This window comes from Fastidiosipila sp., assembly GCA_012511175.1.
Taxonomy (GTDB): domain Bacteria; phylum Bacillota; class Clostridia; order Saccharofermentanales; family DTU023; genus UBA4923.
This window is the reverse complement of record JAAZGO010000019.1, coordinates 57,672-100,774: the sequence shown is the minus strand read 5'-3', so window position 1 is coordinate 100,774 and position 43,103 is coordinate 57,672. Positions and strand designations below refer to the sequence as shown.

Annotated in this window: 41 protein-coding genes (1 of these 41 only partly in view); 35 read left to right on the top strand and 6 right to left on the bottom strand. The window is 58.8% G+C overall.

Translation table 11 applies throughout. From position 1 onward, the window contains the following. Positions 1–293: 293 nt before the first annotated feature. The 3 genes from GX839_04020 to GX839_04010 all read right to left on the bottom strand — a co-directional run bounded on the left by GX839_04020 (position 294) and on the right by GX839_04010 (position 4,037). Positions 294–2,066, bottom strand: a complete 1,773-nt coding sequence (locus GX839_04020; GenBank protein ID NLB04627.1) for an AAA family ATPase — start codon at positions 2,064–2,066, stop codon at positions 294–296. Positions 2,067–2,159: 93 nt separating this feature from the next. After that, positions 2,160–2,738, bottom strand: coding sequence for an AAA family ATPase (locus tag GX839_04015; GenBank protein NLB04626.1), 579 nt, complete (start codon positions 2,736–2,738; stop codon positions 2,160–2,162). 546 nt (positions 2,739–3,284) lie between these two features. Beyond that, the gene (locus GX839_04010; GenBank protein NLB04625.1) at positions 3,285–4,037 is read right to left on the bottom strand and encodes a hypothetical protein; all 753 of its coding nucleotides are present in this window, start codon (positions 4,035–4,037) and stop codon (positions 3,285–3,287) included. 548 nt (positions 4,038–4,585) lie between these two features. On the opposite strand from GX839_04010, the gene GX839_04005 reads away from it, so the two are divergent. Next, a complete protein-coding gene (locus GX839_04005; GenBank protein NLB04624.1) occupies positions 4,586–5,410 on the top strand; it encodes a hypothetical protein in 825 nt (274 codons plus the stop codon). A 50-nt stretch (positions 5,411–5,460) separates the two neighbouring features. Then, positions 5,461–6,021, top strand: a complete 561-nt coding sequence (locus tag GX839_04000; GenBank protein NLB04623.1) for a hypothetical protein — start codon at positions 5,461–5,463, stop codon at positions 6,019–6,021. A gap of 135 nt (positions 6,022–6,156) precedes the next feature. Here GX839_04000 and GX839_03995 read toward each other — a convergent pair whose 3' ends face one another. Both GX839_03995 and GX839_03990 read right to left on the bottom strand, forming a co-directional pair. Beyond that, entirely contained in the window at positions 6,157–6,438 is a 282-nt protein-coding gene (locus GX839_03995) for a hypothetical protein (protein NLB04622.1), read from the bottom strand. An 11-nt stretch (positions 6,439–6,449) separates the two neighbouring features. After that, positions 6,450–7,529 carry a hypothetical protein gene (locus tag GX839_03990; GenBank protein NLB04621.1) on the bottom strand — a complete coding sequence of 360 codons (1,080 nt, stop codon included), beginning with the start codon at positions 7,527–7,529 and terminating at the stop codon, positions 6,450–6,452. A 181-nt stretch (positions 7,530–7,710) separates the two neighbouring features. Here GX839_03990 and GX839_03985 point away from each other — a divergent pair, with 181 nt between their 5' ends. The 33 genes from GX839_03985 (at position 7,711) to GX839_03825 (ending at position 42,905) form a co-directional block, all read left to right on the top strand. Continuing rightward, positions 7,711–8,175 (top strand): ribosome maturation factor RimP, encoded by a 465-nt coding sequence (locus tag GX839_03985; protein ID NLB04620.1) that lies wholly within the window; start codon positions 7,711–7,713, stop codon positions 8,173–8,175. Positions 8,176–8,194: 19 nt separating this feature from the next. Next, positions 8,195–9,502 carry a transcription termination/antitermination protein NusA gene (nusA, locus tag GX839_03980; GenBank protein NLB04619.1) on the top strand — a complete coding sequence of 436 codons (1,308 nt, stop codon included), beginning with the start codon at positions 8,195–8,197 and terminating at the stop codon, positions 9,500–9,502. 17 nt (positions 9,503–9,519) lie between these two features. Beyond that, positions 9,520–9,768 (top strand): YlxR family protein, encoded by a 249-nt coding sequence (locus GX839_03975; protein ID NLB04618.1) that lies wholly within the window; start codon positions 9,520–9,522, stop codon positions 9,766–9,768. Positions 9,769–9,775: 7 nt separating this feature from the next. Further along, complete coding sequence (gene infB / locus GX839_03970; protein ID NLB04617.1) at positions 9,776–12,544, top strand: translation initiation factor IF-2; 2,769 nt, start codon at positions 9,776–9,778, stop codon at positions 12,542–12,544. Continuing rightward, positions 12,537–12,953 (top strand): 30S ribosome-binding factor RbfA, encoded by a 417-nt coding sequence (gene rbfA / locus GX839_03965; protein NLB04616.1) that lies wholly within the window; start codon positions 12,537–12,539, stop codon positions 12,951–12,953. Before infB ends, rbfA begins: the two co-directional genes overlap by 8 nt. Next, entirely contained in the window at positions 12,916–13,953 is a 1,038-nt protein-coding gene (locus GX839_03960; protein ID NLB04615.1) for a hypothetical protein, read from the top strand. Before rbfA ends, GX839_03960 begins: the two co-directional genes overlap by 38 nt. Continuing rightward, a complete protein-coding gene (gene truB / locus GX839_03955; GenBank protein ID NLB04614.1) occupies positions 13,950–14,927 on the top strand; it encodes a tRNA pseudouridine(55) synthase TruB in 978 nt (325 codons plus the stop codon). The genes GX839_03960 and truB overlap by 4 nt, the downstream gene beginning before the upstream one ends. Before the next feature lie 16 nt (positions 14,928–14,943). Then, a complete protein-coding gene (gene ribF / locus GX839_03950) occupies positions 14,944–15,873 on the top strand; it encodes a riboflavin biosynthesis protein RibF (protein NLB04613.1) in 930 nt (309 codons plus the stop codon). Positions 15,874–15,901: 28 nt separating this feature from the next. Next, positions 15,902–16,885 carry a prolipoprotein diacylglyceryl transferase gene (lgt, locus tag GX839_03945; GenBank protein ID NLB04612.1) on the top strand — a complete coding sequence of 328 codons (984 nt, stop codon included), beginning with the start codon at positions 15,902–15,904 and terminating at the stop codon, positions 16,883–16,885. Continuing rightward, a complete protein-coding gene (locus GX839_03940; protein ID NLB04611.1) occupies positions 16,882–18,051 on the top strand; it encodes an FtsW/RodA/SpoVE family cell cycle protein in 1,170 nt (389 codons plus the stop codon). Before lgt ends, GX839_03940 begins: the two co-directional genes overlap by 4 nt. A 173-nt stretch (positions 18,052–18,224) precedes the next feature. Continuing rightward, a complete protein-coding gene (locus tag GX839_03935; GenBank protein NLB04610.1) occupies positions 18,225–18,659 on the top strand; it encodes a hypothetical protein in 435 nt (144 codons plus the stop codon). Then, positions 18,640–19,620 (top strand): 16S rRNA (cytosine(1402)-N(4))-methyltransferase RsmH, encoded by a 981-nt coding sequence (rsmH, locus tag GX839_03930; GenBank protein ID NLB04609.1) that lies wholly within the window; start codon positions 18,640–18,642, stop codon positions 19,618–19,620. The genes GX839_03935 and rsmH overlap by 20 nt, the downstream gene beginning before the upstream one ends. Beyond that, positions 19,604–20,140: a hypothetical protein gene (locus GX839_03925; protein ID NLB04608.1), complete on the top strand. Its 537-nt coding sequence runs from the start codon at positions 19,604–19,606 to the stop codon at positions 20,138–20,140. The genes rsmH and GX839_03925 overlap by 17 nt, the downstream gene beginning before the upstream one ends. Before the next feature lie 28 nt (positions 20,141–20,168). After that, entirely contained in the window at positions 20,169–22,556 is a 2,388-nt protein-coding gene (locus tag GX839_03920; GenBank protein ID NLB04607.1) for a hypothetical protein, read from the top strand. Positions 22,557–22,576: 20 nt separating this feature from the next. Further along, entirely contained in the window at positions 22,577–24,064 is a 1,488-nt protein-coding gene (locus tag GX839_03915) for a UDP-N-acetylmuramoyl-tripeptide--D-alanyl-D-alanine ligase (GenBank protein NLB04606.1), read from the top strand. 2 nt (positions 24,065–24,066) lie between these two features. Next, the gene (mraY, locus tag GX839_03910; protein ID NLB04605.1) at positions 24,067–25,095 is read left to right on the top strand and encodes a phospho-N-acetylmuramoyl-pentapeptide-transferase; all 1,029 of its coding nucleotides are present in this window, start codon (positions 24,067–24,069) and stop codon (positions 25,093–25,095) included. A 2-nt stretch (positions 25,096–25,097) separates the two neighbouring features. Then, complete coding sequence (locus GX839_03905) at positions 25,098–26,543, top strand: FtsW/RodA/SpoVE family cell cycle protein (protein ID NLB04604.1); 1,446 nt, start codon at positions 25,098–25,100, stop codon at positions 26,541–26,543. A gap of 37 nt (positions 26,544–26,580) precedes the next feature. Beyond that, positions 26,581–27,732, top strand: a complete 1,152-nt coding sequence (gene murG / locus GX839_03900) for an undecaprenyldiphospho-muramoylpentapeptide beta-N-acetylglucosaminyltransferase (GenBank protein NLB04603.1) — start codon at positions 26,581–26,583, stop codon at positions 27,730–27,732. Beyond that, a complete protein-coding gene (locus tag GX839_03895; protein ID NLB04602.1) occupies positions 27,713–28,681 on the top strand; it encodes an FtsQ-type POTRA domain-containing protein in 969 nt (322 codons plus the stop codon). The genes murG and GX839_03895 overlap by 20 nt, the downstream gene beginning before the upstream one ends. 31 nt (positions 28,682–28,712) lie before the next feature. Beyond that, on the top strand, positions 28,713–29,105 hold the full coding sequence (locus GX839_03890) for a DUF1290 domain-containing protein (GenBank protein NLB04601.1): 393 nt from the start codon (positions 28,713–28,715) through the stop codon (positions 29,103–29,105). A 210-nt stretch (positions 29,106–29,315) separates the two neighbouring features. After that, on the top strand, positions 29,316–30,665 hold the full coding sequence (gene ftsZ, locus GX839_03885) for a cell division protein FtsZ (protein NLB04600.1): 1,350 nt from the start codon (positions 29,316–29,318) through the stop codon (positions 30,663–30,665). A gap of 127 nt (positions 30,666–30,792) precedes the next feature. Further along, complete coding sequence (nrdR, locus tag GX839_03880) at positions 30,793–31,317, top strand: transcriptional repressor NrdR (GenBank protein ID NLB04599.1); 525 nt, start codon at positions 30,793–30,795, stop codon at positions 31,315–31,317. 18 nt (positions 31,318–31,335) lie between these two features. Further along, the gene (locus tag GX839_03875) at positions 31,336–32,061 is read left to right on the top strand and encodes a response regulator transcription factor (protein NLB04598.1); all 726 of its coding nucleotides are present in this window, start codon (positions 31,336–31,338) and stop codon (positions 32,059–32,061) included. Continuing rightward, positions 32,058–33,563 carry a HAMP domain-containing histidine kinase gene (locus tag GX839_03870; GenBank protein ID NLB04597.1) on the top strand — a complete coding sequence of 502 codons (1,506 nt, stop codon included), beginning with the start codon at positions 32,058–32,060 and terminating at the stop codon, positions 33,561–33,563. The genes GX839_03875 and GX839_03870 overlap by 4 nt, the downstream gene beginning before the upstream one ends. An 86-nt stretch (positions 33,564–33,649) precedes the next feature. Further along, on the top strand, positions 33,650–34,864 hold the full coding sequence (locus GX839_03865) for a serine protease (protein ID NLB04596.1): 1,215 nt from the start codon (positions 33,650–33,652) through the stop codon (positions 34,862–34,864). Continuing rightward, positions 34,861–35,532 (top strand): endonuclease III, encoded by a 672-nt coding sequence (gene nth / locus GX839_03860; protein NLB04595.1) that lies wholly within the window; start codon positions 34,861–34,863, stop codon positions 35,530–35,532. Before GX839_03865 ends, nth begins: the two co-directional genes overlap by 4 nt. Then, positions 35,525–37,603 (top strand): ATP-dependent DNA helicase RecG, encoded by a 2,079-nt coding sequence (recG, locus tag GX839_03855; protein NLB04594.1) that lies wholly within the window; start codon positions 35,525–35,527, stop codon positions 37,601–37,603. Before nth ends, recG begins: the two co-directional genes overlap by 8 nt. Positions 37,604–37,613: 10 nt before the next feature. Beyond that, positions 37,614–38,177: a 16S rRNA (guanine(966)-N(2))-methyltransferase RsmD gene (gene rsmD, locus GX839_03850; protein NLB04593.1), complete on the top strand. Its 564-nt coding sequence runs from the start codon at positions 37,614–37,616 to the stop codon at positions 38,175–38,177. A 39-nt stretch (positions 38,178–38,216) separates the two neighbouring features. Continuing rightward, positions 38,217–38,732: a pantetheine-phosphate adenylyltransferase gene (gene coaD / locus GX839_03845; protein ID NLB04592.1), complete on the top strand. Its 516-nt coding sequence runs from the start codon at positions 38,217–38,219 to the stop codon at positions 38,730–38,732. Between the two features lie 42 nt (positions 38,733–38,774). Next, positions 38,775–39,305, top strand: coding sequence for a hypothetical protein (locus GX839_03840; protein NLB04591.1), 531 nt, complete (start codon positions 38,775–38,777; stop codon positions 39,303–39,305). Continuing rightward, entirely contained in the window at positions 39,295–40,377 is a 1,083-nt protein-coding gene (locus GX839_03835) for a D-alanine--D-alanine ligase (GenBank protein NLB04590.1), read from the top strand. The genes GX839_03840 and GX839_03835 overlap by 11 nt, the downstream gene beginning before the upstream one ends. 14 nt (positions 40,378–40,391) lie before the next feature. After that, positions 40,392–41,909, top strand: a complete 1,518-nt coding sequence (locus tag GX839_03830; protein NLB04589.1) for a hypothetical protein — start codon at positions 40,392–40,394, stop codon at positions 41,907–41,909. An 18-nt stretch (positions 41,910–41,927) separates the two neighbouring features. Next, positions 41,928–42,905 (top strand): hypothetical protein, encoded by a 978-nt coding sequence (locus tag GX839_03825; GenBank protein NLB04588.1) that lies wholly within the window; start codon positions 41,928–41,930, stop codon positions 42,903–42,905. A 39-nt stretch (positions 42,906–42,944) separates the two neighbouring features. Here the strand turns inward: GX839_03825 and GX839_03820 are convergent, their stop codons facing one another. After that, on the bottom strand, positions 42,945–43,103 hold the end of the coding sequence (locus GX839_03820) for an LTA synthase family protein (protein ID NLB04587.1). Its footprint extends 1,824 nt past the window's final position; only the last 159 of its 1,983 coding nucleotides appear in the window; its start codon lies beyond the right edge, outside the window — the gene reads right to left on this strand; the stop codon is at positions 42,945–42,947.

Sequence of the window (43,103 nt, the reverse complement as noted above, 5' to 3'; positions counted from 1 at the left end):
TGGGGTTGTGCTCCTCCACTTTACTTGCGTTTACTGGGTTTTCTTCAGCCAGAAAACACAGTTCTCACAAGTCCATTATCCAGAGCGTAATCACCAGGGACAAGCGTCGATTAAAGGACGCTTACGAGAGCTCCGTGTGGCAATAATGGGAGGATCTTGGATCGGCAAATTGAATCAAGTACGATAACCACATTGCCTGCCGGAACTCCTGGCAGTGCAAAACAATCGACAATGGCAGAATGAGCGGTTGAAATCTTTTTGGCAAACTGAAGGTTTGTGAATGCCTCGGCTATTCAGTCGGCCCGACTGGCCTTAAGAGAGCCATTTTTTTGCCTTCTTTCTCCTGCCAATTCTTCTACCTGATCCGCCCATCCCTGAATCGTGTCAAGAGCGTCCCGGTGGTCGGCCAGCATGTGGGTTATGTGAAGCGAATCCAGGTGAAATAGAAAACACAGGAGGAACTTGCCAGCATCTTTTTTCTTCTCCGTGGAGTATTGCCTGAACAGATCCTCACTGTCTGAACTTTTCACACGCTCTTCCGTGTGACTCTCCCCATGCAGAAGAAGCGGATTGAAGGTTCTCCGGTAATTGTCGAGCAATGCTTTTCCAAGCTCAGGGTTGCCTTTGCCCAATTTATTCTCAATGGATTCCAGTCGAAGCAATTTTCTGATTCCCACGGCGTAGTTAAAGGAAGCATAAGCTTCCAGTATTCTTCGCATGCCATTTCCAACGGTTAAATCTGAAAAATCTGACTTTTCATCTTTTATGTAGCGCAACAAATGCCCGACAAGTTCCTTGTACTCGTTATAGCGTTTCAAGTCCAAATTGACCGTTTTCCAATCGAGCAAACGCAGGGTTCTTGACCTGAGGCCTTCGCTATCAAGACCTATCGCCTGGATTGTTGACAGATCATGGCTTAGCAAGAGGATCTTGGAACAACTGTTTCCGCATGCGAAATTGCGGATGAGATCTCCAAGAAAAGCCGTTACGCCGAGTTTATTGTCCCGGTCAAAACTTGAAACGGGGTCGTCAATGACAAGCATCACTTCTTTTTTGAACATGTGATTTTCTTGCTGATCTGCGCAGACCTGCACAAAAAAGTAAGCCAGGGCGATCACATTCTTTTCCCCCTCGGACAAGCATTCGGGCGGGATTTTTTTGCCATTCGAATAGATGACATAGCGATCATTCTCGGTTTCGATTCTCAAACGATCCCTATCCAAAAAGACAAAAGTCAGGTAGACGTTGATTTTTTCAGTGGCGATTTGTATGTTTTTGAATTCATTTTTCCTATCCTCCAGTTTACTGAATTTGTCCTTGTATGCCCGTTCAGTTTTCTTATAACTCTCCTCGGCTTCCGCTTTCATCTTGACGCTGTTCTTATACGCCTTAATGAGATTCTGGTTCTCATAAAAGGCCAGTTCCCGATTCAGTTCCAGCAGACTGTTCGTTATGTCTTTCAGATTTCCCAGCTTATCATTGTATTGCTCAATGACCTTTTGGACCCCCTCTATTCCCTTTATGAGGTTTTCGATGATCGGAGACCAATTCAGCTGGTAGGTTGTTTTTTTGTAAGGGTCTGCCAGTTTCTTTTTGATCAGGCGATTATGTTCATCTCTTAACCCGAAGGCACGCTCCAGCGCTTGCTCGAGATGATCAAGCTCGCAGGCGGGTTGATCAAGCGAAACCTGTCGACATGCTTCAACACGTTCCAGGAGTTCCTCCAAAACAGGTGAATCCCATAGCAAAGCTCTCACCTTGCCCGATAAAACAGAAATCTCTGCTTCACTCACCCTTGCCACAAGCTTTTCCAGCTGCCGCTTGTAATTGTCGGAAATTGCCTGCTGGCAGAGTGGGCAAAAATGGACAGCATCCGGCAAAATCTGTGTTTCAACTTTTTCCTGATAATCCTCTTCCAGCATGCGTTCCTGGACGCGCTGGTATTCAGGCGATTGTGCGGAATCGTCAATGGTTTTATTCAACAGAATGGCACAGGATTGAAAATCTGGGAAAGTTTCGGGACCGACAACCGGAAGATTGTCCAGCCGCACGCCTTTTCTTGCCACTTCGAGCTGTTTCAGTTTCCTGTCAAACTGATGCCCGGCATCGGATTTCGATTCGGACAATTGGGGGGAAGTTTGGATGATAGACGTTAAAGCTTACTCACGAACAGGAGAATTGTGCTTTAAACCCTTTATCGTTTTTTCTCTTCCAGCCCAGCTGCGATCTCCTTTCAGCCGATCCCGCAACGATTCTTTGGCGAAGTCCGGCGACTCAAGGTTCTTCATGCCGCTAAGCGCTTCTTTTTTTGATTTGGCTTTTTCAAGTTCATCCCCCAATGCCGCCAATTCCTTTTTCAATTCCTGGATTCTGCTGTCAAGGCCTACCTGTTCACCAAATAGAACGATGGACGACAAACCTTCTTTGTTTATGCGCACGTTGTCGGTTATATAACTCTCGTCAAAAACAAATATGGGGAGCCTGGCGTCAGGACCCGGCTGAACGGGCCTCTTGCTTTTGTCGAGAAGTTCCGGTCTTTCGACGCCTGGCTCATCACCGCTGCCAATGCTTTTGAAGGCTCTTGCGAGGGTCGACTTTCCAGACCCGTTATGGCCATAAACCAGGACGGTATTATAGAAGTTCTCTTTTTGCTTCTTTTTTTCAAAGAACAATTGCAAATCCACATCTTGTTCAGCGGCCTTCGCATAAAATTTGATACCCTGGACTTTGCTGATCATCTCTGAGCCCCCAAGCGATTCGAATGCGCGATTTTGGCAACGGGCCTTGCGCCGCATAGCCAGCCATGACTTTAAAGGAGTATTGCAATTTGATTATACCGTGCATATTTGCCTTAACAAAGGACACAGTATCAGAGTGGGCGATGCTGCCTGCTTCCGGGAAATGACTGATTGGCCTCAAGTCCGGTATCCGCAATATGGCACATTCACATTCGATTTATGGGAGATCTGCGGGTACCGGTGCCAGGCCCCTCGTATGATGCGTTCACGCTTATTGGGTGCAGCTAATGGCTGTACTTAAAAAATGTATCCAGACGCTGTGGACTGGTTCAGGCGCCTCACCCTGATGCGCCCGGGAGGGCAGATCCACATTGATGCGCTCGTCCGTCGGCGCCGTTGTGCAGGGGCAGGAACCAGCATCCCGAAATCCGGTATTCCTCGAATTACACCTGCCTAGCCGAAGCCTTCCGGAATCAAGATTGACGCCATCTACAGCCAACAAATATTTTTCGCCCAGCCGTCACGCTCTGTTTTTGACGAAGCGCGCTATTGGGGTGGATCAGGCCCCTGAAAGCGAGCCTGACTGCTCCGCGCCCGGATAAAGCCCAGTATAAAATCAAAATCCTCCGGCGCAGTGTAGACCTGATTATGCATCAGGTCGCTGGACCGCAGCTTGATCGTGCATTTCCTGCGGCTCGCTTTGATGGCGCGCAGCCTTTTGAAGTCCGTGCGCATCGACTGACTACCCGAGACCAAGAGCCCGGTGCCAACAGTGCAGGGGGTCTTCGCGGCCAAGCCAGTCAGCGTGGTCAAGGCTGCCAGCTTTTCAGCCTTTTTGAACTGTCTTGGCAGTTGAGTGTGGGTCACGCCCTTTTCATCCATCTCAAACAGCACGCTGTATTTTCCTCCCATCATAAGGGCATAAACCCAGTAGGAGAAGGTGATCAAGACAAGCACAAAAATCAGGACATAGACCAGGGGGAGGCCGATATTGCGGAGCGCCTCAATCAGGTCGTCGCCCCAGGTTGTGAGAATCATGACAAAGGTTGCCACGGCAAGCCAGATGAAAAAGAAGATCTTCCACATCAGAAAAAGGAAGGCAGGGTTTCGGTACAGGTTGGTTTCGTGCAGCCAGTAATACCTGCCCTTCGGACCCTTGTGGATGCTGAAAGCCGCTTGCTCCAAGGTATGCGCAGCCTTGTTTCCAGTTTCGTCCTGCCTGCTGTCCTGAGCGGGCCCTTCCCGGTCTGGCGTGAGCAGGCCGCCGTGGTGATGGGGAACTTGCCTTGAAAAGCGCATGGCCATCATTCCTTTCCCATTGTCGCGTGGGGAAACGGCTTCTCAATCGGCGATGCCGCTGCAAACCCACCGCTTCGCTGGCGAAAATCCGCCGATTGTAATTGAGTGGCGCAAGCCGGGGGGGCCGGTGCCAGGCATCGAAGTTGCCCCCACCATACATCAGTGGAGGGTATTCCATTGGCCCCAACTTTTTTGAGCAAGTTCCATCTCAATCCAACCGGACCGGCGTTGCCATAAAGTTCTCCATCGGAAGCCGCGCTTGTTCCCTCTCCCTCATACTAACTCTTTTGCCGGTGCCAGGTACCGAAGTTGCTAAGTTTAGATGCGGCCCCAAGACAACCCGGAGCCCCGGACTGCCGGCCTGTCTTCCCTCATGTCTTTCATTGGGTCATCTCTTCGCCAAATTGACTGAAAAAGACGCTTCAGTGCCGCTGATCCCAGGCGCCTGCGGGTGTTTTTCTCCCAGAATCAACTTAATGCTTTGCCGCCCGGATCTTCACCTTTCGGGGACTGGCGGTTCCGAAGTTAAGCATGAAGCTTGGAGGATTATGGCCAGGGAAAGACAATATTTGCTGATCCGGAAACCGGACTATGACCGGTCGGTCAGGATGGGCAGGAAGACCCTGGCTTGCTATTCCAGGGGGAAAATGAAGCGCTTATACCCGACAGGCGCCTACAGGCTGGCAGGGGAGGCCGCAAGAGGCAGGGCCAGAAATCCGGTAGCGGTCTTGCGGCTTTCGCAAGGTGAAAAGACTTCCCTTTCTGTGTCACCTTATTTGACTTACAGCCGATTCTTTTACCGGTCCCTGGGTTATGTTTCTGTCAATGAGGCAGGGGACCGCTACCTGGAACTGCTCGGGCCGAGAAAAGAACTCCGTTTCATGCTGCACCTGGCCCTCTTTTCACTCATTGCGCTCCTGATCGTCTTGCTCTATGTCGACCGGCCCCTTTTCACAGGATCGCCGCAATACCTGGTGCCGGACCGGGAGCCCGGGGCTTCGTTAAGGGAGGAAGGCCCGGGCCAGGGAGCAGACCGGGAGCATGGGGGCGGCCAGGTATCCATGATCTACAAGGACCGGGTCCTCCTTGACCGGGAGAGCGGCATCCTCTCTTTTTACTTTGCCAATCCCGGTTATTCCAGCCACGAGGTGGTCCTGCAGCTGGTCGTTGACACGGAGGAGAAGGGGGTCATCATCGCGGAATCCGGACGGATCCGGGCAGGTTATTCACTGGAGCGCCTGGCGCTCAAGAAGGGAATTGAAATGCAACAAGGCGGCTATAACGCCCGTTTCAATGTGGACTGCTACGATCCCGAAACCGGTGAAAAGGCCCGGGTCAGGGCCCATATCCCGGTTACGGTTGACGTAGATTAGCAAAAAGGAAGAGGCGATAAGCAAATGGATGAGAGCAAAGGAGAGAAGGAATGAAAAAAGTACTGACAGCCCTGCTGGCCCTCTTGATGTTTATGACCATGTCGACGGGAGTCTACGCGGAGGGCGATGATCCCGATCCCGCTGAGATCCCGCGGTCGGAAAGAGGAACGGTGCAGGTGAAACTCCAGGACCCGGAGGAAGGAGTCTACCATGTGACCGTGGACTGGGGTGATCTCCGGTTCACCTATGACGCGGGAACCTGGGACCCTGAGTACATGATCTATAGCTCTGGCGCTTGGAGAACTAGATCCGACACGGATGCTGTTCACGCCGAGATTAAGGTGACCAGCAAATCCAACCGGGCGGTGCATGTCGGCTTCAAGTGGCAAAGTGCTGATGACGTCTACGGAGGGAATATTGGGGATAATGGCGCCATATTTGGCCTCAGTGAAGATACCGTCTCCCTGCAGCCGGCATTGGGGGAGGCGCAGTCGGTCACCTGCCAGGTCACGCCATCCGGCAATCCGGGTGAGCATCCCGGCCATTGGGGCAGCAGCTTTACGGCGTCAGAGGAAATTGTGGTGGAAATCAGAAAGATTCCTTTCACTTAGAGAATGGTGACATTGTTGAAGAAAAATGCCTGCTCCGGCCCATCAGCTGATGGGCCGGAGGTTTGCCGGCAGATGTGATTGTTTTGTCCGTTTAACGTTTGTAATGATTTTTGCCCTTGTCCCTGCTTTTCGGGTTCAGGAGTTACCCTCTTTACTTTTTTCCGCCTTGGGCCTTTTTTCCAGCTGCTTATGGAGGAAGAGATCCCTTTGTGAGGTCAGGGTCAGGCTGTCCTCCCGGATGTAGCGGTTGGCTGTCTGTTCTTTTCTGACCGATTTCAGCTTGGCTTTCATGTTGCTGACCCCGATCCAGGCGATGAGGAGGGCGATCAGGAGGGCGATGGCCGCAGCCGTCAGCCGCTGTCTGATGTCAGGGGAAGCGCTTTGCAGGATGATGGTGGTGAATATTGAGAGATACATGGCTTCCTCCTTTATTTGACCAGCAGCTGGGAGATGGCCACCAGGATCAGGGCGGCGATGCTGAAGATCTTGAAGAACCAGCTGCGGTAAGCTCTTTTATCCAGGGGGAGATCACCGACCAGCTTCCCTGTCTGGCCGTTCATGGCGAAGAGGTAGTTCCTGTTCTCCCAGCTGGTTGAAAGCAGGTAGACGGGAAGGAGCGCATAAGTGACCCGGCTGCCGGTCAGGCTGACCTCCTCGCGCTTGGGATTGACGGTCTGGTAGCCTCTGACCGTGTTGCGGAAGGCCTGTTTGGCGCTTCTTTGGATCCGCTCATCGGCTCTTGGGAAGCAGCTTTCCGCTGCCACATCGTACTTGTTGGCAAAGTAGCCGGCCAGGTAGGCCGTCTGGAAATCGACCGCTTCTTTCAGGTCGTAGGGTTCCAATGATTCCATCAGGGTGTCATCAATGGCCTGTGACCCGTCAACCGGCACCTGGTCAAAGACCATGCTGCCTTCCCGGTGGACATGGTAATGGGAAGTTTCCGTGTAATAAAAATGGCTGTCACTCCATCTCTTTGTTTTGGAGGCCTCATAGTCTGCCTTGACGCCGGTCTCGGCGTCAAAGAGCCAGAAAGGCACGTAGACGCCCTTGACCTCATCCAGGTGGTTCTTGTCACGGAAGACCTTGGGAAGCAGCCGTTTGCCCAGGTAGTGCCTCTCCAGGGCCTTTTTGGCTTCTTCCTTGGTCAGTTTGAAAGGGACGACCAGATCAGGCCTCAGGCTGCCGGCGAACTTGGAGGAAATGACAATCCGGTTGCCGCAAAAAGGGCAGGCGGTGGCGCCCAGGCTCTCATCGCCGATGATCTCACCCCCGCAGGAATTGCAGGCGTAGACCGCCATGCCTTCCTGCTCGCCTTGCTGCCAGGCGTTCCCCGCATAGGACCAGTCCTGGGATTCGCTTTCTTCTGCTTCTTCCAGGATGGCATCCATGGCTTCCAGGCTTTCGATGCTGACCACCGAATTGCAGTAGGGGCAGACCATGTCGCGGGTTCCCGGCTCGTAGGTTAAGGGACCCGCGCAATTGGGGCATTTGTATTCCATCAGGGCCATCGTTTTTTTCTCTCCTTTTGCTTCCTTTTGGATTTCCTCCAGCTTACATCAATTGAGTGCGGTCTGTAAGGCCCATCCTTGACCGGCGGTTAAAACCTGCTATAATGTCTCCACGGCGAATTTTGTAGCAAAAAGAGCGGGGCTTCCCGCTCTTTTCATCGTAAGGCCTGACAGGTAGATCATGAGCAGTCAAAAAGAGAATAAAAAAATTATCTACGACAAGCTGGCCCCCCTGGCGGCCGGCATGGACCTGGCCCTTCTGGACGTCCTCTATGTCCATGAGGGAGGCCGGACCGTCCTGCGTCTGATCATCGATAAAAAAGGCGGCGTGGGCATCGAGGACTGCGAGCGCCTGAGCGGGATGGCCGACCCTTTGATCTCGGAGGAGCTGGGCCTGGACGACTTTGATGTCTTCGAAGTGTCCTCACCCGGTCTTGACCGGCCCCTGAACAATCTGGAGGACTGCCTGCGCCATGAGGGCGAATGGGTCCGGATCAGTTTGTATCAGGCGGTGGACGGGGAGAAACGTTTTTTTGGAAAACTGGTCGTCGAGGGCGAATCAGTCGGGGTGGAGACGGAAAAAGGAGAGATCAGGCTTTTCCCCTTCGGGGATATTGCCCGGGTGAAGAGGGAAGTTGTCTTTTAGCAATTAATAAGGAGCATACATGAACCAGGAATTTATCGAAGCGCTGAGGATGCTGGAAAAAGAGCGGGGCGTCGAAATGGAAACCCTGATCGAGGCTATTGAAGATGCCCTGGTCGCAGCCTACCGCCGGGAATTTGAGATCCGGTCCAAGGACCGGGAGAAAATGCGCGACCGCGAGGGCCAGCCGGCCCAGGAAGGTGAGTCCCGGCCGGTCGAAAATGATGGCATCACCGCCCATATTGACCGGCGGACCGGCGAGATGCGGGTTTACCAGCCCATGACCGTGGTGGAGGAAGTCCACGATCCCAACAGCGAACTGTCTTTGGCCCAGGCTCACGCCTTGTCCGGAGATCTGGAGCTGGGCGACCAGCTGGTCCGGGAGGTGGATCCCTCGCACTTCGGGCGCCTGGCGGCCCAGACAGCCAAGAGCGTCATCAACCAGAAGCTGGCTCAGGCTGAAAAATTGCGGATCCAGGATGAATTCTCCGGCCGGGTCGGGGGATTGGCCAGCGGCATTGTCCAGCGGCGGGACCGCAACGAAGTCCTGGTCGACATCGGCCGTGCCCAGGCGGTCCTGCCTTACAACCAGCAGTCCAGGCTGGACAACTACACTTTCAAAAAGCACATGCGCTTTTTCATCATGAAGGTGGATCAGCGGGATCACCGGCCGGTCATCATGGTGTCCCGGAGCCATCCGGGCCTGGTCCGCCGCCTCTTTGAGCAGGAAGTGCCCGAAATCGGGGCGGGGATCGTGGAGATCGTCAACATCGCCCGGGAGGCCGGGTCCAGGACCAAGATGGCGGTCACCAGCCATGACTCCAATATTGATCCGGTGGGTGCCTGCGTGGGCCAGCGGGGGACCCGGGTTCAGTCGGTCATCACCGAGCTTAACGGGGAGAAGATCGATATCATTGAGTGGGATCCGGACATCACGGAGTTTATCTCCAGTGCCCTGTCACCCGCGCGCGTCATCCGGGTGGTTTTGGATGAGGAAGAAAAAAGCGCCCGGGTGATTGTGGCCGATCACCAGCTGTCGCTGGCCATCGGCAAGGAAGGACAAAATGCCAGGTTGGCGGCCAAGCTGACCGAATGGAAAATTGATATAAAAAGCGAGTCGCAATACCGGGAGATGCTGGAGGCTGCCTGGATGCCCGATTTCGATGAAGCCGTGGCGGCCGATGAGGCCGAGCGGGGCGATGCGGATGAGGAAGATCCGGTCCCGGAAGAAACTGAAGAGGAACTTCAGGTCGATGACCAGGAAACGGCGACCAGCTACCTGGACCGGCTGGAGAGCACCATTGACTCGCTGGAGGAACCGGAAGCTTGAAGAAGAAGCCCCTGAGAATGTGTGTCGGATGCCGGGAATCTTTTTTGCAGGAAGAACTCCTGCGCCTGGTGGCGTCGGAAGACGGCGTCCGGATCGACAGGGGGCAAAAGCTGCCTGGCCGGGGCGCTTATCTGTGCTGCCGGACGGCCTGTGTGGAAAAGGCCAAAAAGAGACAATCACTGCAGCGGGCCTTGAAATGCCCGGTGCCGGAAGCAATATGGGTCGAAATCGACCAGGCGATCAAGGTCGCGAGAGTGGAGGAATGAGCTGAACATGGCAAAAAGAGAAGAAGCAGATTCAGGGCTCATGTCAGGATTCATCACGGAGGAGGAGCTCCTCCGGCGCAAAAAGGAACACGATTCCATGGAAGCGGTTCCGGAGCCGGAACCTCTTCCCGTTCCGCCTGTCCCGGACAAGGAAGCGGAGCAGGCGGCGCCACCGCCCGGTCAGGATCTGAAAGACCTGCCCGTACCGTCCACCATCGACATGCAGGGCATCTCGGGCAAAGTCATCCCGGGGGTCATCAAGATCGTCAAGAAACCCAAACCGGCGCCGGTTAGCGAGCCGGAAGCGGTTGTAGCGGCCCCGGAGGTTCCCGCTCCGGAGGCAGAAGTGCAGACAGCTGAAGTCAAGGCGGAGCCTGAGAAAAAACCGGCGGCCCGCAAGAAGGCTGAAAAACCGGAAGTTGACAAGCCGGAAGTTGAAAAACCGAAAGCCGTGAAAGCCGAAATCAAGAAGCCGGAAGCAGCTGCTGAAAAATCTGGAAAAGCCAAGCCTGAAAAAAAGGAGCGGGTCAAAGCCAGGCCTTTGAGCGTGGCCGAAAAATCCCTGCCCATCACCGAGCGGGTGACTGAACCCGCGGTGGCTGCGCCGGCCAGGCCGGCCGCAACGCGGCCCCGCCCCCTGATCACGGAAGACGGCAAACCTTTGAGGGCCCAGCGGGGAAGCTATGTCGGCGCCGACCGGGACACCCCGGCAGTGGAACGCCAGCCCAGGCGGGCGGCTCCCGCCAGCGAGGAGGCCCGTCCGGTGCGGCCTGCCTCCGCGCCGCCCAGGGGGCGGGGACAGGCAGCGGCAGCACCGGTGCCCGGGCCGGTTATTGAGGCGGAAGTGCAAAAACCGGGCGCCGCCAGCCGCAGGAGCCAAAAAGGACGCGACCGGCGGCCCGCAGACTACCGGGACCGCAGCCGGCGCGAACAGCAGGAAGTGATCAGCCACGGGGGCAGGCGCCGCAAGCCGCGTACCGTAGAATCCGCACCTGAACAGCCCAAGCGGCCTGTCGCCCAGCTGACTCAGGTCACCCTGCCATCCACGCTGACCGTCAAGGAGCTGGCCGAGGCCATCAAGAAAACCACCGCTGACGTCATCATGAAGCTGATGGCCCTGGGCATGATGGCCACCATCAACCAGGAGATCGATTACGATACTGCCGAAATCATTGCCTCCGAGTTCGGGATCGCCAGCCAGCGGCTGGTGGAAATCACGGAGGAAGACATTCTCTTTGACGACACGGTTGACAAGGATGAAGACCTGGTCTCCCGGCCGCCTGTGGTGGTGGTCATGGGCCACGTCGACCACGGCAAGACATCCATCCTGGACTACATCCGGGAATCTTCAGTGACTGAAGGCGAGGCCGGCGGCATCACCCAGCATATCGGGGCCTATTCGGTCAAGGTGGACAGCCGGACCATCACCTTCCTCGATACACCGGGCCATGAGGCCTTTACCACCCTGCGCGCCCGGGGCGCTCAGGTGACCGATATCGCCATCCTGGTGGTGGCAGCCGATGACGGCGTCATGCCCCAGACGGTGGAAGCCATCAACCATGCCCGGGCGGCTGAAACCGAAATCATTGTGGCCATCAACAAGATCGACAAGCCGCAGGCCGATGTGGAGCGGGTCAAACGTGAGCTCTCCCAGTACGGCCTCATGGACTCCGACTGGGGCGGCCAGACGACCATTGTACCGGTCTCGGCCAAGACAGGTGAGAACATGGATGAATTGCTGGAGATGATCCTGCTGACGGCTGATGTGCTGGATCTGCGGGCCAACCCGGACCGCCAGGCCAAGGGCACGGTTATCGAGGCCAGGCTGGATCCGACCCGGGGGCCTGTGGCCACCATTTTGATCCAGCGCGGCACCCTGCGCCAGGGTGACACCGTGGTGGTGGGCAGTACCGTCGGCCGCATCCGGATCATGTACAACGACCGCGGCCAACAGATTGAGGCGGCAGGTCCCTCGACTCCTGCCGAGATCGTGGGCCTGGGCGGCGTGCCCGAAGGCGGGGACATCCTCTACCAGGTTGAAAATGAACGCGTGGCACGGGATCTGGTTGACCGGCGCCGGGAGGAAGACCGGGAGACGGCACTTCGCCAGACTTCGCGGATGTCGCTTGAGACCCTTTTCGACCGCATGGGCGAGGAGGATCTGATCGACCTCAACATCATTGTCAAGGCCGATACGCAGGGCTCCGTCGAAGCCATGACTTCCTCCATGGAAAACCTGTCGACCGACAAGATCCGGGTCAATGTCATCCACGGGGCAGTCGGCGCCATCACCGAGTCGGACATCCGCCTGGCGGAGGTGGCAGACGCCATTATCCTGGGCTTCAATGTCCGGCCTGCCGCGACGGCCGCCCAGATTGCCGCGGCTTCCAATGTCGATATCCATACCTACCGGGTGATCTACGAGGCCATCGAGGAAGTCGAAAGCGCCATGCGCGGCCTGCTGGGCCCGGTTTTCCGCGAAGTGGTTACGGGCCACCTGGAAGTGCGGGAAGTTTTCCACGCCTCCAATGTGGGCACCATCGCCGGCTGCCTTGTGACCGATGGCCGGGTCCACCGCAATGACAGCGCCCGCCTGCTGCGCGACGGCGTGGTCATCTACGAAACAAAACTGGCCTCGCTTCGCCGTTTCAAGGACGATGTCCGCGAGGTGGCTGCCGGTTACGAATGCGGGCTCAGCCTGGAGCGGTTCAACGACATCAAGGTGGGGGACACCATCGAGGTCTTCACCATGAAGGAGGAGGAAGCGGATGTTTAACCGATCGGAACGGATGGGGGATGAGATCCGGCGCATCCTGGCCGGCCTGATACAGCGCAGGATGGCTGATCCCCGCATCAATGAAACGGTCACCATCACAGGCGTCAAGCTTTCGAAGGATCTGGCGGTGGCCCGGGTCTACTACAGTGTCTACGGTGATGAGGATGACCGCAAAGGAGCCGCAGAAGCTTTTGAGAAGGCCGGGGGCTATTTGCGGCGCGAGCTGGCATCACGGCTCAGATCCCGCAAGGTCCCGCGCCTGGTATTCACCGAGGACAACAGCATCCGTGAGGGGGAGGCCATCGATGCCCTGATCCGGCGCGTGCGCCAGGAGGATGAGGCGGCTGCCATGAAACGAACGGAGGATAAGGATGAAGGAGTCCAGGAAGGCGGGGGACCGGCTGCTTGAGGTCGCCCTTGACCTGGCCGCCGATGGCGGCCGCATCGGCCTTTTCCCGCACGAACGGTATGATGCTGACGCAGTCGGGGCGGCTGTTTCCCTTTCGAGGGCCTTCAGGTCGCTCGGTTGTTCGGCCACCGTGGTGGTCGGCGAACCGGTGCCCGAATCCCTGCAGCACCTGCCTGGCCTGGAGGAGCTGCTGCTTTACAATCCGTCAACCTGCCCCGTCTTTGACCTGGCCCTGGCCATCGACTGTCACGAGGCGGAACGGCTGGGCAGGCGGGCTGACTGCTTCTTGAAGACGCCGCTCCGCGGCGCTGTTGACCACCATGTCCATCAGGGCCAGGCGGGGGATCTTGAACTGATTGACCCGGGCGCCGCCTCAACCAGCGAACTTGTCTTCGACATGATCTGGGATCTGGAGCTCCACCTGGGCCGGCCGGTTTTTGATTCGGTCATGGCCGTCCTGCTCCTGGCCGGCACCATCACCGATACGGGCCGTTATGCCTACAGCAACACCACCCCTCTGTCGCTGCGCCAGGCAGCGTCCCTGCTGGAGCGGTTTGACATCGACCTCTCCCAACTCAATTACGATCTTTTTGAGCGCACGACCATGGAACGGCTGCAGATCAAGGGGGACATTCTGTCCACCATCCGGCCTGCGGCAGGCGGGCGCTTTCTTTTCGCCCACGCCAGCCTCGCCATGCTGGCCCGCCGGGGGGCCCAGGATGATGAACTGTCCAACCTGGCCTCGGAAATCCGGGCTGCCGAAGGTGCGGCTGCCGTTTTCCTGCTGGTGGAAGCGGAAGACGGATCCATCCGGGTCAGCATCCGCTCCAACAGCTGCTTCGATTCGGCGGCCTTTGCCGGGCGCTTCGGCGGCGGCGGCCATGTCAAGGCAGCCGGCATGACCCTCCAGGGGATGTCCCTGCAGGAGGCAGAAGAGCTTCTGGCAGATCAGGCGGAAGCCCAGCTCAAAGCCTGCATGAAGGAAGCAGCCCAGGCATGACCGAACCGGCCGAGGGAATCCTGATTGTCAACAAGGAAGCGGGCATGACCTCAGCTGACGTGGTCGCGCGGGTGCGCCGCATCTCCGGCATCCGGCGCGTCGGCCATACGGGCACCCTGGATCCTTTTGCGACGGGGGTCCTGCCCGTCTGCACAGGCCGGGCGACGGCAGCGGCCGGCTTCATGCTCAACTGGGCCAAGCGCTACCGGTGCGGCATCAGGCTGGGCTACACCACCTCCACCCTGGACTCCCAGGGGCAGGTGACGGAAGAGGCAGCTGATCCCTCCCGTTGGCGCTCCTTTCTGGATGAAAAAGACAGGGGGGCGTCAGCCCGCCTGAAGGAGGCTGTCAACTCCCTGACGGCCATCCGTTCGCAGCAGGCTCCCCTTTACTCGGCCGTCAAGGTCAAAGGTAAACCCCTCTACCGCTACGCCCGGGAGGGGCTGGAAGTGGAGCGGCCCGTCCGGCAGGTCACCGTGCATGAGGCGGCCCTTCTGGGCGTCGAACCCGATGAGGCCGGCTACCCGCTGGTAACGGTTGAATTTCTGGTCAGCGCCGGCACCTACATCCGCTCCCTGGCCGGCCGGCTGGGAGAGCTTGTTGCCTGCCCGGCCCATGCGGCCTGGCTGGTACGTCTGGCAGCAGGTCATTTCGATCTTTCCATGGCCTGCCAGCTGGATTCGCTGGCAGATGGCTGGACAGACTTCCTGCGCCCGGTCGGCGAGGCCTTTCGGGGCTGGCCCGGGCTGGAACTCACTCGAAAAGAAGCGCTGGACCTGGCCCATGGGCGGCAGATTGCCTGCAGTGAGGAAGCTGTTGCCGCGCCTTCCGGCGAAGCCGGCCGGCTGTCGCCGCCCCCTGATGTCCATTGGCTGGCCTGCAGGCTGGAGGGCCGCCTGATCGCTGCCGCCACCCGGGAAGAAGATGGCCTTTTGCGGGCCCGCCGGGTCTTTGTCCGGCCGCAAGAATTGTAGAGAAGGGATTTTTGTCTTGAAGGTATTTCGTGGCCTGGAAGGTGTCAGCAAAAAAGAACGGGGAATCGCCCTGGGTGTCTTCGACGGCGTCCATCTGGGTCATCAGGCCCTGATCCGGTCCCTGCTTGAAAAATGCCGGGAGGCGAACCTGATTCCTGCCGCCCTGACTTTTTCCTATGAGGGCGGTTTCGGTTTTGACCGCAAGCCCCTGGGCCACGCTTTCATCATGTCGGAAGAGGAAAAACTGGCTGCCCTGAAGCAAGCCGGCGTCAGGGAGGTTTTTCTGGCTCCGCTGACCGACAGCTTTTTGAGCTTGTCTCCGGCCGATTTTCTGGAAGAGGTCATCGCCAAGCGGCTGGGCGGGCGGCTGCTTGCCATGGGGGAAGACGGTCATTTTGGCTGGCAGGGCCGGGGTGACGCTGATTTTCTTGAAGACTACGCTTCCAGCCACGCGCTCCAGCCCCTGATTGTCGAGGATGTCCTTTGGGAGGGTGCCAAGGTGTCGAGTTCCAGGATCCGCTGCCTGCTGGCGGCCGGGGAAATGGAAAAAGCCGCGGCCATGATGACACGGCTCTTCCGTCTTTCGGGCACGGTGATCCAGGGCCGCCGGATCGGTTCGTCGATCGGATTTCCCACCGCCAACATCCCTTACCCCGTCCGCTCCGCCCTGATCAGGCGCGGTGTCTACGCCAGCCGGGTCCGTGCCGGGGAGAAGGAGTTCCCGGCCGTCACAAGCGTGGGCCTGGCTCCCTCGGTCCACCGTGAGCACCGGGAGCTGCTGGTTGAGTCCTTCCTTTATGGCTTTGACGGGGTCCTTTACGGCCAGCCCCTGGAGGTGGCATTTTTATCCTTTATCCGCGACGAAGTCCGTTTTGAATCGCTTGATGAACTCAAGAGCCGGATTGCGCAGGATATCGAAATTGTCCGCTCCCTGCATGGGTTATGATAAGATTAACCTGTTTCGGAGGTAGATTATGCGTTGCCTTTTGCAGTACCAGGTCTCCTTTCCCGGGCTGGGCATTGAGAACCTGACCGTCAACCGGGAAGCCTTTTCCTTCAACCTCTTCGGCCGTCAGCTGACCGTCTTCTGGTACGGTCTGATTTTTACCATCGCCATTGTGGTCTGCATCGCCATCGCCTTGATCCGGGCCGGGAAATACGGTTTTTCCACTGACGACATCCTGGATTACTTCCTGTGGATGATTCCCCTGATCCTGATCGGATCCAGAATCTATTATGTGGCCTTTGAGTGGAATCAATTCAAGGGCTCTCTTGCTGCCATCTTCGACCTGCGCCAGGGGGGACTGGCCTTTTACGGCGGCGTGATCGGCGGCATGCTGGCCGTGGCCATCGCCGCCCGGATCAAGCGGACCAAGCTTCACCGCATTTACGATTATCTGGCCGTCCTGATTCCCCTGGGTCAGGGGATCGGGCGCTGGGGAAATTTTTTCAACCAGGAAGCTTTCGGGACCAACACCCGCCTGCCCTGGGGCATGATCAGCGAGGGAACGAGGCGGGGCCTGGCGGCCCTGAATCCCGATCCGGCCAACCCCTTGCCGGGTTTGGATCCCCACTTGCCGGTTCATCCCACTTTTCTTTACGAGTTTGTTGCCAACATGATCATTTTCGGCATCCTGCTCGCCGTCCATAAGCGGCAAAAGCGCCCCTGGACCACGGTTCTGGCCTATTTCTTCCTTTACGGAATCGTTCGTTTCTTCGTTGAGGGCGTGCGAACCGATTCCCTGGTATTCGAGGTATTCGGCCAGACCGTCAGGATCTCCCAGCTTTTGTCCGCCATCATGGTGGCCGGTTCAATCCTTGCCTTCATCGTGTCCCGGGCCAGGGACGCAAAGCGCCAGCGTCTGATCGCGGCCATGCAGGCCGGGTCCGGTCAGCTGCCCGAGTATTCGGCTGCCGATGATTCCGACCCGGGCGAGGTCAAAACGGCAAGGCCATGAAGTGGACCGACCAGGCCATCCAGCGGATCGGCGGGGACCTGAAGCAGTCGCGTGCCGACCGTTTCTTCCGCCTGCTGGACTACCGCATGCTGGTTCCTGTGCTGGCTCTGGTTATCATCGGCCTGACTGTTCTCAACAGCGTCCTTTCAAAGGGTTACGGAGCGGTCATCTTCGACTATCCCATGAATTTCTACAAGCAGATGGCGGCGGTACTCCTGGGCCTGGTGGCGGCCTTCATTCTCTGTCTTTTTGAGCCGCCCGCCATGCGGCTGATCGGCGGAGTTGTCTACTTTGTCAGCCTGATCCTGCTTCTGGTGGTCAAGATTGATGGCTACCGGCCCGTGGCGGGTGCGGACAGCTGGATCCGGATTCCTCTCTTTGGCTCCTTTCAGCCATCGGAGCTGGCCAAGATTGGCGCGGCCATGATGACCGGGCCGGTCTTTGCCGCCATGAAGCGGGGCGAGCTGTCAGCCGGCCGGGGCTTTTTGCGCATCGGCCTGCTATATGGAGTTCCCCTGCTCTTCATCGTCACTGAGCCCGATCTGGGAACCAGCCTGGTCCTGATCTTCATGTTTATTTGTACCACCTTTGTCTGGGGAGTCCGTTGGCGGACCATCATCCTGACCATGGCAGGAACCATTTTTGTCATCCTCCCCCTCTCCTGGCAATTCATCTTCAACCCGGCCCAAAAAGAGCGGGTCATGACCTTTCTCTTCCGCGGCTATGACAAATCCGCCTCCTACCATATCGAACAATCCCTGGCCGCCATCACTTCGGGAGGACTTGCGGGAAACCGGACAGGCGCGACCGTCAGCGTACCCGTCAAGGAGTCGGATTTTATTTTCACCGCCATCTCGGAGCAGCTGGGCCTGATCGGCACCAGCTTGGTCATTTTGCTGGCAATCTACTTCATCGCCCATACCCTGCGGGTGGCAGGCAGGGTGGTGGAGCGCTCGCCCGATGAGTCCTACATCATGGTGGCCCTGATCGCCGGGGTGGCCTTTCACTTCATTGAAAACATCGGCATGACGGTGGGCCTGCTTCCCATCACAGGCATCCCCCTTCCTTTCATCAGCTATGGCGGGTCGGCCATGATATCCAACTTCCTTTTGCTGGGCGTCCTGCTCAACTATTCCCTGAACCACACAGCCACGCTTTCGCCCTAGGGCCCCTCAACATTCCGGCCCCGGTCTCCTTTTGCAGGTAAATCTTCCTGAAACCGGTTCCAAACCGGTATTTTTGTGCGATTAAGTTTACAATTGTGGAGGAAAGTGGTACCTATTGACATATTAGTGGTGTTTTGTGGTAGAATAGCCATCAAAGCAGGAGGAGGCTTGTCATGGCGCGCTATACCCATACCGTCGATAGCAAGGGGCGAGTGATTGTCCCTGCCAAGCTCCGTGAAAAACTGGATGGCAGCCTGATCGTGACCCAGGGGGTCGATCAGGGTTATCTGGCGGCTTACACGCCGGAGCAGTTTGACCTCATCAAAGAACAAATCCTCAACCATTCCAGCACCGGCTACGAAATCCGCAAACTGAAGCGCGATGTTCTGGGGGCCTCCACCGTTTGCGAGTTTGACGGCCAGGGCCGCATGTCGGTCCCTGCTTTTTTGTGGAAGCACATTCAGGTTGAACCGGGGGATGAGATCTGCTTCATCGATGTCTTTGACAAGATCGAGATCTGCTCCCAGGCATTCTTCGACCGGGTCATGGGGAGCGAGGGCTCCCTGGCTGAAATGGACCTGTCCGGCTATGACATCCGCGGACTTTAACGAGAGGCATTTGCCGGTTCTGGCCCGGGAGGCGGTCGAGGCGCTGGCTGTCAAAGAGGGCGGTCTTTACCTCGACCTGACGGCAGGCGGCGGGGGACACAGCGCAAGGATCCTGGAAATGCTGGGGGAGGGCGGCCGGCTGATGGCGGCCGACCGCGATCAGGAAACCCTGAAAACCTGTGAGGCCAGACTGGCCGCCGTCAAAACCAGGGGGACTTACCAGGTGATCGCTTCGACTTTTACACAATTCCCCTCCTGGCTCGATCCCAGGGATCGGGGACGGGTCGACGGCCTGCTGGCTGACCTGGGTGTCAGCTCCTATCAGCTGGACCGCGGTGAACGCGGTTTTTCCTACCTGAAAGACGGGCCGCTCGACATGCGGATGAACCAGAGCCGGGGGACAACCGCCGCGGAGCTGCTGGCTTCCATAACCAGGGAGGACCTGGTCAACCTCCTGCGTCTCTATGGGGAAGAAATCCATGCAGGCCCCATAGCGGCAGCCATTGTCCGCAGCAGACGGGAAAAACCCATCACAGGAACCTTGCAGCTTGCGGAAATTGTGGCTTCTGCCGTACCGGCGCACCAGCGCCGCGACGGCAATCCGGCCAGAAAAACTTTCCAGGCCCTGCGGATAGCGGTCAACCATGAGCAGGAGGAATTGGCACACCTGCTGGCAGAGATCCCCGAGGTGATGGCGGACGGCGGGCGGGCCGTCCTGATCAGTTTCCATTCTCTGGAAGACCGCATGGTGAAACAGGCCATGCGGACCTGGCAGTCGCCCTGCCAGTGCCCCCGGGATTTCCCCCAATGCGTGTGCGGGAAAACTCCTTTGGGCCGCAGCTTGACACCCAAACCCGTGACGCCGTCAATGGGGGAGCTGGAAGGAAACCCCCGGTCGAGGAGCGCCAAGCTCCGCGCCTTCGAATTCAGAAAGGGAGTGTCCCATGAGCTACTACGATGACGGAAATCTGGCCAGGCAACTCACCCGCCCCATCCCGCTCCAGCGCCCCCGGGAACTTGAGGCAGAGAAAAGTGACAGGAGGGAGCGGCTGGTCCGGGAAGCCGCAGTCCGCAGGCAGTACAAAATGGCAGGCCGCGCACACGCCAAAGCCGTGCTGCGCCTGACGGCTCTTTTTATCCTGGTCGCCTCGGCGGCGGGCCTGATCGTCTGGCGGAGCGCCAGAATAACCGAAATGAGTTTTGTCAACGCAGGCTTGCGCCGGCAGATTGCCGAGCTGGACAAGGAGAACGGCCTGCTCCAGGACAGGATCGCAAAAAAAGCATCCCTTCAGACAACGCGGCAGCAGGCCGCAGAAGACCTGGGCATGCAAAAGGCCAGTTCCCGGCAAATCCACTACGTCTCGTCCATCCATTTCCAAAAGGGGGAAGACAGCCAGCATGGCCGGCCGCAGCAAGGCCTAGAAATCTTGGCGGACGACGAATGGCTGGCTGTGATTGAAGACTGGGTCAGGGACCATTGAGGGCCGGCCCCAAGATTCAGGGTGAAGCATGAAGCGGGGACGTCAAACGGCCAGAGCTGGGAATTTACCCAAAAAGAGGACCGGCAGGCTATTTGAAGCCAAGGCGGCCCTCCTGGTTCTGGTTTTTTTGGTCACGGCCTCGGCAGTTACGACCGGTTTTTACCGGCTTCAGATTACCGACAGTCAGGCGCTGGCCGCCAAAGCGGCGGGGCAGCAGTATATCTCCCAGGAGGATCAGGCCCGGCGCGGCATGATCCTGGATAAAAACGGCTATCCGCTCGCTTTTTCCACCTATGTGTTCAGGATAGGCATCACCCCTGTCGATGTCACCACCAAGGTCAAGGGAATTGACGACAGGCTGATCGTCGAAACCCTGGGCCGGTATCTGAAGCTGGACAGCCAGTCCTGTGCGGACATACTGGAAATGATCCGGACCGACCGGGCAACCGGATGGACAGGCCTTGAAAAAAATCTGGCCGGCCACCGGCCCCTGACCTACGTCACCATCGCGAGCGAGGTTCCTGAGTCTGAAGCCATGGCGCTCAAGGAATGGCTTGATGAGAACCGGGTGGGAGGCGTCCGCTTCGATGCCGAGGAACGGCGGGTCTATAACAACGACGGCCTGGCCTCGGCCGTTTTGGGCCTGACCCGGACGGACACGGGCAGGATCAAGGGGGTTTCGGGCCTGGAAGCTGCCTACGATGCCCTCCTGTCAGGCCAGGCGGGCTATACCTTTGCCAGGCGGAACAACTACAGCACCCGGGGGGTTACACCCTTTTCCCGGCCCGTGAACAGCCCCTGGGAAAAGAGCTGCCATCTGGTCACATCCCTGGACATGGAGATCCTGTCCATCCTGCAAGAGGAACTCATGACAGTGGCAGCTGCCGCAGGCCTCATCTCAGGCGTCAACGGCCTGGTCATGGATGTGAAAACGGGCGATGTCCTGGCCATGGCCCAGCTTCCCTCATTCGATCTCTCCCGGCCGGATGCCCTGCCGCTCGGTTTCACCCAGGCTGCCTGGGACCAGCTGGGACAAGAAGAGAAGACAGCCTACCTCTCAACCAATCTTTGGGACAACATCAACATAACCGACATCTATGAGCCGGGATCGGTTTTCAAGGCCGTCACCCTGGCCATCGCACTGGAAGAGGGCGTGGCGTCGGAGGAAACCGTTTTCAGGGATGATCCCCTGATTATCCAGGGCGAGTCCATCAACTGCCACACCGGCTACGGTCACGGCGAGGAGACTTTGCGCCAGGCCTTTTACCGGTCCTGCAACCCGGTTTTTGTCCAGCTGGGCGACCGGGTCGGCAAAAAGCTGTATTACGACTGGATTCAAAGGCTGGGCCTTTACGGCAGGACGGGGATTGATCTTCCCATGGAGGCGCCGGGCTACCTGCATGCGGACCCCATGCCCATCGACTTTGCCAACCTGACCTTCGGGGAGTCGTCGTCCCTTACGGCGATCCAGCTGGCCCAGCTCTTTGCCGCCATCGGCAATGGCGGCTACACCGTGAAACCCCGACTGGGCACCGCCTTGACCGAAGAGGGCCTGGAGGCCATGGTTCCCTTCGATCTTGAGGAGGGAAGCCGGGTCTTCTCAGAGGAGACCTGTGTCCGGGTCCGGTCCATGATGACCGAGGTGGTGGCCAGGGGAACAGCAGCCGGAACCTTCGGGGCCATGGGGCTGGATCTGGGCGGCAAGACCGGCACTGCGGTCGATTCACACGATGACCGGCGGACTTTCTCCTTCGTCGGCCTGGCTCCCTGCCGGGATCCGCAATATGTGATTCTTGTATCTGTTCATAAACCGGAAACCACTGATTCCCTGGGCGCGGCCGCTGCCCGTGCCGCCAATCGCGTGGCTGCCAGAATCCTCAACCGGGGCGGCAGCTCCCAAAACTATTCGGCATCGGAGCTGGCCCTCCTGGGTCAGGCGGTCGAAGTGCCGGACCTGAATGGCATGACGGCAGGGGAGGCTGCCCTGGCCCTGTCCAGGCTGCAACTGGCCCCCTCGCTTCCGGCCGATCGATTTTTCCCCCAAAGCCGCCTCCTGCGCATGGAACCGGCAGCCGGTTCAAAGGTCGGCATGGGGACCACGGTCTGGCTTTACCCGGAAGGTGAAAATGAAGTAGAATGGGTAGCTGTGCCGGACTTTCGCGGACTTACCTACCACGAAAGCGTCTGGCTGGCCGCAGAATACGGCGTGTCAATCCTTCCCTCCGGGCCGCCCGGCGGGCGGGTCGCCGGGCAAAGCATTCCGGCGACGTCTGTCAGGGCGCCCTCCCCTTGTCTTGACGAAAGCGGTTCGCCCTGTGTCCCTGAGGGGGAGGGAGGCCCGGCAGAAGACAAGGTGAGGAAGGGGACAGTTGTCACCCTTGACTTCTCACCGGTCGTGCCGGACGGCGGTCACTAACCATTGAAAGACAGGGAACCATGACACGATTTTTGCCTATGCAACTCAAGCACTGGACCGGTGGTGAACTCAGGCAGACAGGGAAGCACGCGGCTGATTCCGAGCGTTATTATCCATCCATTTCGACCGATACGCGGACCCTCCTGGCCGGCCAGGTTTTCGTGCCGCTGCGGGGGGACCTCTATGACGGCCATGCTTTCCTGGACGCGGCAGCTGAAAAAGGGGCCGGCATGCTGGTGATTGAAAGCGGGGCCAGGGAGCTGGCGGCCTGGCTCAGCCGCCTGGAGCGGGATCAGGATGCGCCGGATCTGCTCCTGGTCGAGGATGCGGGGGCGGCCTTCCGGGATATGGCCAGGGGTTTTCGCAGCACCCTTGCGGCCACCGTGATCGGGGTGACGGGGAGTGTGGGCAAGACAACAACCCGCCGGATGATCTGCCAGATGATCGAAACGCAGGTCAAGGCCGAACAGTCCGCCAGGAACTTCAACAACCAGGTGGGCCTTCCCCGGACCATTTTGGCGACCCGGCCGGACACCCAGGTCCTGGTGGCCGAGATGGGCATGGCACGCCGCGGTGAAATCCGTATTCTGTCCGCAATCACCGTGCCGGACATCGCCATCATTACCCAAATCGGCATGTCCCACGCGGAGTGGCTGGGATCAATGAATGATATCCTGGCCGAAAAGACTTCGATCACAGCCGGCATGAAAGAAAACGGGCTCCTGATTGTCAACGGAGACGATCCCCTGCTGGAAAGCTGGGTCCTGCAAGACCCGCCGTCCGTGCCGGTCTGGTTTACCGCAAGTGAGCAAAACGCCGGCAGGCTGGAACGCGGCGGTTTTCCGGTGTTTTGGTCCGAACATGTCCGCGTGGACCGTCAGGGCCTTTCCTTTACCGGCAGGTCCAACCTGGCGCCGGACGAGCGCTGGCCCGTTTATCTCAAGCTTCCCGCCAGGCATCTGATCCCCGCCGCCCTCTTCGGGCTTGCCACCGTTTATGCCATGGGGCTCAACATGCAGGAGGCCGCCGCATCGGCCCGGCGTTTTACCACAGCGGACAGCAGGCAGGAGCTGATCCGGGTCGGCTCCATCGACGTCATGGACGATTCTTACAACGCCTCTCCCGAATCGCTCCATTCCGCTTTGGAAACCGCTTCCTTCCTGGCCGAGGGCAACCGGCGTCTGGTCATGGTCCTGGGCGGGCTGAAGGAGCTCGGCCGCTACTCCGACCAGGTCCATGAGGAAGCTGCCCTGGAATTGCTGGAGGCAGGCGTTGACCGCGTGATCCTGGTGGGAGCGGAGACGGTGAGAACCCGGGAACATCTTCTGGCTGACGGGCGGGGGGCCGCCATGGTGGCAGGCTGGTATGAAACTTGCCAGGAAGCTATCCCGGCGGTTTTGTCGGAGCTCGAACCGGGAGATTTTCTCCTGCTCAAGGCCTCACGCTTTTATGAACTCGATAAAATCGGCGAAGCGCTCCAGCATGCGGGTCTGGAAAGGGAGCATTGACCATGTTTCCCAAAGAAGCACTTTTGGACTCCCTTTATGCCGCAGCTGCGGTCCTGGCCGCCACAGTCCTGGCCGGCCTGGCCGGCATCCCCCTGATCCGGAAAAAATCGCCTGCCCAGCCCATCCGCGATAATGGCCCGCAGACACACAAGGCCAAGGCCGGAACGCCCACCTTCGGCGGCCTGTTTTTTCTTCTTCCCCTCCTGATCCTGGCGGTGGTGCTGCCCTGGTTCAATCAGGCCTTCGGCCGCCTGTCCGTGGTTGTTTTCTTCATGGCCGTCTTCGGTGCCATCGGCTTCGCCGACGATTACGTCAAGGTTAATGTCCGGCGCAAGGGCCTGAGCGTCAGGCAGAAGACGGTTCTGATCGGCGCGGCTTCGCTGGCTGCCTCCCTTTATTTTCTCTGGCTGTCGCCGGTGCCGCCTTTCATTCTGGCGCCCTGGTCGGCCCGGCTGATCGAAGTCACCGGCGCCTGGAAATTCCTCTACCTTCTTTTCCTTGTTCCTTTTCTCTTCTACATGAGCAACTCCATCAATATCACCGATGGCGTGGACGGCCTGCTTTCCAGCCTGATGATCATCGCGGCCCTGGGCCTTTTTGCGGTCGCCGGCCTGCTTTACAGCGCCCTGCCTCAGGCCCTGCCGGTCATGACCCTGGCCGGAGCCATGGCTTCCGGTTGTCTGGGTTTTCTTCTTTTCAACCGTTACCCCGCCAGGGTCTTCATGGGCGACACGGGATCCCAGGCGCTTGGCATCGGTTTCAGTCTCCTGACTGTCATGGCGGGCATGCCCTATCTGGCGCTGATCACCGGCTTTGTTTTCTTTTTTGAAGGTCTTTCGGTCGTCATCCAGGTGATCTACTTCAAGTCGACGGGGGGCAGGCGGATTTTCCGGATGTCGCCCATCCATCATCATTTTGAACTGGGCGGCTGGCCCGAAACCAAGGTGGTTTCCGCCTTCAGCCTGGCCGGTTTTTTCTGCGCCCTGGCCGGTTTCCTGGTCATGTCGGGCCGGCTCTGGAAAGGAAGATAGCCGTGTCGGGGCGGGCCGGAAGAAGACAGACGGGGGACGGGCGCCAGCTCATGAGCAGCAGCCGCATCGCGGCCTCCCACCGGCACATGTCAACCGCCTACCTGGTCATCTGGCTGATCCTGGTCAGCTACGGCCTCCTCATGATGTTCAGTGCCAGTTACGGTGTCAGTTTCGTCCAATCGGGCAGTGCCATGAGAAATCAGGCGACCGCAGACTCCTCATCTCCCGTTCGCGCCGTCCTTGAGGCCGACGCCACCGCCATGGCCAGAAAACAAATTCTGCTGACACTGGCCGGCGCCCTGATCGCCATTGCCCTGGGTTCCCTCCTTCAGTTCCGCCAGTTGACCCGGCCTGTCTTTCGCTTCCTTCTCTACCTTTTTGTGACTGGAAGCCTGATCTATTGCAGGCTGGGCGGCATGGTCATCAACGGGGCCCGGCGCTGGGTGGATCTGGGCTTTATCAGCTTTCAGCCCTCTGAACTGGCCAAGGTCGGAGCCGTTTTTTTCCTGGCCGGCTATTACTCCCGCCGCCAAAAAGTCCGCTGGCAGGAGGCCCGCGAAAGGGCCCGGGGAAAACCGGCGTCGTCTCTTTCAAGGCAGGCCTTCCTGGATGTCACCTGGCCCGCGCTTCTGATCAGTTTTTGGATCTTTCTGACCCTGATTCAACCGCATTTGTCAGGCGCCCTCATTATTGGCCTGATCAGCCTGCTGGTTTTTTTCCTGGCCGACATCCCGCTCAAGTCAAGGCTGACCGGCCTCTTTCAGCTGCTTGCCATCCTGCTTGTTGCCGCCCTGGTCCTGGGGCTGGCCTATCAGCTGGTCACCCGGCAGTCCTCCGTTGAATACGTCAATGAGCGTTTCGCCCACGCCTTCAAGCGGATTGGAACTTTCCGCGACCGGGAGGGGGCGAGCCAGGACGACCGCATGCAAATCGAGCAGGCGGAGTTGGCTTTGGGTTCGGGCGGGCTGACGGGCAAAGGTTTGGGCAAAAGTGTGCAGAAACTTAACTGGCTATCCGAGGCCCACAATGATTTCATCCTGCCTGTCATCGGGGAGGAGCTTGGTTTTATCGGCGTGGCAGGCGTCATCTTCCTCTTCCTGGCTCTGCTGGTAATCGGAATCCTGATTGCAAGAAAGGCTTCCTCACAGATGGCTGTTCTGGTTGCCGCGGGCAACACGCTCCTGGTCGCCATCCAGGCCTTTCTCAACATGGCCGTGTCGGTCAGCCTGATCCCGACGACGGGAATTTCCCTGCCCTTTTTCAGCTATGGGGGGACCGCCAATTTCTTCTTTGCACTGGCATCCGGGCTGGTGTTGTGTGTGTCTAAATCAGCCGTCAGGACCGACCCTGTCCTGGAGCGGATTGTCGACAAAACCAGGACTTCGCCGGATCAGGCAGCAGGCGGCCGCTCGCTTGATGAAGACAGCGACATGGGTTACGCTGTATAAACATATAAAGAGGACGGACGTCTGACCTGAGACAGAAATGAACCCGAAAAAATCTTCCCAAACCATCGTTATCGCGGCGGGCGGCACAAGCGGTCATATCTACCCCGCTTTTGCCATCGCCTCAGCCATCCGGGAGGCCCTGCCCTCCGTCTCTTTCATTTTCTGCGGCGCGGCGGGCGGCCTGGAACAGTCCATGGTCGAATCGGAAGGCTACACCTTCCGCCCCATTCCAGCGCAAAACATGCCTCACCGCAAAGACCGGCGCTATTTCAGCTGGGCGTGGAAGAACATGACGGGCGTGCTGAAGAGCAGGTCGCTTCTGAAAGAGGAGGCGCCGCTGCTTGTCATCGGGACAGGTGGCTTCGTTTCGGCTCCCTTGATCGCTGCCGCGCGGTGCATGAAGATTCCTTACATACTGCACGAGCAAAACGCCGTTCCCGGCAGAGCCAACCGCCTTTTCGCCCGCAGGGCCCAAGCCGTTTTCATCAGCTATGAGTCGAGCCGGGTTCACCTCCCTGAAAAAGGCCGCATCATTTTCAGCGGCAATCCCGTGCGGCCTCTTTTCCTCGAACTTGACCGGGCCAGGGCCAGGGAAACCCTGGGGCTCGGCGAAGAGATCTTCCTGATCATGGCCATGGGCGGGAGCCTGGGCTCCAGAACCATCAACACGGCCTTTGCCCATATGGACGATGAAGGCGGCTGGACGGCGCTCATGGCCCGGTATCCCCGGCTGCGCCTGGTCATCAGCACAGGGGTCCAGAGCAGTGTAGACTGCGCCGGCGAGATCGCGGCCCTGCCCGGTGTGCTGGAGGCGGAACCTTTTTTTCACGATGCTCCCTACTGGATTGCCGCCTGCGATCTCTTTATCGGCCGTGCCGGCGCCATGACCTGTGCCGAGATCTCCTCTCAGGGCAAGCCCTCGGTTCTCATTCCTTTCCCGCATGCAGTTGACGACCACCAGACAGAAAATGCACGGGCCATGGAGGAAGCCGGCGCCTCCCTGGTTCTCAGTGATGAGGAGTTCAACAGCCGGCGGCTGCTTGAAATTCTGGAGCACCTGATCGCCAGGCCCGATCTGCTCCAAGCCATGAGTGAGAGCGCCCACCGCTGGGCAACGCCTGACGCGGCCGCTGTCATTGCCGGGACCGTCGCATCGGCGGTTGAAAAAGATGAAATGGCCAAATTCTGAAAATTCCCGCGGGCCGGCTTCGCCCGGGAGGGGCGGAAACCACCCCTATCCGCCCATTTTCCAGCCTTCGCCCTTCACGGATGAAAACCGGCGAAAACGCGCCAAGGACAGGAGGCGCCGGCATTTTGCCGGTTGGCCCTCGCGCTTGCTGCTTTTATTTGCTCTTTTGCTTTCGGCGGCCGTCCTGGTTGCCTTTCTCCCTCAGTTTTACATCGAAAATGTCACCGTGACCGGCTGCCGCATGACGGATCAGGCGGCCATCAAGGCTTTTGCCAAGACCCGGGAGGGTCATCATTTTCTTGAAAAACTGGGAGGTTCACCCAGCCGTTTCCTGTCCCTTCGATACGGCAGCATTGAAGATGATATCCTGGCGGCCTATCCCGTGATCCGCCAGGTGAAAGTCCGTTTCCGCTTTCCCTCCGTGGTGGCAGTCATTGTGGAGGAGAAGGTGGAAGTACTGGCCGTCCGGATTTCAGGCGGCTATGCCCTGATTGACCGGCAGCATGAGGTCCTGAGGATCGCAGAGGACGCTGACTTCGCCTTGCCTGTTCTTGAGGGTATCGCCGTCACCGGCCAAACCGTCCGGGGGGAACCGCTCCCGGTGGAGGATCCCGGGCAGCTGTCCGCGGCGTCGCACCTGATCGCCGGCCTGATCCGGCACGATGAGGCGGGCGGGACAGGTCCCGGACTGATGGCAAAAGTCCGCCAGATCAGACAGCTCGGGGGCAAGCTCTTTGTTCTCTTCATCCCTTTATCGCAGGGCGGGGAGATACGTGTTAGACTTGAAGACAACAGACAGCTGCAAGAGAAACTGGCCTTGCTTGACTACCTGCTTGAGCGTGAAGACATCATTCCGCAAGCAGGAGGAGAGCTGGATCTGAGCGGTGAAACCGCCTATTTCCGCCCTGATGCCGGTGGGGGCCATGCCGTCGATTACACGGTGCCTTGAAGCAGTCGCAGGATTACCTGGAGGCGCAGCCATGCTGATTATCATCGGTCTTCTGATCGGTTTGCTCTTAGGTTTATTTGCCAACATTCCTCTGCCTGCCAGCGTGGTGCCCTATCTGGCCGTTTTTACCCTGGTCGGCGCCGAAGCCCTGACCGGCTCATGGAATGCTTTGCAGGAAGGGGACTTTGAGCCGGGGAAGTTTCTGGTTGAGTTTGCGGTCAATCTGGTTATCGCGGCCCTGATCACCGCCCTGGGTCAACAGTTGAAATACGACTTTTCCCTGATTGTCGCCTTCATTTTTGCCTACAGGCTTTTCCGGAATATCAATTTCATCTCCCGAAAACTGTATAAGGATATCAGGGATCGCCGCCAGAACCGGACCCGGAAAGCGGGGGAAGGCGGTCAGGAAAGGCCGGCCGAGTGAGGGGAAGAGTCCCATCAAACAGCGGTTTTGCTTGCACGGTCAAGCGTGTTAATGTAGAATACTACGAGTGTATTCCTCTCTTGTAGCGGGCTGAAAAGAGAGGCTTCTGTGCCCGGCAGGCCCGTTTCAGGCAGGGGTGCAACAAAGGCAACTGCTTCAAAAGGGAAAAGATGAAAGGAGTTGCATCAGGTGGCGGATTACGATTACAGCATGAGGGTTGGTGGCGAATTTTACGCGAACATCCGGGTTATCGGAATTGGCGGTGGCGGCTGCAATGCCGTCAACCGTATGATCGAGGGCGGTGTCCAGGGCATCGAATTCATCGCGGTCAATACCGACCATCAGGTTCTCCAGCATTCCAAGGCAAGCGAAACGATCCGGATCGGCGAGAAGGTGACGCGCGGTCTGGGTGCCGGCGCGCAGCCGGAGCTGGGCCAGAAGGCGGCGGAAGAGAACATCGAGGAAATCTCCAAAGCCCTTGAAGGCACCGATATGCTCTTCATCACGGCCGGCATGGGCGGAGGGACCGGTACCGGGGGGGCGCCGGTAATCGCCCAGGTGGCGGAAAAACTTGGGATTCTGACGGTTGCGGTCGTCACGACGCCCTTCCGCTTTGAGGGATCCCGCCGCCGGCAGAACGCGGAAAAAGGTATCCGTGAACTCCAGCAGCATGTCGATTCCCTGATCGTGGTCCCCAATGACAAACTTCTTGAAATCGCCAGCGATGACACCACCCTCGATGAGGCCTTCAATCTGGCCGACCGGGTGCTCCAGTACGGTGTTTCCAGCATCTCCGACCTGGTGGCGGTTCCCGGCCTGATCAACCTGGACCTGGCGGACGTCAGGCGGGTTATGACCAATGCCGGTATCTGCCACATGGGAATCGGGCGGGGCAACGGGGAGAGCCGGGCGGCTACTGCCGTAAAACAGGCCATGACCAGCCCGCTCCTCGACACGACCATAGACGGGGCGCAGAGCATCATTATCAATTTCACCGGCGGACATGACATGAAAATGAAGGAAGTCAACGAGGCTGCCTCCCAGGTCCGTGAAGCCGTTTCGCCTGATGCCGAGATTATCTTTGGTGCGGTCATCGATGAGAACATGCAGGATGACCTGGTCATCACCATTATTGCAAGCCGTTTCGGAGGCGACAGCGTGCCGGGCCGGGGAGCCCGTGCCGGGCACGGCCAGATGCCCCAGCCCGCATTCGGCATGCCGCAGCGCCAGGCAGCTGCGCCGGATTCACGCTCCGCCATTGACGACCTGCCTGACTTCCTGCGGCCGCCGCGGACAGGGCCGATGAGAGATCCCGGAGCGGAACAGGGATTGCAGGGAACCGGTTTCAGCCGGACCAGCCAGCGGCACGACGAGCTGGCCATGGCTGACATGATCGGCCGCGCGACTGAAAATGCGGCCAAACATAACCGCAATATTCCCCGTGTCCTCGATGAGGCCCCCCTTGAAGGGACGGGTCCGGCGCCTGGGAAAGCACGTGCTGGCAGGCAGGAGGGCAGGGTTTTACCCTGGTTCCTGCGTGACGATGAGATCGACCGCTGACCTTCTGTCGCGGAAAGACCTGGCCCCACAAGCGGTGAGGCCAGGACCACATACAGAATGACGGGGGTGCGGCCGGATCCATGATCCGGTCGTCCTGTCTGCCCATCAGGGAGAGGAGGCGGGATCGGTGAGATGCCCCAACTGTGAAGGCAACGATGACCGGGTCGTTGATTCGAGGCCGTCCGACGACGGGACCACCATCCGCCGCAGACGTGAATGCCTCCTTTGCGGGACGCGGTTTACGACTTATGAAAGGATCGAGAATATCCCCTTGATGGTCATCAAAAAGGATGGAAGCCGCCAGCCCTTCGACCGGCAGAAACTCCTGATCGGCATCATGAAAAGCTGTGAAAAAAGGCCGGTGACCACCCAGCAGATTGAGGAACTGATCGACCAGGTGGAGCGGGCAGCCGACAACGCGCTCAAGCGGGAGATTACCACGTCTGAGATCGGGGAGCTGGTCTTGAAACAGTTGAGGAAAATAGACGAGGTGGCCTACATTCGCTTCGCATCCGTCTACCGCGCTTTCGGGGACATACGATCATTTTTCGGGGAAATCTCCTCACTGCTTCAAAATGACGCGGAGGAGGAAGAGCATAACCCGGCAGGGGAGGATCTTCTCGACGAGGTCTGGGAAGAACCGCAGCTTTAAAAGATTGAGGAGCTCAGGATGGAAGAATCTAGACGGGTACTGATCGTCGATGACGACAAGCATATCAGCGAACTGCTCAAGCTCTATTTCGAAAAGGATGGTTTTGAGGTTGTTTCCTGCTATACAGGAGACGCCGTCATGCCCATGGTCCGCGCCGTCAAGCCGGATGTTATCATTCTGGATCTGATGCTGCCCGGCATGAGCGGCTTTGACATCATGCGGCAGCTCCGCCGCGAATCGGATGTCCCGGTCCTGATGCTGACCGCGCGAAGCGACACCCTGGACAAGATCATCGGCCTGGAACTGGGCGCCGACGATTACATCCTGAAGCCCTTTGACCCCAAAGAGCTCCTGGCGCGCGTCAAGGCCGTCCTGAGACGTTTTAATGCCCCGGACCCCGCGGCAGTCACGGAGACCAACAAAAAGGAAGTGGTCACCTATCCCGGCCTGGTGGTCGACCGTATCCGCTACGCGGTCCGGGTCGGCGACAGGGAGATTGACATGCCGCCCAAGGAGCTTGAACTTCTTTTCTTTCTGGCCTCGCATCCCAACCGGGTCTATACCCGCGACCAGATTCTGGAACATATCTGGGGCATGGATTACTACGGCGAGCAGCGGACGGTCGATGTTCACATCAAACGGATCAGGGAAAAGCTGGATGTCATTGAGCATCCGCTCTGGCAAATCAAAACCGTCTGGAGCGTGGGCTACAAATTTGAATTGAAGGATCAGGCTGAAGCGTGAAACGGCTGTCCATCTACACCCGGACCTTGCTGACGATTTCGGCTGCCATTCTGGTCATTTTTCTGGCACTGGCCCTGATTTACGGCACCATTTACAGCTATTCCTCCTGGCAGCAGCGGCAGGAAGAGCTGAAGCGCAACGCCATCGAACTGGCCGACCTCACGGAAAGCCGAATGGACGCCGCCCATACCACCTTCACCAGCCCGGACATCAAGGGGCATATTTCCTTTGCCGCCCGGTCGACCGGATCCTTTGTCTGGATCGTCAATGCCAGGGGGGAGATTATCCACCACACAGGCATCCCTTTGGAAACCATGCTTTTGCTGGAGCGTTCGGGAAGTGAGGGAAGAGGTGACCCCATCCTGCCCCAGGAGGCGCGCAACGAGGGCCATGCAGTCTTTTGCCAGGCAGGTGACAAGACCGGCTTTGCCTCCCTGCTCGAGGAATCGGCGGCATGGCTTGTGGCCAGCGCGCCCATCGGCGTCCATGGCGACCTCTACACCGGGGAAGTGATCCTGCTCAAGCGCCATCATGCGGAGAATTTCAGCGCTTTTCTCCTGGAGCACAACGTGCCGATTTCCTTTGCTGCCGCATTCATCCTCTCCCTGGTGATCATTATCTGGCTGTCACGCAATATCACGAGGCCCATTTCCGCCCTCGCCAAGACAGCCAACGCGGTCTATGCCGGTGATCTTTCCGCCCGGGTCAGCATGGAAGGGGACCCAGGCGGGGACCTGGCCATACCGGCCGGACGCCAGGACGACCTGACCCGGCTGGTCCATACCTTCAATATGCTGATCGCTCAGTTTGAGGAAAGGGAGGAGCAGCACTCGGAATTTCTGAGCAATGTCTCCCATGACCTGCGCACACCGGTCACCTCCATCGGCGGTTTCATCGAGGGGATGCGGGACGGGACCATTGCGGAGGAGAAGTACGCCTATTACCTGGACATCATCAAGCTGGAGACCAACCGCCTCGAAGGCCTGATCAACACCCTCTTCGATCAGACCGGCCTGGAAGGCCAGACCACCTTGAAAAAAGAAGTCTTCGACCTTTATTCCCTGATCCGTCAGGTCAAGCAGTCTTTCGAGCCCATGCTGGCAGAAAAGAAGATTGAACTGGAGACGGTCTTCGACCATCGTTACGAGGAGCCTGTCCGGGCCGTGGGCGACACGGGGCAGCTGACCCGGGTCCTGAACAACGTGATTGCCAATGCGGTCCGCTTTACACCCGAAAAGGGCATCATCATCGTCAGCACGGCAGTCAGTGAGCGTTCCATCCGGGTCTCCGTTGAGGATAACGGCCCGGGAATCGCCCAGGAAGATCTGCCCCGCATCTTCGACCGCTTCTACAAGGCGGACAAGTCCCGCCATGGCGAAGGGTCCGGCCTGGGGCTCTACATCGCCCGGGCACTCATTCAACGCCACAGCCAGCACATTGAGGCCGGTCAATCGGCTGAGCTCGGTGGCGCCCGGATTACCTTCACCGTAGCCAGGCCTTAAGCGGGGAGCCTGCCTGCCGGCTGTTCATAGAATGGTTATATGTGCCCGGTAAACTGCTTTCAGTCTAAGGCGAAGGGGGTTTCATTGTGAAAAAGGACCGAACCGGCCTCATCATACTCATTGCCGCCTTCCTGCTTGCGGCCCTGCTCATCCCTCTGTCCTGCCCCGGATCCAGGCCCCCTGTCACGGAACCTGCCACTGAGACGACCTCTCCGCCGACGACAAGCCGGAAAACCACGTCGACCACCACGACCACAATCAGCAGCCCGCCGACCGAGCCGGTCTCTGTCCCGGAAGAGGAAGAGCCTGAACCTGAGGACCGGGAACCTTCTTTGTCAGATTTGTTTGCCGCCGTCTCACCCTCCGTGGTATCCGTCCATGTCTCCATCCCTGCCTCATCGCTTTACGCAAAGAGGGAAGAGTTCTTTTCCGGCCTGATCGTGGACGAGTCCGGAATCATTGTCACAACCTTCAGCCTGCTCGAGCGCGCCCTTGACTTCCGCGGCAATCTGCTGGCCGACGCCTCCATCCGCCTCTACGTGCGCGGATTTGATCAGGCCTTTGAGGCGGTGCTGATCGGCTACCAGTCAACGGTCGACCTGGCTCTTCTGAGAGTTAAAGACCGGGGTGACGTGACCTTCCCGGCACAGACCCTGGACAAGGAAGCCCGGCTGGCCGTCGGAACCCCGGTCTACAGCATCGGTTACCCGCCGGTGCTGATCGGGGAGGGGGGCCTCTCCTCAGGCTGCGTCACCTCGCTCTACCGGACTTCCTTTGAGGAGGACGGGTCCCCGGTCGGCCTGATCGAAACCAGCATCCCGACGCTGCCCGTTTACGCGGGCAGCCCCCTGATTAATGATGAGGGCCGGGTTGTCGCCATTGCCAGCGGCTACCTCAAGCGTATCTACACCCAACATCTGGGATATGCCGTGCCTTCGCCCATTGTGCTGGATGTCATCAGCCGGATTCTGGACCAGCCCGATCCCCTGCCTGAGGTCAAAGCCTCCCTGGGTATTACAGTCCTGGGTGATGAAGACAATGAGGCCCTGCGCAAGATGTTCAATTATCCCGCGGGCCTTTATATCAATCTGGTCAAACCCGAAAGCGCCGCCTACACGGCGGGGCTGAATGCGGGTGACATCCTGCTTCGGATTAACGGACAGGCCATGGAAGCAGTCAGTGACCTGATGGCTTTCCTGGGCGGGCAGGCAGTCGGGACCCTGGTCGAGATGGAGGTCTACCGGCCGGGTGACGACCGGGTCCTGGTCAAAACCTGTTACCTGCTCGAGGAGTCACCGTGACCGGTCAAAGGCGGGATCGGGCCCGCCAGGTCACCGAGGTCCTGGCCCGCCGTTATCCGGAAGCTGCGGTGACCCTGACGCACCGGACGCCCTGGGAGCTTCTGACCGGCGCCATCCTGGCCTCCCAGTGCACGGATGAACGTGTCAACCGGGTTACGCCGCAGCTCTTTGAACGTTTTCCCGATCCGGAAACCATGGCCGGGGCGGATCAGGAGGAACTTGAAAGCCTGATCCGGAGCTGCGGCCTTTTCCGCGCCAAGGCAAAGGCGCTGCGGGGAACAGCCCGGATGGTGGCGGAGAAACACCGGGGCCAGGTGCCTTCAACAAGAGAAGAACTGATGGCTCTTCCCGGCGTGGGACGCAAAATCGCCAATTTGATCGTGGGAGACGCCTTCGGCGGCCAGGCCATCGTGGTTGACACCCACTGCGCGCGCATCAGCCGTTTGCTCGGTTTCACCGACAGTGACCAGCCTGCCCGGATCGAGCGGGATCTGGCACAGGTCATCCCGGAGGAGGCCTGGACCCTTTGGGGCCACCTGATGGTGGCTCACGGCCGGGACCTGTGCCGGGCCCGCTGCCGCCTTTGTTTCCAATGCCCGGTCCGGCTTCTTTGCCGCTACGGCAAGTCCGCCGAAATTCCGGCAAAGGGGGAGGGCGCTTGTGTCTGACAAGGCGGGCGCCTGGCTTGAGAACAAAATCACCATCCTGCCGGGCATCTCGGACAAGCGGGCGAAAATGTTTGCCCGGCTGGGCGTTGAAAGGATTCATGATCTGCTCTGGCTCCAGCCGCGATCCTATGAAGACTGGCAGGAGCGGGTTCCAATCAACAGCTTACGGGACGGCACCGTGTCCTCTTTCATGGCGGTTCTGGAAAATATCCCAGCCCTGTCACGGCACGGCAAGCTGACCACCCTCAGGGCCCGCCTCTCCGACCCAAGCGGTTCGATCCAGGCTGTCTGGTTTAATCAGCCCTGGGTTGCCGACCGGCTCCGGCGCGGTGTCAGCTACCTCTTTCGCGGCAGGATTGAGGGGGAGGGGAGGAGGCGCCAGGTCGTCAATCCCGACATCCGACTCCAGGATCAAGACGGTCTGCCGGATTATTTGCCTGTCTATCCGCTGACTGCCGGCCTTTATCAGTCGACCGTCCGGCAGGCGGTCAAGGCAGCGCTTGACCAGGCAGGCTTCTTCAAGGAGGAAACCCTGCCCCCGGCCATCCGCTCGTCAGCCAGACTGGCAACTGCTGATTTCGCCATGCGCCGCATTCATTTTCCTGCATGCCTGCGCGATATCGAGCTGGCGCGCAGGCGGCTTGCCTTTGAAGAACTCTTTCTGGTCATGGCGGGGCTCCGCTCGCTCAAGTCGGGGAGGCACAGGCAAAAAGGGCCCGCCATGACAGTCGGCCGCGACACTGAAGACTGGCTGGCAGAGCAGATCGACCGCCTGCCTTTCGAGCTCACGTCATCCCAGGCCGGGGCCCTGCAGGACATCCTGGAAGATTTCCGAAAGCAGGTGCCAGCCAACCGCCTGGTCCAGGGCGATGTCGGCTCGGGCAAGACGGTTGTCGCTGCCATGGCCATGGCAGCTGCCTGCCGGGAAGGCTGGCAGTCGGTCATGATGGCACCGACCACCATTCTGGCCGGTCAGCACGCGGAAACAATTTCCGAACTGCTGGCAGGGAGCGGACTTGAAATTGCACTTTTGACCGGGGCGACGCCCGCAGCCCAAAGAAGGTCTTTGCTTGCCGGGCTGGAAGAGGGGGCCATCGACATCCTGATCGGCACCCACGCCGTCCTGGAGGGGGACCTGGTATTCTCAAGGCTGGCTTGCTGTGTGACTGACGAGCAGCACCGGTTCGGGGTGGCCCAGCGTATTTCCCTGTCTTCCCGGGGCGATCGGATCCCTCATGTTCTGGTCATGTCAGCGACTCCCATACCCCGGACCCTGGCTATGATACTCTACGGTGACCTGGATATTTCAGAAATAAAGGAAATGCCTGCGGGAAGGCTCCCGGTCAAGACTTACACGGCAACCGAAAAGGACCGGACCCGCATCGACCAGCTGATGCGAAGCCAGATAGAAAAAGGTTTCAAAGTTTATGTCGTCTGTCCCATGATTGAAGATTCAGAGACCGTGGCAGCCCACTCAGCTGACGCAGTCCATGAAAGGCTGTCGAAGCACATTTTCCCCGACAAACGGGTCGCCCTGATGCACGGGCGGTTGAGGGCCGGGGAGAAGCTGGCGGTCATGGACGCTTTTGGCCGGGGTGAGCTCGATATCCTGGTTTCGACTACAGTCATTGAGGTGGGGATCGACCAGCCGGACGCAAACCTGCTGGTGGTCGAAAACGCTGAGCGCTTCGGCCTGTCCCAGCTCCATCAGCTCCGGGGCCGGGTCGGGCGGTCCTCCCGCCAGTCCTATTGCGTTCTGGTCAGCGACAGCCAGGATCCGCTGATCCGCAAACGCCTCCAGACCCTCTGCCGCCATCACAGTGGTTTCGCCATCGCAGATCAAGACCTGCTTTTGCGGGGTCCCGGTGATCTGTTCGGGGTCGCCCAGCACGGACTGCCCGATTTCAAGGTTGCCAATCTCTATGAAGACAGTGAACTCCTGCGCGAAGCAGCCGCTGCCTGCGACCAGCTCTTCCGGCAGGACCCCTTCCTTGAGAAAAAGGAGAATGCCATGATCATGGAAGCCTTCCGGTTCCGCTATGGGAAAAGGCTGGAACACCCGGGATTGTGAGGGCGGCGGCATGCCAAGGATCATCAGCGGAAAAGCCAAGGGTGTGAAGCTGGTCATGCCTGCGGGCCTGACCTGCCGGCCGACTCCCGGCCGGACCAAGGAGGCCCTGTTTTCCATCCTGGGCAGCCGGGTGGAGGGGGCCCGTGTCCTGGACATCTTCGCCGGATCAGGACAAATTGCCCTTGAAGCCCTGTCACGCGGGGCGAGCCGGGCCGTTATGATTGAAAATAATCGCAAGGCCCTGGCTGCCATTTACGAAAACATCAGGCGGACCAAACTGGGCGAGGGGGCGGTCGTTCTCCCGGGTGATTACCGCAGCCGCCTTGAAAGGCTGGTCCGGCAGAAAAATCTTTTCGATCTCATCTACCTGGATCCGCCCTGGCCTCAGGCAGCAGACCTTCTGAGGCTGCGGGCGGAAAAGCTCGCGGCCCTGCTTGAAGAAGACGGAATCCTCATTGTTGAAACGGACGGCGAAGAGCTTGCTGCCAACCTCTTCAGCCCGCCTCTGGCATGGCTTCGCAGTTGTCAGTATGGCAGAGGCGTGCTATCCTTTTACCAGTTTCAGTCCCAATAAGAGGATGATGACAATTTCCGGCAAGAGGATAGGCGCCTGATGAATTCTCTTCAATTGAAAGATCGAAAGAGTATGGTTTTTCCGGGAACCTTTGATCCCTTTACGGCCGGTCATCTGGATGTGGCGGAACGGGCCCTCAAGCTGTGCGACCGGCTCTATGTGGCGGTTTTTGATAATTCCCGGAAAAAACCGGCCGCTGACCGCTTTCTGCGGGCGTCATGGATCCGCAAGGTCTTCGATGGCTGTCCGCAAGTCCAGGTCATTCCCCTGGACGGCCTCCTGGTTGATTTTTGCCGGCAGAACGAAGTGAAGACCATCGTCCGTGGCGTGAGGAGCGGGGCACAGTTTGAAGAAGAAGCGGCCATGGCCGAAGTCAACCGCAGGATCGGCGGAGGAGTCGATACCCTCTTTCTTCCCTCGCTTCCTGACAAGCGCCATCTCTCATCGTCGCTAGTCCGCGAGTTGCTGCGGCTGGGCGGTGACATTGAGGGCATGGTTCCCGCGGTGATTGAATCGGAAGTAATTGAAAGTTATGGGCAAGAGGCCACAAGCTAGGGCGCGGAGATCTGCGCGCTTGTGACAGCGGGAGGTTGGCGCATGAACGATAACCCAAACAGACGGATGGATGACAGGGCCAGGGAAGAAAACCGACGGCCCGCCCGCCAGCGGGATGACAGGAATGCCGCGACCCTGCTGGATCGGCTGGAAACCGAATTGATGGAGGCCAAAAACCTTCCCTTCTCTGATAAATGCCTGGTCGAGCGGGAAGAAATGCTCTTTTTGGTCCGCATGATCCGCGAAGGATTGCCGGAGGAACTTGACCGGGCCAAATGGGTGCTGCAGCAAAACAGGCAGCTGATTAACCAGGCCAGGCGGGAGGCCGACACCATCATGCGTGACGCCGAGGCACAGATGGCCCGGATGATCGACGAGCATGAGGTGACCCAGCAGGCGATCAACAACGCTTCCGCCCTGATCGACGAGGCGACCCGCCAGGGGGCGGATATCCGGGTGGCCGCCATTCACTACGCCCGGGAGATGATGACCAATTTGGAAAATCACCTGACGGACATCCTGGTCAACATCACCCGCAACAAGAAGAGTCTCGGGGATCCCGATGGAATCTGAACTGAATGTGGTTGTTCTTTTCGGCGGAAGGTCGGGGGAGCACGAAGTCTCGCGCTCGTCTGCGGCCTTCATCATTGACACCCTCCGTCAGAGTGACCGTTACCGCCCGCTGCCCGTCGGCATTACCCGGGCGGGCAGCTGGTACGCCTATTTCGGCCCGACCGGAGCCATGCGGGACGGCAGCTGGTTCGACCGGGGACCTGTTTTCCCGGCAACCCTGGTGCCGGATACAGGCAAGCATTTCCTTTTTTTGAGCCGGGAGGGGCAGACAGTCAGTTATGCCGCTGACTGTGTCTTTCCCGTTTTGCATGGACCCAAGGGGGAGGACGGAACCCTCCAGGGCATGCTGGAACTGGCGGGGATTCCCTTCGTTGGTGCCGGCATGGCCGCCAGCGCCCTGGCCATGGACAAGAGCCTTGCCAATATCATCTTTGAGAAAATGGGTATCGCGCATACACCCTGGCGTTCACTTGACCGCGATACCTGGCGAAAGCTGGACGAGCGGTCGATCGACCGGCTTATTGAGGGACTGCGCTTTCCGCTTTTCACCAAGCCGGCACGGGGCGGCTCTTCTTTGGGAATTTCCCGGGTTCAGTCAAGGGACTTTCTGCAGGAGGCGCTGAGCCACGCCTTTTCCCATGACCGCAAAGTCCTGATAGAGGAGGGAGTCAAGGGCCGCGAACTGGAAGTTGCCGCGCTGGGCGGTTACGGGGATCCCGAACTTTCCCCCATCGGGGAGGTGGTTCCCGACCGGGAGTTTTACGATTATGATTCCAAATATGAGGAGCACTCAACCACCCAGCTCATCATTCCGGCCGATATCAGCCCGCAGACCGCCGGCCAGGTGAAACGGATGGCAGCAGAGGCCTGGCGGGCCATTGACTGTTACGGCATGGCCAGGATCGACTTTTTCCTGGCCGATGACCAGCGCCTTTTGCTGAGCGAAATCAATACGATTCCGGGTTTTGTCAGCATCAGCATGTACCCCCGTCTGTTCCGGGCGGCCGGCTACAGGGATGGCGAATTGCTGGAAAAGTTGATCGGACTCGCGCTCACGCGTGAGGATAAGTGAAAAACGAGGTTATTATGGACAGCACAAGCATTTTCATGGTGATCATGGTGGCAACCGGTATAGTGGCCGCCGGGGTGATTGCCCTCCTGGCAGCGGGAATTTTGAAAAACCGCCGTCTGACCCGCTCCGGATCGGTTCTGGCTGATGAGGCCGTTATGATCCTGACCAGTGCGCAAAGGGGAGGGACACTTCCCGCTGATGCCGTCGCGGAAGTCTTTGCCAACGCTGAAAGGGAGGATTTCCGCTTGTTCGGGGAGGAGATGGGACGGATCAGCCAGGCCAATTTTGAGGGAAGGCTCCTGCCCGACCCCCAACCTGTTATGAAGGCACGCGGTTTGTTGCAGCCAGCCCCGCTTCTGGCGGCCGGCAGGCTTTACGCCCTGATCTCTTTTTCAGTCGGGACACTCTGGCTGGTGCTGGCCCTGCTCATCTCCATGATGGCGGACATGACCGGGCGGGTCATCCCGCCGGCACTGGCCGCCTTTCTTCTTTCGGTGACCGCTTCCCTCATCATCTACGGCTACGCCGTCCGTACGGCACGTCATGTGGATAAGGAACGGGACAGGGTCGTCACTGCCCTGTCAGGCTATCTGCCGGTTTTTACCGATCGAACAGGCGTTGCCCTCCTGGTCAGTGAATTGATTGGCTATGGGGAAAAAATGCGCGGTGAAGTCAAGGCCTTTTCCGAACTGGCCAATGAATTGGCCAAGGGTGAGTTCGCAGAAGGCATCAGCATCAGTGTCCGGGAAATCATGAGCCAGGAAGTGGCGCCTTCGCTCCAGGAAGCCAACCATGCCCTGACCGGGCTTGCACGGTCACTGGCAGAAAAACAGGAAAAGGGGATGACTGAACTGGCCGGAACTTTTTCCTCGGCCGTCGCTGAGGCCCTGTCGGTCCATCTGTCGTCCCTGCCGGATAAACTCCAGACCCTTTACCAGGTGGCTGAAAACAGTGCCAGGATGATGGAGGAATCGGTCACAACCATGGAACGGACACGCTTGGAAAGCCAGGAGGTGGTCCGTGACGTCCAGGAGACCCTGCGACTGATGGCCCTGGCCAAAAATGACATGGCTGACGAAATGGCGGCTATCAGCGACAACTTGGAAATCATGGGGACAAGCACGGAAAAGATGACGGCGCTTTACAGCGGCCAGGAGACGAATCTGGTTTCCCACATCGACCGCCTGTCCGACCTGATACGTCTGCACGCCGACAGGCTGGGCGAGGGCATCGTCGAGAGCGCGAAAACCATCGAGGCCTCGGTCCGCATGTCAGCCTCGCAGAACAAGAGTGCGGCCATTCTTCTGGAACGGCTGGATGAGCAACTGGCGGCGCTGGAAGAACTTGGCCGCCAGATCACCGGCAATACCATCAATTTTACCAAGGAGTCAAGCGGCTTTGTCACCAAAACCCTGGAAGAATTCGATGTCAGCCTGGCGGAAATCGTGGAACGGCTGACCTTCACAACCGCTGAAATCCGTGACGCCATCGATGCGCTGCCTGCAGCAATCCGGGGCGGCCCGGGGCAATAGGGGCCGGGACTGACAGCCATGGACGAAAACCATTCAGAGAAAGACGGCAGGATGCGAAAGCCGGAAGGCGCTTCAGGGGAAGATGCGCGCCTTGCCCGGATCCGCTCGCCCCGGATCAAACGGGAGACCCACGAAAAGGCCGAAAAAAAGGAAGTCATGGCTTTGCTCGAGCGCCAGGCTGATCGAGAAGGCCCGCCCGCCCGCCGGCTCTCACCGCCGGTGGCAGGCGTCCTGCTCAGATCCGCCCGTTCCAGGCACCTGGACCCTGAAGAAGTGCGAAAGCGGAGGAAATCACTCAAATACAAGTCTTTCAGGGAAGCCGTCCAAGGCTGCCGGGAATTGCATCCGCTCCCGGTGGAACTGATTGAGAGTCAGCTGCCGGCCGATTCGTCCCGGCTGCTGGGCCAATTGAAAGAGATCCGGACCCTGGCCGAGCTGAAGACCTTTGCCGACAGCCTCAGCTACCGGGATCTCAGCCTTCTTTTTACCTCACTCTCGATTCTGAAAAGGCGGGAGGAAACCGATCAGGTGCAGAACCTGATCCGGCTGAGGGCCTGTCATTATCTTTATTTATGCGGTTGGCTGACCCTCCAGTACACCTACCCCCGCTCCTCTGTATCAAAGGCCCTGTCGGATCTTTGCATGATCCTGGAGGACGTCCGTTTCGTCCGCGAAAGCGAACGGCGGACACACCGGCGGGTTTCGCCTCTGCCCGGCATCCCTTTGGGGCCCTGGCGGATCATTTGGAGCCGGGTTCCCCTGATTTCAGGGATCGCCCTGCCCAACAGCCGCTATTTTATCTCCGATATCGCGGATGAAATTTACGATACCAAGGCGGATCTCAATGCCTTTTTCCACGAATATGCCATTTACCCCGGGCTCCCCCTGGCGGAAGCCATCACAGCCCGCTACAGGGAAATGGTGTCAGGCGTAGCAGCCAACCCCCTCCTGTCCCAAGATTTCTTCGACCGCTTTCGAAAATCCTCTGATGAATAAAGGCAGGATCCGCTTCCGTGGTTTTTCCCGGACTGATTTCTAGGGCAGGATTTCTTCACCCGCCAGCTGCCAATTATTGAAATCCCCGGCATCCCCCAGAATCCGGTAGATTAAAAGGCGGCCAGGCTTGCCTCCGGATGGGAAAAGGCGGTGATAGACGTAGCGGGGCAGCTGCTGATCAGGGGCCAGCTCGAAGTA

What these genes read in the sequence shown, in the direction of transcription:
- GX839_04015 (NLB04626.1), bottom strand. Translation starts at nt 2,738, where the DNA reads ATGATCAGCAAAGTCCAGGGTATCAAATTTTATGCGAAGGCCGCTGAA.
- GX839_04010 (NLB04625.1), bottom strand. Translation starts at nt 4,037, where the DNA reads ATGCGCTTTTCAAGGCAAGTTCCCCATCACCACGGCGGCCTGCTCACG.
- GX839_04005 (NLB04624.1), top strand. Translation starts at nt 4,586, where the DNA reads ATGGCCAGGGAAAGACAATATTTGCTGATCCGGAAACCGGACTATGAC.
- GX839_04000 (NLB04623.1), top strand. Translation starts at nt 5,461, where the DNA reads ATGAAAAAAGTACTGACAGCCCTGCTGGCCCTCTTGATGTTTATGACC.
- GX839_03995 (NLB04622.1), bottom strand. Translation starts at nt 6,438, where the DNA reads ATGTATCTCTCAATATTCACCACCATCATCCTGCAAAGCGCTTCCCCT.
- GX839_03990 (NLB04621.1), bottom strand. Translation starts at nt 7,529, where the DNA reads ATGGCCCTGATGGAATACAAATGCCCCAATTGCGCGGGTCCCTTAACC.
- GX839_03985 (NLB04620.1), top strand. Translation starts at nt 7,711, where the DNA reads ATGAGCAGTCAAAAAGAGAATAAAAAAATTATCTACGACAAGCTGGCC.
- nusA (NLB04619.1), top strand. Translation starts at nt 8,195, where the DNA reads ATGAACCAGGAATTTATCGAAGCGCTGAGGATGCTGGAAAAAGAGCGG.
- GX839_03975 (NLB04618.1), top strand. Translation starts at nt 9,520, where the DNA reads ATGTGTGTCGGATGCCGGGAATCTTTTTTGCAGGAAGAACTCCTGCGC.
- infB (NLB04617.1), top strand. Translation starts at nt 9,776, where the DNA reads ATGGCAAAAAGAGAAGAAGCAGATTCAGGGCTCATGTCAGGATTCATC.
- rbfA (NLB04616.1), top strand. Translation starts at nt 12,537, where the DNA reads ATGTTTAACCGATCGGAACGGATGGGGGATGAGATCCGGCGCATCCTG.
- GX839_03960 (NLB04615.1), top strand. Translation starts at nt 12,916, where the DNA reads ATGAAGGAGTCCAGGAAGGCGGGGGACCGGCTGCTTGAGGTCGCCCTT.
- truB (NLB04614.1), top strand. Translation starts at nt 13,950, where the DNA reads ATGACCGAACCGGCCGAGGGAATCCTGATTGTCAACAAGGAAGCGGGC.
- lgt (NLB04612.1), top strand. Translation starts at nt 15,902, where the DNA reads ATGCGTTGCCTTTTGCAGTACCAGGTCTCCTTTCCCGGGCTGGGCATT.
- GX839_03940 (NLB04611.1), top strand. Translation starts at nt 16,882, where the DNA reads ATGAAGTGGACCGACCAGGCCATCCAGCGGATCGGCGGGGACCTGAAG.
- GX839_03935 (NLB04610.1), top strand. Translation starts at nt 18,225, where the DNA reads ATGGCGCGCTATACCCATACCGTCGATAGCAAGGGGCGAGTGATTGTC.
- rsmH (NLB04609.1), top strand. Translation starts at nt 18,640, where the DNA reads ATGACATCCGCGGACTTTAACGAGAGGCATTTGCCGGTTCTGGCCCGG.
- GX839_03925 (NLB04608.1), top strand. Translation starts at nt 19,604, where the DNA reads ATGAGCTACTACGATGACGGAAATCTGGCCAGGCAACTCACCCGCCCC.
- GX839_03920 (NLB04607.1), top strand. Translation starts at nt 20,169, where the DNA reads ATGAAGCGGGGACGTCAAACGGCCAGAGCTGGGAATTTACCCAAAAAG.
- GX839_03915 (NLB04606.1), top strand. Translation starts at nt 22,577, where the DNA reads ATGACACGATTTTTGCCTATGCAACTCAAGCACTGGACCGGTGGTGAA.
- mraY (NLB04605.1), top strand. Translation starts at nt 24,067, where the DNA reads ATGTTTCCCAAAGAAGCACTTTTGGACTCCCTTTATGCCGCAGCTGCG.
- murG (NLB04603.1), top strand. Translation starts at nt 26,581, where the DNA reads ATGAACCCGAAAAAATCTTCCCAAACCATCGTTATCGCGGCGGGCGGC.
- GX839_03895 (NLB04602.1), top strand. Translation starts at nt 27,713, where the DNA reads ATGAAATGGCCAAATTCTGAAAATTCCCGCGGGCCGGCTTCGCCCGGG.
- GX839_03890 (NLB04601.1), top strand. Translation starts at nt 28,713, where the DNA reads ATGCTGATTATCATCGGTCTTCTGATCGGTTTGCTCTTAGGTTTATTT.
- ftsZ (NLB04600.1), top strand. Translation starts at nt 29,316, where the DNA reads ATGAGGGTTGGTGGCGAATTTTACGCGAACATCCGGGTTATCGGAATT.
- GX839_03875 (NLB04598.1), top strand. Translation starts at nt 31,336, where the DNA reads ATGGAAGAATCTAGACGGGTACTGATCGTCGATGACGACAAGCATATC.
- rsmD (NLB04593.1), top strand. Translation starts at nt 37,614, where the DNA reads ATGCCAAGGATCATCAGCGGAAAAGCCAAGGGTGTGAAGCTGGTCATG.
- coaD (NLB04592.1), top strand. Translation starts at nt 38,217, where the DNA reads ATGAATTCTCTTCAATTGAAAGATCGAAAGAGTATGGTTTTTCCGGGA.
- GX839_03840 (NLB04591.1), top strand. Translation starts at nt 38,775, where the DNA reads ATGAACGATAACCCAAACAGACGGATGGATGACAGGGCCAGGGAAGAA.
- GX839_03835 (NLB04590.1), top strand. Translation starts at nt 39,295, where the DNA reads ATGGAATCTGAACTGAATGTGGTTGTTCTTTTCGGCGGAAGGTCGGGG.
- GX839_03830 (NLB04589.1), top strand. Translation starts at nt 40,392, where the DNA reads ATGGACAGCACAAGCATTTTCATGGTGATCATGGTGGCAACCGGTATA.
- GX839_03825 (NLB04588.1), top strand. Translation starts at nt 41,928, where the DNA reads ATGGACGAAAACCATTCAGAGAAAGACGGCAGGATGCGAAAGCCGGAA.